The organism is Arthrobacter sp. 754, assembly GCF_040548695.1.
Classification (GTDB): Bacteria; Actinomycetota; Actinomycetes; order Actinomycetales; family Micrococcaceae; genus Arthrobacter.
The window spans coordinates 515,832-572,022 of sequence record NZ_JBEPSC010000003.1 but is presented as its reverse complement, the minus strand read 5'-3'; the positions used below and the strand labels follow the sequence as shown (position 1 = coordinate 572,022).

Below are 56,191 nucleotides of genomic sequence, written 5' to 3'. Positions count from 1 at the left end.
CGCCGGGAAATTCGTCCTGCGCCGCTGCGCTCTTCAGCCCAGCGACCGCTCTGCTCCCTCCGCCGTACCCTCGGCGTCCCTGCCGGAAAGTTAAGGATCCCCATGAACTCGCTCGAACTCAGCACCAGCACAGCGGACCTCACCGCACCAGTTATCTCCCGTTCCAACGTCCTCGTGGTGGGCGGTGGCCCGGCAGGTGTTGCCGCCGCCGTCACCGCCGCCCGCTCCGGTGCAAAGGTCACCTTGCTGGAACGGTATTCCTCCCTCGGCGGCCTGGCATCCGGCGGCATGGTCCTGGTACTGGACGACATGATCAACGGCCAGGAAATCACCGTGACCGGCATCGTCTCCGAATACGTCGAACGCCTGCAAAAACTTGGCCTCGCCGTCGTCCCGCCGGCCGATGACCGCAAGACCTCCGCGGAACTCTGGAACAAATGGGGCCGCTACGGCACCTTCGACTTCCACTCACACACCAACCCGAAGCCCATTTGCTACGCAGCGGCGTTCGATCCGGACGGCTGGAAGCGCGTCTCCAACGACCTGGTCCGCGAGGCCGGCGTTGACCTGCGCCTGCATTCCTGGTTCTCCCGGCCCATCGTGGACAACGGTGTGATCAAGGGCGTCATCTGCGAAACCAAGCTGGGGCCGCAGGCCTTCATGGCCGACATCGTCATCGACACCACCGGCGACATCGACGTCGCCTCCCGGGCCGGCGCCAGCTACGCCAAGGACAACTACCTCACCACCCTCGTCTTCCGCCTGGGCAACGTGAACACGGCAGCGGCTGAGGCCTTTGAACAGGCCAACCCGAAGGAAGCCCGTGCCATCAACCGCAAGATCAAGCGCCTCCTCGGCGGCGCCTGGGAACTGTGGTGGCTCAAGACCCCCATCGACGGCGTGGTCTGGTGCAACGCCCCGCACATGACCGGCTTCGACGGCACGGACCCGGCAGACATGACGGCCGCCGAGTTCGCCGCCCGCGACCGGATCTCCGAGGCAGTGGACTACGTCCGGGCCAACCTGCCCGGCTTCGAAAACTGCTACATGCTGGACGTCGCGTCCCAGATGGGCGTCCGCCAGACCCGCCTCCTGGAGGGCGAATACGTCATGACCAAGGACGACGTCACCCAGCGCCGGCACTTCGCCGACACCGTGGCCCGCGGCCGGGACTACTACTACCCGTACCGCTCGCTGCTGCCCAAGGAAGTGGACCAGCTGCTGGTTGCCGGCCGCCACTACTCGGCCACCCCCGAGGCGCAGAAGATGTCGCGCGAGATCCCGCCCTGCATGGCCATGGGCCAGGCCGTGGGCGTCGCAGCCGCACTCGCCGTCGAGAACGGCCTGCTGGTCCGCGACGTGTCCGCAGTGGATATCCAGCAGGGCATGCGCAGGCACGGCGCGGACCCCGGCGACGTCCCGTCAGCGAACGCCACCCTTGACCAGGATGCGGTGGTGGGGGCATGAGCACCATCATCGAAGAATTTGAAGGAACGACGGCGGCACCGGCCACCGCGGAGGAACGCACCACAGTGCCGCTCCCGCTGGACGGCATCAAGATCGTGGACTTCACCCAGGTATTCATGGGGCCGTCCTGCACGCAGCTGCTGGGCGACTACGGCGCGGACATTGTCAAGGTGGAGCGACCTGGCGCCGGGGACATTTCCCGCAACTCGTTCCCGGACAAGGACGGCCAGGACAACCCCATCTTCCTGTCCATCAACCGCAATAAACGCAGCATTTCAGTGGACACCCGGACAGAAGAAGGCCGGAACGTCCTGCACGTCCTCCTGGCCGACGCGGACGTGGTGGTCAGCAATTTCCGCTCCGGCGTGATGGAACGCATGGGCTTCGGCTACGAGGAACTCAAGAAGAACAACCCCGGCATCATCTGGGCTTCAGGCACGGGCTTCGGCCCGGTGGGCCCTTACTCCCACAAGGGCGGCCAGGACGCGATCGCCCAGGCCTACTCGGGTGTCATGTGGCGTCGCGAATCCGAAGATGCGAAACCCGGAATCTACCCCACCACCCTTTGCGACTACATCACGGGCATGCACCTCATGCAGGGCATCCTCCTTGCTCTGCGCACCCGGGAGACCGCCGGCGTCGGCCAGAAGGTGGAGGTGACCATGTACGACTCCATGCTGCACCTGCAGATGCAGGAGGCGTGCATGCAGCTCAACCGCGGCTACGAGGTCAACTGGGGCGCCATGCCGCTGAGCGGCGTGTTCGAAACCACCGACGGCGCGGTATGCATGGTGGGCGGTTTCACCCCCGACCCGCTCAAGCGGATCTCGGTGGCGCTTGGCCTGGACGAGGACCTCACGCTCCGGCCCGAATTCGCGGACCTCAAGCAGCAGTTCAAGCACAAGCCCGCGCTGCAGGCCATCTTCCGCGAGCGCATCGCCACCAACACCACCGAATACTGGACCTCCAGCCTGGAGGACCAGGGCCTGCTGAACGCCCCGGTCCATACCCTTGAGCAGGCCCTCGCCGACGCGCAGACCGAGGCCAACGGCATGGTCGTGGAAGCCGAACACCCCGGTGTGGGAACCGTGCGCATGCTCAATGCCCCCATCCGGCTCTCCGCCACCCCGCCCACCATCCGGCGCGTGGCGCCGCGGCTCGGCGAACACAATGTGGAAGTCCTCAGGGAAAACGGCTTCGACGACGAAACCATCGAACGCCTGCAGCAGCTGGGGGTGCTCAGGTGACCACGGTTTCAGAAACGCACAAGGCAGGCACAGCTGCGCAGGCAGTGGATGAAGTCACCCTGACCATCAAAAAGCACGTTGCCACTGTGGTGATTGACCGCCAGCACGTCCTGAACGCCGTTGACGGCACCGCCCAGGCCCGGCTGAACGAAATCTGGGCCCAGCTGGAACAGGACTCCAGTATCCGCGCCGTAGTGATCACAGGCGCCGGCACCCGCGCGTTCTGCGTGGGCGCGGACATGTCCGCCTCCGCGGTGGACAAAACCGGCCTGGAATACTGGGCCGGCCTGGACCCCAACGGCTTCGGCGGCCTCAGCCTGCGCACCAGCCTGGACATCCCGGTCATTGCCCGGGTCAACGGCTACGCGTTGGGCGGCGGCATGGAGATTGTGCTCGGCGCGGACATCGTCGTCGCCTCGGAGGACGCCAGGTTCGGGCTGACGGAGCCCCGGGTGGGGCGCCTGGCGCTCGACGGCGGTATCCACCAGCTGGTGCGCCGCATCCCCCACACCCAGGCGATGGGCATGCTCCTCACCGGCCGCAAAGCAGATGCCACGGAGATGCAGTCCATGGGCCTGGTCAACGAAGTAGTTCCGGCAGACGAGCTCGACACCGCGGTGCAGCGCTGGGTGGAGCAGATCCTCGCCTGCGCCCCCACCTCGGTCCGGGCCGTGAAGCAGATGGTCACACAGACCGGCCATCTCACCGCCCAAGAGGCCCGCGGGCTTCGCCTGCCGGCCCTTATGGCCGCCCTGGACAGCGAAGACTCCGCCGAAGGGGTCCGCGCCTTCCAGGAAAAACGGCCGCCGGCCTGGCCCGGCCGCTGATGCCCACCAACATGCAGCAGGAACAGAAGGAGAAACAGATGCAGGCAGCAAGTGCACCTGAGACGTCGGCCCGGGAATCCCTGGCGCCGGGGGTATGGGGCGTCGTCGCCACCCCGCTCCAGGGCAGCACCCTGGACGTGGATCTGGACAGCCTGTCCGGGCTTGTGGAACACTACGAGGCCATCGGCACCACCGGGCTGACTGTCCTGGGAGTGTTTGGTGAAGCTGCCGCTCTGGCCGCAGAGGAACGCCGTCAGGTCCTGGAGATTGCCGTCGAATGCACTGACCTTCCACTCGTGGTGGGCATTACCGCCCTGGCCACCCGGCCCGCCATCGAGGAAACCAGGGCAGCTCAGGAAGCGGCCGGCGGGCGCCTGGCGGCCGTGATGGTGCAGGTCAATTCGGCCCGGCCGGAAGTGGTGGCCGCGCACCTGGATGCCATCCACCGGGCCACCGGAGCGAAGGTGGTCCTGCAGGATTATCCGCTGGCCAGCGGTGTCAGCATCAGCACCAAGGCCCTGATCTCAGTGGTGAACCTGTGCACCTTCGTCATCGCGGTGAAGGCCGAAGCACCACCCACCAGCGTCGCCATCGCGGAGCTGACGGCCGCCGTCGGGGTTTCCGTTTTCGGTGGCCTGGGCGGGCAGGGACTGCTGGATGAGCTGATGTCCGGCGCAGCGGGCGCCATGACGGGATTCTCTTATCCGGAAGCGCTGATCGCTTGCGTCCGCGCCTGGCGGCGCGACGGGTATGAGGCCGCACGCGACCAATTGCTGCCGTACCTGCCGCTGGTCAATTTTGAACAGCAGGCAGGAATCGCGTTGGCCGTCCGCAAAGAATGCCTGCTGCAGCGCGGGCTCATCAAGGATCCCGGGGTCCGTCCACCCGGGGCGGCCTTCCCGGAGAAGCTGCGGCCAGGCATGCTGGCGCACCTGCGCGAAGCGGCCGAGGCGCTGGAAGCGCAGTCCACAACCATGTTTGCAGGGGGTTTCTGATGGACCTGGGAATCGCCGGCAAGACAGCGTTTGTCGCGGCCTCCACGGGTGGCCTGGGACTGGCAGTGGCACGCGCCCTCGCCGCCGAAGGTGCCCGCGTTGCCATCGTCGGGCGGCGGCGTGACCGTGGCAAGGAGATCGTCGCCGAACTCCACGCCGCCTACGGAACCACCGGTTTTGATGCGGTGGCCATCGAAGCGGACCTGACGACGGCCGAAGGAATCGCGTCCGCCGTCGAACAGACCGTGGCGGACCTGGGGCCCATCGACATCCTGGTCCTCAACGGCCCCGGCCCGAAGCCCGGCGCCGCTGCCACACTCAGTTCCGGGGACATCGCCGCTGCGTTCGAACTGCTGGTCAAGCCGCACCACGCGCTCATCTCCCACGTGCTTCCAGGCATGCGGGACCGGCGCTGGGGCCGGATCCTCGCCATTGGCTCCAGCGGGGTGGCGGCTCCCCTGCCCAACCTCGCGGTGTCCAACACCGGCCGGGCGGCCCTGGCAGGCTACCTCAAGACGCTCGCTGCGGAAGTGGCGCTGGACGCGGTGACTGTCAACATGCTCCTGCCCGGCAGGATCGGCACGGACCGGGTCGCCGAACTGGACCAGGCCGCCGCCAAGCGCCGGGGCACCACGCCGGAGGACATCCAGCTGGAATCCCGAAAGACCATTCCGGCCCGCCGCTACGGCGAGCCGGAGGAATTCGGCGCCGCCGCCGCGTTCCTGTGCAGCGCACCGGCGTCGTACATCACCGGTGTGGCACTCCGGTGCGACGGCGGCCTCATCCGCAGCCTCTAGACATCCATTTTCCCTCCCCCAAAGGAACCCCATGACTTCCACAACGCCTGACCTGTCCACCCGGACGGACCGCGGACTTCTTACCGCCCGGCACCTCATCAACGGCGAATGGCTGGGCGATGCGGACACCGAACGGATGAACCCGGCCCGCCCGGACGAGCTTGCAGCCCTCTCCCCCAGCGGTAGCGCGGACGATGTCGACGCCGCCGTCACCGCGGCTGCCACGGCCCAGCCCGGCTGGGCAGCCATGCCAGCGCCGTCCCGCGGGGCTATCCTCATCACCGCCGGCAACCTGCTGATCGAACGCCAGAGCGCCATCGCCGAGGACCTGGTCCGGGAAGAAGGCAAAACGCTGGCCGAGGCCAAAGGCGAGGTCAAGCGTGCCTCGGACGTGCTCCGCTTCTTCGGCTCCCTGGGCTGGGCGGCCACCGGCGAGGTGCTGCCCAGCGGCCTCCCGGACACCACCATCACCACCCGCCGCGAGCCCCTCGGCGTGGTGGGGCTGATCACCCCGTGGAACTTCCCCATCGCCATCCCGGCATGGAAGGCCGCGCCCGCCCTGATCAGCGGCAACGCCGTGGTCATCAAGCCGGCTGAGCTGACCCCGCTCTCCGCCACCCACCTGGCCCGCGCCCTGCAGGATGCCGGGCTGCCCGCAGGCGTCTTCAACGTGGTGCACGGCAAAGGCCGCGTGGTGGGCGACGCCCTGGCCCGCGACTCCCGCGTCGCCGGCCTGTCCTTCACCGGTTCCACCAAGGTGGGGCTTGGCCTGCAGGAGATCCTGAACGCCCGCCGTGCCCGGGTCCAGCTGGAAATGGGCGGGAAGAACGGCGTCCTGGTCCTCGACGACGCAGATGCCGGCAAGGCCGCAAAAGTGGTGGCCGCGGGGGCCTTCGGACTCACCGGCCAGGCCTGCACCGCAACGTCCCGCGTCTACGTCACACCGGGCATCCGCGACGTCTTCCTGGCGGCCCTCACCGAGGAAGCCGCCGCCTACGCGCCCGGTGACGGTCTGGACTCGCCGATGGGGGCTGTGGTGAGCAGCAACCAGTTTTCGCAGAACACGGCAGCGGTGCGTTCCGCCGTCGTACGCGGTGCCACGCTGCTCTCCGGCTCCGGGATCCTGGATGAAACCCACGACGGCGATCCCGGCCGGCCGCTGTACTTCCCGGCCGCCGTGCTCACCGGACTGCCGTTCGACGACGCAGCAGTCACCGAGGAGATCTTCGGACCGGTTGTCGCCGTTCTTGAAGTGGCGGACTACGAGGCCGGACTCGCCGCAATCAACGACTCGCGCTACGGCCTCACCGCTGGCATCTGCACCGACTCCCTGGCCCGCGCCACGGACTTCGCGGCCCGCGCGCAGGCCGGCGTCATCAAGGTCAACCGTCCGACGGCCGGCCTGGACCTGAACGTGCCGTTCGGCGGCGTGAAGGACTCCTCCACCAACACGTTCCGCGAGCAGGGCAAGTCCGCCCTGGACTTCTTCACGTGGGGCAAAACCGTCTACACGGGCGTGTAGGGCGCCATGACCTACGTGATTGCGCAGCCGTGCGTGGATGTGAAGGACAAGGCGTGCATAGAGGAATGCCCCGTGGACTGCATCTACGAAGGAAAGCGCATGCTTTACATCCACCCTTACGAGTGCGTCGACTGCGGAGCATGCGACCCTGTTTGCCCGGTGGAAGCAATCTACTACTCGGAGGATCTGCCGGAAGAATGGGCGGGTTATGGGGGCGCCAACGCCGGGTTCTTCGACGTTCTCGGATCTCCGAAGGGAGCGGCAGCGGTGGGCCGCACCGAACATGACCATCCTTTGATCGCCGCCGAGGAGCCGCAATGCCGCTGATGGTGGAAACCATAGGCTGGTTCGGATCCGCACTGATCCTGGTGTCCCTTGCCCAGGCCCGGCCCCGACGCCTGCACCTGCTCAACCTCGGTGCCTGCATCGTCCTCATTGCCTACAATGCACTTATCGGCGCCGTTCCGGGCATAGGGCTGAACGCCGGCCTGATACTCGTCAATCTGTGGCGGCTGCGGACCCTCCCCCAGCCCGGCACATCCGGGCCCGCCGGCATGACGGACAGTAAGCCCTCCACCCCCGTTACAGCCACTGAAAGCGCTGCTGAAGCAGACCTCAGCACGGAAGTCCGGGCGAAAACCCTGTAAGCGGTCACGACGGCAACCCGGGCGGTGCCGTGTGCTCGCCGCTGCTGTGAAGCGGCGAGCACAGGCCCCATAAATATTGGGAGTTTGGACTACATTCCGGGGATGTGCTGGGCCTCGTGGACCTCGATTTCGCACCCCGGCATGTTCAGGTGCGGGTGCTGCTTGGCGAGCTCCAGGGCCGCTTCTGCAGTCTCGGCCTGGATGAGGCTGTACCCGGCTACTTCGCGCTGGCTCGGCGCGGTGGCTCCGCCGGGCGATACCCGGACGCCGTTGGCCAGCGGGGATCCGAAGTCGATCAGCCCGTCGCCGACCTTGGCGGCCCAGGCGTTCCACTCCCCCATGGACGCTTCCATGTCTTCCGGTGCCGGCGGCGCGGCCTCGGCGGGCGTCATCGGGGCGTGGTAGATAAAGAGGAATTTGGACATTTTCGTTCCTTCCTTCGTGACTGGTTGTTTGTTGTGGCGGGGCGAACCGGTCAGGCGGTGACGGTCCGGCCGGTGAACGCAATGAGTCTTTCGAGGCTGCCTGCGGTCTCCGCGACGGGCTGCGCAGGGGCGAAGCTGCGGCCGGACCGGACCTGGTCGGAGATAGTCGTCATCGCCAGTGCCTCTACATAGTCGGTAACGACGTTGGAGACGGCCAGATCCTGGCCGCTTGCCTTCGCGAAGTCCCACGCATGCACGAGCAGCTCGAGATTCAGGATGCTGGCCACCATGGTGGCGGGGAGTTCAGCGAATCCCATGTCGATGGTGCCGTCAACGCCACGGTGGGCGAACGCCTCCAGTGTGGGCTGCGCCAGTTCTGCGACGCGGACCTCGGGTGCGGCGTCAGTGCGGTCTTTGACGTCTGCACCCAGGGCTGTGCCGATGTTCCTCAAGGAGCCGGCCAGGTGCTCAAGGAGTTCGTGTGCGGTGAAGTCCTCGCACGGCGTCGGCTTGTCACGGTCTGCCGGAGTGAGCTTCCGCAGCACGCCCAGGAGCACGGCAAGTGAAGCGTCCGCCGAGATGAGGTGGTCAATGGGATCGGGGGCAAATGCCCATTCGTCCGGGCCGGCGCCTTCAGCTGTCGATGCTTCGAGAACCAGGCGTCCCAGGTAGTGGTTCCAACCTTCCGCGTGCGCCGTTGCCTGCTCGGGGGTGAGTCCCTCGTGCACCAGGCGCACTGACGTGCCGCCTGCCTCGGGCTCCAGCGTGATGGTCACCGTGGACGCGCCAGGAGGCAGGTCGGTAGCGGATTCCCAGCCCCAGGTGAACACGATGCGTTTGCCCGGTTCGATCTCCTGGAACGTGCCGGCGGCGTGGTGTCCCGGAAGGATTGTCCAGCGGTACTCGCCACCAACCCGTAGATCCACCCGGGCGGCAACCGACTTCCAGCGGCGCAGGCGTTCCGGCTGGGTGATCAGGGCGAATGCCTCGTCTGCGTCGACGGGCAGGTGGATGGTTTTATCGAAGCTCATGTGAGCGATCCTTTGTTTGAATGAGGTGTCTGGCGGGGTGGTGCCGGGCTCTCTGGTTTATGGCGGTTTTCGGCCAACGCGGCGGCGTCTGCGGCGAGCAGGTCCAGTTCGTCAGTCCAGAACTGCTCCACCAGCGCACGCAGCCGGCCCATTCCCTGGGGGTCGAGCCTGTAGTACCGGTTGCGTCCCTCCTTGCGGGCGGCAACCAGGCCAGCCTGCTCAAGCAACAGCAGGTGCTGGGAGACTGCGGAACGGCTGACCGTGAAGTGGGCGGCCAACTCCCCCACTGCCTGTTCCTGGCGGGCCAGAAGATGCAGCAGCCGGCGCCGGTTCGGCTCCGCTGCGATCTCCAAGGCATCCAACACACCTATTACGTTAGTGGACGCTAACGCATTAGGCAAGAAGGGCCGTGTTCACCACTGACGGCGGCACCCTTTGCTCGCCAGCCTCAGCTTTCCGGCCTCGACATCATTCACGTGAGGGCTGAGGACCATCTCCCCGGACCGGGCGGGGCTTGAGTGCTGCGGGTCGTTGGGCTCTGGCTCCAGGGCGCACCTATGCACAAGCATTGATCCAGCACACCATCACCGGGACGGAGAGGACGAGCGATGTCCGGGACAGCAGCATCCGGGCGGCTGGTGTTCCTCGACGTCTCGAGGGTTCCGATCATCTCCATGGTGATCATTCATCACGCGGCGCAGGCTTATGGGCCCACCGGTGGATTCTGGCCTGTAAAGGACCCGGTAACCACCGACTGGTTTCAGCCCTTCTACACGGTGAACGCAGCAGTGGGCCTGGGCCTGCTGTTCCTGCTGGCAGGCTTCCTTGTCCCTGGGCCCTAAGCACGCAAGGTCCCGGTCGATTTCTCAAAGAACGATCGGCCCGACTTGGGATACCTCTCGTGTTCTTCGTCCTGGTGGTAAACGTCCCGCTCGTGTTACTTCGCAACCGGACGCCCTGACCCGGGTGACCTCATAAAATCGCTTTACGCCGGAGCCTGGCAGGGCGCCTACCTGCACCTATGGTTCTTGGGACACCTGCTTCTGTATTCGGCCGTCTATGCGGCGTGGGCGCGCCGCGCCGGTTCGGGCGTGCCTTCGAGGCAGCTGCCGCCGCCCGGCCACACCGTCATCTTCTTACTCACCGCCGCATTGATCCTGGTCACATGGGTCGTGAGGTGGTGGTTCCCCGTCGATGACTGGGTTCCGCTGTTCTTTGTGTTACCCGCTGAGCCAGCGAACCTGGCGCAATACCTGAGCATGTTCGTGCTCGGGATCATGGCTTACAGCAACGACTGGTTCCGGCGGATCCCGCGCAGGGCTGGCCTCGTGTGGCTGGTCTTGGGAACCAGCGCTGCAGCGGCTGCCTACTGGCTCCAGGCGTCCAACCTCTGGGTTGTGTCGGTGGGACTCGTAGTTGCGTTCCGCGAAGTATTCCATACACCCACGCCGTTTCTCGCCCCGATGGCCACAGCGAGTTACGCAGCCTACATCCCGCACGTCTTCGTCGTCGTGGGCCTTCAGGTGGCCCTTCTCCAGACGGCCTGGCCGCCGGGAGCCAAGTTCGTGGTTGTATCCGTGCCGGGTCTCTTCTGCTCGTTCGGGATCGGCCATGTGTCGCGCTTTGTGCCGGGCCTCAGGGTGCTGCTCGGCACGACTCCATTGCGTGCTGAACTGGCACGAGGGCCTGGGGACGGCCGAGGAATGAGCCGTTAAGCCTCCCGAAGCAGGAGAGGTGCTCTGGGCATAAAACCCCTACGACAGACCGCGTCCAGACTGCCCGGTGATTCAGCACTGGTGGTTCACCGTTCTTCATCGGGAGCCGATCAAGGTTTGTTTAGAGAAAGTTCGGACTCGAAGACTGTCAGGTCTGATTCTGAGGCACTGTTGTCGAAGTCGATGTGGGTTGCACCGGTCCAGTGGCATGAGTGTGCTTGGGCTCCGGCCCAGAAGGTCTCCCAGTTGGAAAGCTTCCATTCATCCCGCGGGTAGCCGCGGGAGATGAGGCGTTGACGGAGGGCCTCTCCGGCGAGCCGGACGTGGACCACCACAAGTTCGGCTTCAGGCCACTGGTGACGCACGCGGATCTTCGTCAGATAATCGTTGTCGGAAAAGTACTTTCCGAAGGGTGCGTCCAGCACCACTGAGTTACCGGTCAACAGGTTGTCCCTCGTGAGGTCCAGAATCGCGGCATACTCCAGGGGCATGATGGTCGTCTGGTAGAAATCGTTGTTGTCGCGTTCATTGGGATCTGAGCCGTTGAGCGCCAGCAGCAGCTCTGTGAAGCCCGTCGCAGCGGTGTCCTTATCGATGTAGGCGGCCCCGAACCGTCGGGCAATCTGCCGGCTGACGCTTGACTTTCCGGAACCGGCAGGGCCGATCACGAAAAAGACTTTGGGAATGGTGGTGGTCAACTGCCTGTTCTTCCTTGAACGTGGATGGTGCTGTGGCGGGCGCCTGATCGGCCCCCGCCACAGCGGTGCGCATGGATTTACTTTATGCCGCCGTTGTGGCTGCCCGGCGGTCTTTGACGAAGAGTCCGTAGGACAGCGCCCCGACGATCAACAGCATTCCACCGATCAGGAACACCATGGTGTAATTGCCGCCCGTCTCGGTCAGGATATATCCGGTCACTATCGGCGCCACGGCGGCACCGAGGAATCCGCCGAAGTTCTGGATCGCTCCTAGTGAGGCCACCTGGTTCGGTTCAGCAATGTCCGAGGCCAGCGTCCACAGGACGCCGATGGGAACCTGGGCAGCGAAGTAGCCCACGGAGAGAAGGACAATCGCCAGGGCGGTGTTCTCCACATATGCCACCGGCAGGACGGCCGCTGCTGCGAGGAGCGCACCACCTACTATCGGGATTTTCCGGGCGGTGATGGTGGGGACACCACGTTTGATCAGCCTGCCCGAGAGGATACCGCCTGTCAGCACACCGATGATGCCGCAGAGGAACGGCAGGCCGGCGAGCCAGCCGATCTGGCTCAGGCTGAAGCCGCGGGCTGTCTGGAGGTAGCTGGGCAGCCAAGTGAGGTACACCCATACCGTGTAGAAGATGCCGAAGGCGCCCAGAACCATGAACCAGGTGTTTTTGTGCTTGAAGAGCTCGCCCCATCCGGCCTGCTTTTCCTTAGGCTTCTGCGCTTCCTCGAACTCAGCACCTTTGATAAGGAACTGTTCCTTGAGGGTGGGGTCACGGTAGATCCGCAGCCAGACCAGGGCGATGACGATTCCCAGGGCTCCGATGACCAGGAACATCCCGCGCCAACTCATGGTCAGCATGAGGAAGGTCAGCAGCGGGGGCGCGATTGCGTTGGCGATCTGGGAGCCGGTGTTAACAATTGATACGGGGAGGGCGCGCTCGGTTTTGTCGAACCATTTGTCGGCAACCTTCAGCCCGGACGTGAAGAACGGGGATTCTGCAACACCCAGGGCAACACGGGCCGCGTAGAGGAAACCGAAGGAGTTGGCCAGCGCCGACACCATCGACACGATGGACCACAGACCTGCAGCCCAAGCAAACATGCGCTTAGGACCGAACCTGTCCACGAGGTATCCGGCGGGAAGATTCGCGATGGCGTAGGGCCAGGAGAAGGCTGAGAGCAGCAGGCCCATCTGCAGGGCGTTGAGGCCGAATTCCTTGGCGATGGTTGTGTTGGCGATGCTCAGGTTGTTGCGGTCCAGATAGTTGATAATCCCGCCGATGACGAGAAGGGCGATCAGGTACCACCGGATCTTCACACTCTTCTTTGAGGCCGCCATCTCGGGCGCATTCGTTTCTGCTGAGGTTTGGCTCATGCAGCTCACTCCTTTGTGTTCTGGGCCGACAGTTGCTGCCGGTTCGGGTGTGGGAATGCCCTGGCGTCAGCCGCGGGCGTCGTTGATTGCGTCGAGGAATGTCCGGGCAGCCTGTGCCACCAGCCCGTAGTCCCCGTTGGCCTGTGCGGCTTTGGTGACAAAACTGCCGACGCCGACAGCGGTGACACCGGCAGCGAACCAGGCGCTGACGTTTTCCGGGGTCACTCCCCCGGAGGGCATGATCGGCGCCTGCGGAAGAGGCGCCATGATCGTCTTGACGTATGAGGGCCCACCGAGTTCGGCAGGGAACAACTTCACGATGTCAGCCCCCGCTTCAAGGGTGTCCACTACTTCGGTAGGAGTGAAGGCACCGCTGGCCGTGACCGCCTGGTAGCGGTTCCCCGCAGCGATCATCTTCCGGTTCAGCTGGGGGCTGACCAGCAGCCGCGCTCCCGCAGAGATGGCAGCGAAGGCCGCCTCGGCATCAAGGACAGTGCCCGCGCCGACCACGATTCCCTGCTCGCCGTACTTGTCCGTGAGCCTCTCGATAACCCCGAGCGCGCCCGGGACGGTCAGCGGGACCTCCACGGCACGGATGCCGCCTTCTATGGCAGCCTCGGCAACCCGATAAGCCTCATCGGCGGAATCGAGCCGGGCGATCAACAGGGCGCCGGACCGGACTATGGTTTCCATCACTTCAAACTTTGTTAACATGATTTAAGATCCTATCCCAAATTTTCACACATGGGAACATTGCGTGAAAATTTGTTAAGGTGGATTCATTCCAAAGGAGCCTTACGTGAATCCGACAGCGAGACCGCTTATCCCCGAGCAGCGCCATCAGGAAATCCTCCGACTGCTGCGGCGCGAGGGGGTGCTCAGTATCCGCAGTCTCACGGACTACATGAACGTCTCCCATATGACTGTCCGGCGTGACATCACAGCACTGGAGGATTCGGGGCAGGTCGTCTCAGTTCAGGGCGGGGTCCGCCTGGCGGAATGGACCGGCCAGGCCCCTCCCCGGGAGCGGGAATTCAGGGCACAGCTCGAGCTGCCCCGCAAGCAGGCCATCGCCGAACTCGCAGCCGGATTCATCGAGGACGACATGGTGGTCTTCCTGGACGCCGGGACCACATGCCAGTCCGTTGTCCCCTACCTCAGCGCGCGCAAGGACCTTACCGTCGTCACCAACGACTTCTACGTGGTGACGAGCCTGTTTGCCCACCCCCACATTGAGGTCATCCACACCGGAGGCGCGGTGGACGCATCCAGCGCCTCCAGCTCAGGCCGTATAGCAGCGGAAGCCATCAAGGGCATCAACGTCGATCTGTTCTTCCTCAGCACCGGGACCTGGAACATGTCCCGCGGGGTCACCACACCCTCCATGGACAAAGTGGAAGTCAAGCTCGCTGCCCTGGAGGCTTCCACGTCCTGCTTCCTGCTGGCAGACAGCACAAAGTTCGGAACCGTCTCAAAATTTCGCGTGACCCCGCTCGAAAAGCTCGATGCGGTCATCACCGACGAACAGCTCCCCCAGGAAATGCAGGAGAACATCCGGGATCTGGGCGTCACCGTCCATGTTGCCGGGCTTCGAAAGCCCGGCCTTTCCTGACCGGCAGGTGAACCAGTTGTCGGTGGGTTCCTCCTGAGGCGATTGGCAGGGACTAGCTTCGGATGGTCCGGTAGATTCCTGTGTGGTCAAGGTCGCCGTCACCTGCTGCGACCATGTTTTCGAAGGAGTTTTGGAGGCACGCGGCCAGCGGGAGCCGCAGCCCTGAATGACCGGCAACTTCGGCGATGAACCGAAGGTCCTTCAGTTGGTTTTTGGCTGAGCCGCCATCTTTAAAGTCCCGGTCGATCCAGCGTCGTCCCTTCTGCGCCAGCACCTCGGAGTTCGCCAGGCCACCGGCAAGCACTGCCTGGACCTTCTCCAGGTCCAGTCCCGCTGTATCTGCAAGCACCATTGCCTCGGCCAGAGCCGTTACGGTTGCGGCAACCACGATCTGGTTGCAGGCTTTGACGGTTGACCCTGCACCGGTTTCGCCGAACCACATCACTGTGGAGCTGTAGAGCTCGAAGACCGGTTTCACGCGTTCCACCGCGTCCAAGGCGCCTCCGACCATAATGCTCAGCCGCCCTTCCTCGGCACCTATGGTCCCGCCGCTCAGGGGGGCATCGACGACGGCGACTCCCCAGTTGCGTTGGCAGTCGTCAGCGAACTGTGCGACAGCCACGGGTGACACCGTCCCGTGGACCACGAGGATTGGATGCTCGATTCCGGCCGCTTTCCATCCGTGAAGGAGTCCGTCGTCGCCGTGGAGCAGCGCCTCGAGCTGGGGCAGGTCGGGCAAGACGGTGAGGACGATGTCCCGTGCGGCGTCGGCCGGGGAGGCGGCGAAGGTGCCGCCGTCAATGGCGCGGGCCTTTTCCGGGGTGCGGTTCCACAGCGTGAGGGGAACGCCGTGCTTGAGGATGTTTCGTGCGATGGGTGCGCCCATCGGTCCGGTGCCCAAGAGGGCCACGGACCGAAGGGCGCCGGGCAGTTCTGGCTGCCCAGGCGTCGGAGTCGTCATCGGGTTTAGAAGGGGATGAGTCCGGCGAGGGCGGGCAGGAACGTGCTGAACCACGGGACGGCAGCAAGCACCAGCAGTCCCAGGAACACCGCGATGAGGTAGGGCCAGAAGTGCTTGAGGCTCCTTTCCACGGTCTCGTGTGCAGTGGCGCACGCAACGTAGAAGCCGACGCCGGCTGGTGGCGCGAACGAGCCGATGCCCATGGAGATGATCAGGACCATGGCATATTGCACGGGGTTGACCCCGAAGTCGACGGCGATCGGCAGGAGCAGCGGCGCGAAGATCAGGACAGCCGGGAGCCCCTCAAGCAACTGCCCCATGATGATCAGCAGCACGATCGTGAAGAGCATAAAGAGCAACGGCGAATCGCCCAGCCCTGACATCAGGTCGTGGATCTGCTGCGACACACCGGCAAGGGCGAGTGTCTGGGCCAGCGGGGAGGCCGCCGCGATGATGAACAGAACCATGCCCGCCGTCGTCGTCGTTTCCCGCAAAGTGTCACCGAGCAGGCGCTTGCTTCCGCGACGGTACGCGGCGGCGAGGATGAAGGCGTACGCGACGGCCACCGACGAAACTTCGGTGGGGGTGGCGAAGCCGCTGAGGATCCCTACGACCATGCCTACCGGGAGCAGCAGGGTGGGGATGGCGAAGAAGGTGGCCGTTCCGCGTGCCTTCCAAGTGGCCTTGGGGCTGGCGATGCCGCCCTGTTTGCGGGCGCGGAGGAAGACGAGTGCCATGACCACGAGGGCCAGGAAGGCGGCCGGCACGAACCCGGCGAGGAACAGGGTGGTCGTGGAAATGGTCGTGATGGATCCGAGGATCAGGAGCACGATGCTCGGAGGGATGGTTTCGCCCATGATTGCTGAGGCGGAAAGGACGGCGACGACTTCTCCGCGGGGATACTTGCGTTCTTCGAGCATGCCGCGCATGGTGGTGCCGACGGCTGCGACGTCAGCGACTTTGGAGCCGGAGATGCCGGAGAAGATGTACATCGTCACCACCACGACCTGAAGGAGCCCTCCGCGGAGATGTCCGATGAGGGCATCGACTAGCCGGGCCAGCGGCAGGGTGAGGCCGGCGGAGTTCATGACGGTTCCGGCGAGGATGAAGAACGGGATGGCCAGGAGCACGAAGCCCTTGGCTCCGGAGGCCATGCCGATCGGGATGGCGCTGACGTCTGAGATTCCGCCGAGGAACAGGTAGATCCCGGAGGCCAGGGCGAGAACGAAGGCGATGGGCAGTCCGAGGAACAGCAGTATGAAGAGCACTGCCAGGACGACGGCGAGCAGAACGTTTGGCGAGGCGTAGTAGAAGAGCGGCTGGGCGACCATGACGAGGACAAACAGGGCTGCGGTCATGCCCGCCGCGACCAGTACGGGGCGGCGTTCCTGGCGCCACAGTTTGAGCAGCGCGAACCAGGCGATCAGGACCATGCCGATGGAGAAGGGAAGTGAGACCCAGAACACGGGCAACTGCAGGATGGGCGTCTTTTCCTCGATTTGCTGGACGAGGGTAGGGACAAAGAGCGCGAACGTGCCAGCGCTCATCGCAAAGACGAGGCAGTCGACGAGGGCTGCCAAGTAGGGCTTCCAGGTTGCGGGAAGCCGCATGATAAGGGCCTGGACGGACATGTGTGCGCCCTTGGGGTAGGCGATCGCACCGCCAATGAACGCAATGGTCAGCAGCGCGATTTCGGAGGCTTCCTGGGTCCAGAGGACTGAATCGCCGGTGACGACCCGGACCATGATGTTCAGCAGGATCACGACCAGTTCGGCGATGATGGCCGCGCCGACAACCCATTCGAGGGCCTTGTCGAACCAAACCGCGCCGCTCCATCGCGGTGGGACGTGGCCGTGATGCAGGATTTCTTCCGCGTCTGAGGGAATGACCTCCTCAAGTTCCTCCGGCGATATGGTGTGTTTCATGTGGCTTCCAGACTGTCGACGTTGAGAGTGGGACTTGGTGCTGCGGGCCCGGGGAACCGGGGCTCCCCGGGCCTGAGAGTGCTACTTGCTGGCGGTGAAGGCGATCGCCTTGTCAAAGAACTCTTTGCCGATCAGGTCCGAAAACACCGGATACAGGCTCTTTGAGGTGGCTTTGAATTCTTCAAGGCCGGAGGCGCTGACCTCGTTGGCCTGCATGCCCTTTGCTTTCAGCTCGTCCAGCTGTTTCTTGGACTGCTCGGCGTCGTAGCCGGTTTTGAAGGTCGCGGTCTCTTCCGAGGCTTCCGTGAGGGCCTTCTTCTGGTCCTCGGTGAGGGTGTCCCACTTTTTGGAGGACAGGGCCAGGACCCAGGCGTCGTTGATGTGGTTGGTCAGCGAGACGTACTTCTGGACCTCGGAAAACTTGTTGGTCCATGGTACTTCGATGGGGTTTTCCTGCCCATTGATCGTTCCGGTCTGCAGGCCGGTGAAGACTTCGGAGAAGGCCATCGTGGTCGGGCTCGCGCCGAGCTTGCTGAAGTAGTCGGTCCACAGCGGGTTGCCCGGGACACGGATTTTCAGGCCCTTAAGGTCCGAGGGCTGCGTGATCGGGCGGACGGAGTTGGTGATCTCGCGGCCGGTCCTGGTCAGGAAACTCAGCGCCACGGTGTCCTTGGCGGCGAGTTTGTCCTTGAGCGCCTTGCCAGGCTCTCCGGTGAGGAAGGCTGCCTCCTCGGTGGTGTCCTTGAAGAGGTACGGGATGCTGATGGCGTTCATTTCCGGCACGACTGACGCGTAGACCGAGGTTGAGAGGATAAGTGCGTCAAGGGATCCGCCCTGCAGGCGTGTGACTGCGGCGTTCTGGTCTCCGCTGAAGCTCGTACCGTTGGGGACAACGGTGACGGTCACGGATCCATTGGACGTCTTTTTGACCTGGTCAGCGAAATGCTGGGCCGAGACACCGACCGAGGACGTGAGCGGGTCCGGGATCGAGAGCTGGATCTTCGCCGGTGGAGCTCCCGCCGCGCCGGGGGCGGCCGAGGAGGCGCATCCGGCGAGGACTGAAGCTGCGAGCGTGCAGGCCAGCACTCCGGTGAGGGCGCGGGTGGTGGATTTCATGTGATGCCTTTCTTCGTTGGAAGGAGTCTGTTTCCGGAGGCGTGAACGACGTCAGCCGACGTTTGTTGCAGCGCCCGGTTCCGTGCGGGGTTTCAGGCGCTGAGAGCGGATTCCGTGACGAGGGCTTCGGTCTCCCGGCGCAGTTCCAGTGCCTGGGCGAGGGAATCATCGATAATGACGTCATCCCAGCCAACAATGGCGCCCTTGGCGATGTCATTGCGAAGTTCCACGTGGTGGGCGAGAGCAACCGGCAACGCGCCGGTGCTGACGGAGTGCCTGGCCGAAACGAGCTTGCCCCAGACGGTGAACCCGCCTTCGCCGTCGAGGAACTCGCCTGCCTTGAGGTCCTTCTTCGCCGTCGCCACAACATCGCCGAAGAACCCGACGGGTGACCCGGTGGAAATGCCGCGGAGGGCGGCGTTGGCAATGGAAACGTTGAGTTCGAGGCCGACGTAGTGGTACGGGCGGTAGAGGGCTGCATACTGGCCGGTCGGGTCCGGGTGCCAGGGGTATTCGTTGAAGCAGCCGGAGACGTAGTCGTTCGTTGCCTTGACGACGACGAAGACGCCTTCCTGGGTGTTGTGAGGGATCCAGGTCCCATCGCGGTTGACGCTGGACATAACGTCCACGCTGCCTTCGTGGGCGAGTGCCCCGCCGACGTCGGCCGGACGGCAGATCGTTGCGATTTCCTCGACATCCCCGGGGGTGAAGCTCAACCCCGTGTCAGAAGGCACCAGGGCAGCACCGTTTGCGACTGCTGCCATCTCAATGGCGGCCTTGGTGCCGTCGCGGAAGGAGGTGTGCATGTTCGGGTTCAACTGCCCGGAGTCGGTGAGCTCCTTGGAGAACTCCCAGTTTTCCCAGACGTTGTCAGGGTTCATCTCGTGGTAGTGCTCAAGGTACTTCGCGCCCTTGCCGGCGCAGACAACGTCGAATCCGCTGGTCCGGGCCCAGTCCACGAGTTCCATGATCAGGGCCGGCTGATCGCCGTAAGCCATCGAGTAGACGACGCCGGCGGCTTCGGCGCGACGGGCCAGCGCGGGCCCTGCCAGTGCGTCTGCTTCGACTGTGACCATGATGATGTGCTTCTTGGTTTCGATGGCGCGGAGGGCGTGCTTCACGCCGACGATCGGGTTGCCCGTGGCCTCGACAATGACATCGATATCGACATCAAAAAGCTCATCGGCGTTTGCAACGATCGTCGTGGAGCGGTCCCTCAGTGCGGTGGCAATGTCCGGCGCGATCTGGCTCTTCGGCCAGCCAACCAGTTCAAAGGCCCCTTCGGCGCGCTTGACGTTGATGTCGGCGATGGCGACCACGTGGATGCCGGGGATGTTGTTCGCCTGGGCCAGATACATCGTGCCGTAACGGCCGGCTCCGATGAGGCCGACCCGCACAGGGCGGCCCTGCTGCTCGCGGTCGCTGAGAAGTTTGTGGAGGTTCATGGGGATCTCTCTGATTGACGATAAGCGTCGGAAGGACCCTCCACCGGGATGGCGGAGCAACTTCTTCGTCGCTGACTGGAATTCAAGGACCGGAGTGGAACCGGTTCCACTTTTGTACCAGTCGGTGTTAGGCTGTGTCAACAGTCACACGACACAAAGGTTTCCTGGCACCGGAACCGCCGCGGGGATGAGATGCTCGCGGTGGATCCGTTTGCCGGCAGAGGACCTCAACGAGGAGGAGCAGTGAAGAAAGCGCCAACTATCCGCGATGTCGCGGCGGCGGCGGGCGTTTCGGTCTCCGTGGTCTCCCGCGTATTGAATCCGGAATCAGGTCCGGTAGCGCCGGCCAAGCGGGAATCGGTGCTCAGAGTCATCGACGAGCTGGGATACCGCCCCCGCGCCGCCGCCCGCGAACTGAGCGTCGGCCACACGCCCACTGTTGGCCTGGTCGTAGCAGACCTGACCAACCCCTTCTTTGCACAGCTTGCTGACCGGGTCGTCTGGGAAGCCCGCAGCCACGGCGTCCAGGTCGTGGTCATGACTACCCAGGAAGACCCGCATCTGGAAGCGGACTCCCTCGACACGCTCCTTGACCGCTCCGTCGGAGGAGTAATCGCCACCCCCACCGGAGCCAACATAGAAAAGTGGGCGCGCCTCCAGTCCCTTGGCGTGAACGTCGTCTTCGTGGACCGCACCATCCCGGAACTCTCGAGTGTCGACGTCGTAAGCATCGAAAATGTGGACTCAGCCCGACGCGCCACCGAGTACCTGCTTGGACTGGGGCACACTCGGATCGGCCTCATCTCAGGTCCTGCCAGCACCTCTACGGGCAGATCAAGGATCCAGGGCTACCAGTCCGCGCACAACAACTTCAAAGTCCAAGTGGACCCGCAACTGGTAAGGGACATCCCGTTCCGGGGAGACGGCGGCGGTGACGCCGTCGGCTCCCTCCTCGCCCTCCCTGAACGGCCAACAGGCCTCATAGTGGCCAACACGGCGCAGGTCCAAAGCTCAGTCCGCCGCCTCGTCCAAACGGGCACAAGCATTCCCGGCGATCTGTCGGTCATTGTCTTTGACGACAATCCCTGGACGGAACTGACAAGCCCGCCCCTGAGTGTGATCCGGCAACCCATCGGCATGCTTGCGGTGCACTCCCTGGAACTGGTACTGGGGCGCATGCAGGGCAGACTCCCCGACACCCCCCGCAGGATCGAAGTCAACGCAGACTTCCTCCCCCGCAGTAGCTGCTCACCACTGTTGCTCTCCCCTACCCGATAAGGAAAAACCATCATGACCGTCATCGTCACCGCCGTGTTCACGCCCAGGGACGGCGCGTTCAACCAAGTTGCCGCCGCCCTCTCCCCCGCCATCGCCGAAGTCCATGAGGAGCCCGGGTGCGAGCTTTACGCCATCCATGAGGCACCCAACGGCCAGATCATCATGATCGAAAAGTGGGAAACTGCCGAACTGCTCGACGCCCACGGCGCAGGTGAGCCCGTCAAACGGCTCAACGCCTCACTCGAGGGCCTTCTGCAGGGGCCCGTCGAGGTCACCCGGCTCTCGCCGATCCCCGCCGGAACAGCCCAGCAGGGAACACTCTGATGAAACCCGTACTTGTCGTAATGGGCGTGTGCGGGGCAGGAAAATCCACCGTAGGCGCCGCCCTGGCGCAACAACTCGGTGCCACCTTTGTGGACTCCGACTCACTGCATCCTCCAGCCAACATCGCGAAGATGGCCGCGGGCACCCCGCTCACAGACGAGGACCGGTGGCCCTGGCTCGAACGCGTCGGCTCCCAGCTGGCCTCGGACCATCCCGAGGGAATCGTTGTGGCTTGCTCGGCTCTGAAACGGGCCTACAGGGACGCGATCAGAGCCCAAGCATCCTCGGCGATGTTCGTTCAGCTCGACGTCGCGCTGCCCCTCCTGCAAAGCCGCTTGGCCCAGCGACCCGGGCACTTCATGCCGCCTTCGCTCCTCAGCTCCCAACTGGAGACATTGGAGCCCCTCCAGGCAGACGAAACGGGACTGACCGTTTCAACCGGCGAAGGAATCGAGGCAACTGCGAACGGCGTAGTTTCCCGGCTGCATGACCTCCAAGTGATTGGTACGTAACCCATGAAGGGCGGTTGGGACGCGGGCCAGGCTGGAGAGCAGGGCGTGTTGAGCAATGTCGAAGGACTGGCCATTCGCGTCCAGGGGCGCTGCCTGCCTTTTAACCCCGGCTTTCTTTGATCGGTGCCCGGGACGGTTCCCGCTCTGGTTGACGGGTTGTCAGAAGTAAGTGCTGCTGTCATGGGGCGGCGGCCGGTCCCCTGCAGCAAGGTGTCCGGACCAGGCGGCGCTTCGGCGACTGGATTTTCCGCACCTCGTGCAGCGTCGATGGAAGGTCCCATCCGGGTCGGTTTCGGCCAGCCAGTGGTGTCCCAGGTTCAACTTACATAGAAGCGTCTCAAACATGATGCGATCCATCTTTGTGAACTAGGCGGCACATAGGAACCCCGCGCCGCCGCTCAATTCTACGCGGGTGGCGTCCAAATCTACAGCAGCATTTCCTGCAGCCACGTGGCAAGATTCATCAGCGCCGCTCGCCGCGCGGCCCTTTTCCGGCCGAGATCGTGGCGAGGTCCTGCCGGAACGTCTCGGGTTCTTGCGTGACGGGGAGGTCGACAGTGTCTTCGGCGCCGTCGAAGGATCCGACTGGGTCCGGCGTCAGGGAGTCGAAGACTGACGTGAGGTGGTCCTGTTCGGGTCCGTGGTCGGCGATGAGTTCGAGGGTTTTGTGGTCTGCGGCTTCGGTGTGAAGGCTGTCGATGAGAACGCGGGCGATCTGGTCGCGGGCGATGGCGCCGTCGGCCGGTGTTCCTGCCTGGCGCCTGTCGCCCTGGAGCATGACGATCTTGCGCTGGTCGGGTTGGTTGTAGTCGAACCAGCCGGGCCGGACGATCGTGTAGGGGTTGCCGCTTGCCCGGATGAGCCGCTCGCTGCGCAGCTTCCACTGGGCGTAGGCGACGCCGGGCCGGGTGGTGCCGATGGCGGTCATCAGGGCAATCCGCACCCGACGACCGCCCAGTGCACGGAGGACGTTTGCCACCCCGGTGTAGTCGTTGTCCCGCACGTCGCGTTCAGTGGTGGTGGATCCGTGGGTGAATACAACAGCATCGACTCCCTCGACAGCAGCGTCGAGGGTTTCGGGGCGGGTCAGGTCGCCGACGACGATTTGGACGCCGTCGGGAAGGGTGCGGGCGGCGCGGGTCCTGTCACGCACGAGCGCCCGGACGGCGTAGCCCTGTTTCAGCGCCTCGGCCGCGGCGTGGCGGCCGATGCTTCCGGTGGCACCGATGATCAGGACAGTGGTGGGGCGGTCAGTCAATTCTTCTCCTTGACGGGGATTTCTTCGGCGGTGCGCTGGGTGGCAGCCCAGCTGGCCAGGACCTTCAGTGCGTCCTCCGAAGGTGTCGCGGGATCTGCTGTGTACACGTTGATGCGCAGTCCCGGATCCGCGGCCAGCTCCAGGGCCTCGAAGCTCAGGTCCAGGTCACCCACGATCGGGTGGTGGAGCCTTTTGCGGCCGGTGCGGTGGTACTTCACGTCATGACGGGCCCACCTGGTGCGGAACTCCTCGCTACGGGTGGAGAGTTCACCGATCAGGTCCGTGAGGTCCTTGTCGTACGGGTTTTTCCCGGCCGCGGAGCGCAGGACGGCCACCATGTCATCCGCCGCGCGTTCCCAATCGGCGAAGAACTCCCGCGCCTTCGGGTTCAGGAACGTGAAGCGTGCGCTGTTCGGCGGGGTGGTTTGTTCTGCCATCAGGTCCAGGTACAAAGCCCGGCCCAACTCGTTGGCGGCCAGGACATCGCCGCGGTCGTTGCGGACCCACGCGGGCGCCGTCGTGATCGCATCGATGACGCGCTGCACGCTGGGCCGCACCGTCAGCGGGCTGCGTTTGCGGCGCACCCGCGGGGAAGCCGTGGCGGCGCGCGCAAGATCGAAAAGGTGGGCCGTTTCGGCGTCGTCGAGCTTGAGGGCACGCCCGAGGGCTTCAAGGACACTGTCCGAGGCGCCGGAAAGGTTGCCGCGCTCAAGGCGAATGTAGTAATCGATGCTCATCCCGGCGAGCATCGCGACCTCCTCGCGGCGCAGCCCGGCAACGCGACGGTTGCCGCCGTAGGCCGGCAGCCCGGCCTCCTCAGGCGTGATCTTCGCGCGGCGGGAGGTCAGGAATTTCCGCACGTCATCGCTGTGTGTCATGGCACCCACGCTACGCCGCCGCCCCGGAACGAGGGAGGCACTGGCATTACCCGGAAGAGCAGTGACTCCCGGCCCGCAAGGAATCACTGTTCCATTGAAAGCATGAAACCTGTACCCACAACAGCTCCCCACCCGGCAGCGATCCTGGCGATCATCCTCGCCAGCTACTTCATGATCCTGCTGGACAACTCGGTCATCTTCACAGCCCTGCCCAGCCTGCAGGCCAACTTGCAGCTGAGCACCGGCGAGCTCTCGTGGGTCCAGGACGCGTACACGCTGGTCTTCGGCGGACTGCTCCTGCTGGGCGCCCGGGCAGGAGACCTGCTGGGCCGGCGGCGCGTGTTCGTCTTCGGGCTGGTGGTGTTCTCCCTCGCGTCACTGCTGATCGGACTGGCACCTGCAGGCTGGTGGGCGATCGCCGGCCGCGCCGTCCAGGGTATCGGAGCAGCGATCGTCGCGCCCGCCTCGCTGTCCCTGCTCACGGCGAGCTTCCCGGAGGGCCGTGAGCGCACCCGGGCCATCGCCCTCTACGGTGCCACAGCAGGGATCGGCGCCAGCCTTGGCCTGGTCATCGGAGGGGCGCTGGCCCACTGGATCTCCTGGCGGGCAGGGTTCTTCGTAAACGTACCCATCGGAGCGGCGATGATCGCGCTCGCTCCCCGGTTCCTTCCGGAAACCGGACGGGCCAGCGGCAGCTTCGACGTGTTCGGCGCGCTCAGCGCAACCCTGGGTGTGGGCGCGCTCGTGTTCGGCATCATTAACACCGCTGATGCGGGCTGGAACTCACCGGTCACCGCCTCCAGCGTGGGCGCCGGCGTCGTCCTCCTGATTGGTTTCGTGCTGATCGAACGCAAGGCAGCCCAGCCCATCATGCCGCTCCGCCTGTTCGCGAGCCGCCGCCGCACCGGCGCTTACCTGGCCCGCTTCCTCTACCTCGGCGCGATGATCTCATTCTTCTTCTTCACCACCCAGTTCCTGCAGGAAGTGCTGGGCTTCGACCCGCTGCAGGCCGGCATCGGGTTCCTCCCCATGACCGCGGTCAACTTTGCCGTGGCGATGGCGGTCCCGCGGCTCGCGGGACGGCTGCCGGCCTCAGTCCCCCTGCTGACCGGGATACTGCTGACCCTCGCGGGGATGTTCTGGCTGAGCCGCGCCGGCGTCGACTCCTCCTACCTGACAGGGATCGCCCTGCCGATGATCCTCATCGGCGCCGGCCAGGGTCTGGCGTTCGCGCCGCTGACCTCGTTCGGCATCATCGGTGCGCCCGCGGCCGACGCCGGGGCAGCTTCGGGCCTGGTGAACACCTTCCATCAAGTGGGCACCTGCCTTGGGCTCGGCATTGCGGTCGCCGCCGCTGCGACAGCGCCCACGGCCGGTACCGCCGCAGCGGACCTGGCCGCCCAAGTCAGCTCTGCGCTCACCACGGGCAGTGTCCTGCTGCTCCTCGCCCTGGCCATTGCAGCGGCCCTCATCCTGCCTGCAGACCTCGCTGCCCGCCGCACCAGGATGTTGCCGGCCGCACGGCCTGTGGCTCAAGCGGAGCCTGCCCGCTGACTGCCTGCCCCGCACTTATGGGGGTACTGACATGCACTCCCAGCAGGGCCGTGACCCCTGTTGACTGGAAACCGGCCCACAACTTAGTAAGGAAACCCGACATGCGAGCAACACTGATGTACGGCGCCGGCGACGTGGGACAGCGCCGGGATCCCGATGCGTTTACCTGCTAACCCGCTGACACATCGATGAGCACCTTGCCGACGATGCTCTCTTCCACCGCCGCGTGGGCCGCAGCCGTATCAACCAGGTCAAAGCGATGCAGCGGCAGGCCCGCGGCCTCTCCCACCGGAAGTGCGCCGTCGGCGATGGCCGCGTTGATGTCCTCGGCGGCGGCTTGCACCGCCGCCATGCCAACGGTGTAGAGCAGCACGAACTGGTAGCGGACATTGAGGCTAAAATGCCTGCGCACGTCAAGGCTCACCAGATCGCCGCCGTTGTTGGCGTAAACGGCGATGGAGCCGCGGTTGCGGATCACTGCCAGGTCGAGCTCCGCGTTCCGCGCAGGTGCCACCTCCACGATCTGGTCGACGCCGTTGGGAGCGATCCGGCGGATCTCCGCGGCTGCGTCGGTTTCCCGGTAATTGATGACGTGATTGGCGCCGGCGGCCGTGGCCAGCGCAGCCTTCGCAGGTCCGCTCACGGTCGTGATCACAACGGCTCCGGCCCACCTGGCGAGCTGGATCGCCGCGTGGCCCACGGCGCCGGCACCTCCCGCGACGAGAACCACTTTGCCGTCCAAGGCTCCCGGGTGCAGCCGCCGCGGCCCGTCCTCGGCGATGGTCAGGGCCCGATGGGCGGTGACCGCGGGAACGCCCAGGCATGCGCCGACGTCGAACCCGGCGTTCTCCGGCAGCGGGAACACCCGCTCGGCAGGCAGGACGGAGAACTCCTGGGCTGTCCCGCCGTCGGCGCGCTGGTAGGCGGCCAACGCCAGCCAAACCCTGTCGCCGACGTGGAAACGCTCGACGCCGGGTCCGACGGCATCCACCACTCCGGCGCCGTCCTGGTTCGGCACGACCTCCGCGAAAGGCAATGACTCCCCCGGTTTGGCGCCGCGGCGCGACTTCCAGTCAGTGGGATTCACCGCGGACACCACGATCCGCACACGCACCTCCCCGGGCCCCGGGTCGCGGATGCCACGGTCGATGAGCTCGAGAACAGACGGATCGCCGGTGGCACGGTACACGATAGCTTTCATACTCAGACCTAACGCCGGCCCGGACCGAAAATTCCCTCCCGCCGCGGGCGGACCAGATGCTACAACGGTCCCTCCTGGCCGTAAACCCACCATGCCCGACGCCCATCCAAAGGATTTGACGCTGTGAGGCTGTTGGCGATGTGAGTCCACGCGAGTTCGTCCGCGCCGGTGCCGGACGTTAAACGTTCAAGCCGCAGGATCGTTTTTCGGGGCTCCGCGTCCGCGCTGAGCGCGACCCGTCTCGTTTCCACTTGCTGGACGACTCGCTCATCGTTCTGCTTCCCAGGCCGCTGCAGGCTGGACCAGCAGTTTCTTTGTGAACTATCTTTTCCCGGAGCAGCCCAGCTCTCCAGACCGGCGTTTCAGTCCAACATGATTGGCCCCATCTCGGCCAGCAGTTCGCCCGGTCCGGGGTTCCCGGTCGGGGTCCGGCCGCCGAGGTGGTTGACCACACCCCAGACCGCGTTCAGGCCGGTGGTGACGGCGCCTTCGGCCCAGCCGGCGGTGAACGAGACGTCGTCGCCGGCGAGGAAGATCCCGCGCTGTTCCGCCGGGAGCCCGTCCTGCTTGAAGTGGGTGAAGAGCCGCTGCTGGTAGCGGTAGTGCCCCGGCAGGTTGGCCTTGAAGGCACCCATGAAGTTGGGGTCGGCCTCCCAGGAGACCGTGATCGGCTGGCCCACGATGTGGCCGGCGATGTCGACGCCGGGGTAGATCTGCTCCAGCGAGTGCAGCATCAGCTCCACCCGTTCTTCCGCGTCAAGCGCCAGCCACTTCAGCGCGTCGTCGTTCCAGGTATAGGACAGCAGGATCACTGCTGGCTGGTCCGGGCCGTTGTCCAGCAGGTATGTGGCCCGGTTCAGCCGGTCGGTCAGCGTCATGGACAGGATCTCGCGGCCCGTCTCCGGGTCCGTGTCCTTCCAGAACGGCCGGTCCACCATGACGAAGGTCTTCGAGGACTGCATGTAGTGTGAGCGTTCGATCGCCGTCCACAGCTCCGCGGGAAACAGCGATTCCTCGGCATGGATCCGCGTCGACAGCAGCCAGGACTGGCACGTCGCCACTACCGCCGGGTACGCGGATTCGCGTCCCCAGCGTTCGCGGATCCGGAAGTTCCCGCCGCCGTCGCGGGCGATGCGGTTCACGGCGCCCCGCGGGGCACCCGCGTGCAGCGACGCAAGCGACGTGCCGTCCGGCCAGTGGGCCATGCCCGACGGCGCGTGCTCCCACAGTGCCTCGGGGAGCCGCTGCGCGCCGCCGGCGATGAGCCGGTGCTGGTCATCGGCGTCGGTGTAGACGACCCGGAGGATTTCGAGGATGGAGTTGGGGAAGTCGGTGTCCCATCCGCCGGTGCCGAATCCCACCTGCCCAAACGCCTCGCGGTGGGCGAAGCCGGCCTCCTTGAAGGAGTCGCTGCCGGCGATGAAGCCGTAGAAGGTCTGCTCGTCCAGCTCCGGGAGCAGCGCGTTCCACAGTTCCTTAATCCGGGCGGTGTCCCTGGACCGGATAGCCTCCTGCATTTCGGCGAACCGGGCGCCGTCGTTCACGGCAGCCTTCCACGCGTCCGCCACCTCGAGGAAGAACGGGGGCAGATCCGCGGCTGTCTCGGCGTAATACTTCTGGCCAGCGAGCTCGATCACCGTGCTTGAGGTGGCCGGCGCAAGCGGATTGGGGAACTCCTGGGTCTCCAATCCGAGCAGGTCCACATAGTGGTAGAAGGCCTTGCCGGAGACTGGGAACCGCATGCCGCCGAGGTCCGCCACGATGCCCGGGGCGGACGGGAAGCTGGCGGTCCTCAGCCGGCCGCCGATCCTGTCGGCTTCATAGACCACCGGCCGCAGTCCCAGCTTCATGAGTTCATAGGCGGTCACCAGCCCGGACAAGCCGGCACCGACGACAGCGACCTCCGTCCCGTACAGCTCGGGCGGCACCGAGCCCAGGCCGTCGGGGTGGGCGAGGTAGTGGTCGTAGCTGAACGGGAAGTCCGGATTCAGCATGGTGATGGGTGCCTCGGCCGGACGGACGCTGGCCGGGATGGAGACCGGTTCGGGGGCCGGCAGTTCGGTGGCGGTGGTCATCGGATCTCTGCCTTCAGTTCCTGGGTTGTGGTGTTGTTGCCGGGTTGGCTGCTTGAAAGTTCACGGTATTCCTCGTGGCTCAGCGTGGCCACCCTGGAGTTGTTCCGGCCGTAGCCGAAGTAGGCGGAAACGCCCACGAGCATCCAAACACCGAAGACCGCCCAGGTCTCCGCGCCGAGGTTGGCCATGAGGTAGGCACACATGAGGGCGCCGAGAACCGGTGTCAGCGGGAAGAGCGGGACGCGGAAGCTGCGCGTGAGCTCCGGCCGGGTCCGCCGGAGGTAGATGACCGCAACGTTGACGAGGGCAAACGCGAACAGCGTGCCGATGCTGGTGGCGTCCGCGAGGGCTCCGAGCGGCACCAGGCCGGCAGTCAGTGCGACGGCGGTGCCCACGATCAGGGTCCCGGCAACCGGTGTGCCGGTGCGGGCCGAGACCCGGCCGAAGACCTTGGGAACCAGGCCGTCGCGCGACATTGAGAGCAGGATCCGGGTCTGCCCGTAGAGGACGGTCAGCACGATACTGGCGATGGCGAGCACAGCGCCGACAGCGAACACCAGGCCAACCCACGGCTGGCCGGTGATTTCTTCAAGGATTTTCACGAGAGCCGCCTCGGTGCCGTCGAACCAGCCCCACGGGCGGGCGCCGACCGCGGCCACAGCCACGAGAACGTAGATGCTGGTGACGATGAGCATGGAGAGCAGGATGGCCCGCGGGAGGTCGCGCTTGGGGTTGCGGGCTTCCTCACCGGCCGTGGAGGCTGCGTCGAAGCCGATGTAGGAGAAGAACACCCGGGAGGCTGCAGCCGAGACGCCGGCGGCGCCCATCGGCATGAGGGGTTCGAAGTGACCGCCGTTGAAGGCGGTGAAGGCCACGGCGCAGAAGAACAGCAGGATGCCGACCTTGACCACGACGATCGCGGTGTTGATCCAGGCGCTCTCCTTGGCACCGCGGACCAACAGCACCATAGCCAGGACCACAATGACGATTGCGGGCAGGTTCAGCAGCCCGCCGGCTCCCGGCGGCTGGGACATGGCGTCCGGAAGGGCCAGGCCAAAGACCGCCAGGGCCTCGTTGACGTACTGGCCCGCGCCGACCGCGACGGCGGCCACGGAGACGGCGTATTCAAGCACCAGGCACCAGCCGCAGATCCAGGCCATGCCCTCGCCCATGGTGGCGTACGTGTAGGAGTAGCTCGACCCCGCGGCGGGGACCATCCCGGCCATCTCCGCATAAGACACAGCGGAGAGCAAGGCGGCCAGTCCGGCGATGGCGAACGAGATCCAGATGGCCGGGCCCGCGAGCGGCACCGATTCACCCAGGATGACCAGGATGCCGGTGCCCAGGGTGGCTCCGACGCTGATCATGGTCAACTGCAGCACGCCGAAGCTGCGAACCAGCCGTGTGCCGTCGTGCCCGGTTTCCGCCTCGCTGACCAGTTGGCCGATCGGCTTGCGGCGGAGGAGTTGGGCAGCGAGCCCGGGACGGCCGGGGGCCGGCGGGCGTTCCCCGAACAGAGTTGGCGCAGTCATCGTTGACGTCCTTATCTTCAGAAGTGGTCTGTTTCCCCTGATCCACCCTAGGCGTGTGAGCCACCTCTCAACGTTGTGCAAAATGACCTGTATTCTTCAGCTATGAGACTTAATGCACTGTCAGATCGGCCACCGGCCCGATCGGACGAGGGCAGCGGCCGTGGCTGCTGAGGACACCGAGCGGTTTGGTTTCGTCACGCTGTCGCAGTTTCTGCGCCAGCTCCCTGCGCTGGATGTCCTGCACGACGCCGGCAACGGAGACGAGCGCTTGCGCTGGGTCGAGCCGAGCGAGCTGGCTGACCCGACCCCCTACCTTCTCGACGGCGAGTTCCTGCTTACTGCCGGCCTTCCCTTCGAGGCTGACGGGGGCAGCGAGGCGGCGGTGGATGCCTACGTGCAGCGCCTGGTCGTGGCCCGGGTCGGGGCGCTCGGCTTTGGCCTGGAACCGTACTTCGAGGCCGTGCCGGATGCCCTCGTCCAGGCCTGCCAGCGGCACAACCTCACGTTGGTGTCCATTCCGGGTTCCATCCCGTTCGCTGCGCTGGGACTCGAATTCTCCCGGCTCCTTGAGTCAGACAACGCAAAGACCTTCCGCCAGCTGGCCGATACCAACCGGCAGCTCATGCGGGCGGTCCTGTCAGCACGCCCCGAGCACGAGCTCCTCGCAGCCCTGGTCCAGCGCGTCCCGGTCTGGGCCGTGCTGGTCGGGGCCGATGGGCGGGTGCGGGCCCGGGGCTCGGCCAGCTCCACGGGCCCGAGCATGGCCTCCGGTGCTCACGGCACTGGTGCCGGCGCCGTGCCCGGAGTTGATTCCGCCGCTTTACAGCCACTGCTTTCCCGGCTTCTCACCGGCAGCGGCCCCCGGGTGGAAATGGATTCATTCGACGCTGAGGGCTCATCGCTGGTCTTCGGTTACCCGCTGCGCAGCACCCGGGACGCCAATCTTGGAGCGCTTGTCCTGGGCACGGACGCCCCGCTGACCCCGGCCCAGAACAGCGTGGTCTCCACCGCCGTCGGGCTGCTGGAATTGCTTGTCCGCCAGCGCACCAGCGGTTCCCTGGCTCCGAGCCAGCTTGCCACGGCACTGCTGTTGCATCCAGAAAGCGTGGCCTCGGGAACGACCCGGCAGGTCAACGGCTTGAAGGACCTGGTGGCCCAAAGCATTTCCTCCACCCGCTCCGGGCAGCTGCGGGTCGTAGAGGGCGTTCGGGTGGAGGCCGCCGCGGCCAGCGACGGGGCGACGGCCGGACCGCGCCACAAGGACGAGGGCCCGGTGCGGGAGCTGCTGGAATGGCGCAGGCTGTTCGACACCAAACTGGTGGAACACACCGACTACGGCTTTGCCGCCATCACCCGTCTCAAGGTCGACGACGCCCTTCTCGCCGAGGTGGAGCGGCTAGGCTGGCGCCTGGTGATCAGCAAGGGCAGCGAATTCGCGGGCCTGGCGGACGCCTACCAACTCGCGTCCTCGCTGCGCCACCGGGTGCTGACCAGCGGGCGGAGCGTCCGGGCGGACGAGGTCACCTGGTCCGTGACGGGTCTGCTGGGCCCGGAGGCCGGCACCATGCTGGCGGACCGGCTGCTGGCACCCGTGCTCGCGCTCGAGCCGGAGCGCCGCGACGCGCTGCTGGGCATCCTGCGGGCCTGGCTTGGCGAAAACGGCAGCTGGGACGCTACTGCAAAGTCCACGGGGCTGCATCGCAACAGCGTCCGCCGGCAGATCGGCGTCATCGCCGAATTGCTGGCCCTGGATCTTAATCAGGCACAAGCCCGCGCGGAGCTCTGGATCGCCCTCCAATACATCGCCCATCGGGACCAGGACGGGTTTGAGTTGCCCGACGTCCAGGACGCTGCCGCTTCGTTCGATACCGGGCCCCGCACGGTTCAGATGCCCCACGACCGGTAAAGGTCCGGGCGGCGGTCGCGCAGGTAATCCACGGCGTCGTCCGCGTCATGCGCCCTGTCTGTGACGGCGTCCACAATGCCTCCCAGCTCGGCAAAGAGCAGTTCCGTCCCTGGGCCGGCCACGGCCAGGACCGTGCCGTCCGGGCCCGCAACGATGCTGCCGCCGCGGAAGTCGCAGCCTTCCCCCGAGCCGGTGTGGTTGGCGTACGCCACCGTCAACTGATTCTCCAGTGCCCTGGCCCGGACCAGCACCTGCGGCACTGCATCGAACCCTCCGGCTAGTGCCGTCGGCACGAGCAGCAGTTCGGCACCGCGCACGGCGGCCGCCCGCGCGGACTCGGGAAACTCGATGTCGTAACAAATGGCCAGGGCCGTCTTGAGTCCGTGGAATTCCACGACCCCGGGGGCTGCCGCAGCCGGGGAAAACGCTGCCCGCTCTTCGGGGCCAAACAGGTGCACCTTGTCGTAATTGAGCAGCTCGTGGCCGGACGCATCAACTAAGGTTGCGGAAATGTGCCACTCCCCCGCCGGCGTAACAGCGGGGAGGCTATAGACCAGCGCGATGTTGTGACGCCGGGCGATGCCGGCCAGGACCTCCCGAAGCGCAGGCAGCGTGGTTGGATCGAGGGCTGCCCGCAACCGCAACGGCGCGTAGCCCACCGGGAAGAGCTCCGGTGTCAGCAGCAGTTGTGCACCTGCGGCGGACGCCTCACGCGCCGCCTCCCCCACCGCAGCACAGTTCGCCTTTACATCCAGCACGGCGGAGTTCGCCTGCATCACAGCCAGCAGCACCATTACCACCTCACGATTTCACGACATCTCCGCAGCCTCGCAGCCGACTCTCACGTCCAGCCTAGCCGCGGCCCGGGATGCCGCATGTGGTGCATTTCAGCCCGGCAGGCGGGTGAGCAGGGCGGATCGACCCCGCCCCCGAGGTCTGCGGACAACGGCGTCTTCAGCGAGCCTTCGCGGCCCACATTACTGTCCGCCACGGGCCTCAGCCGTTCCCGGCCGTCGCTTCGGTGTCCGCGTCGATTCGGCCCGTTCCAGGGCTCATCCCACGAACGCCGACCACCTCGTGCTGCTCCTGGTCCCACCCTGCCTTAGCGACCGCCGGGACAACGGTCTTGTCCCTGGGTCCCTTCGCTGCGAACGTTTGGCCTCCGGTGAGGGAGTGATGATCTCGACGAGACCTCGGGCGCGTGCGTTCAGGCGCTGAGCAAACAGCCGTTAACTGGTGGCCGGCACTCTGGCACAGGATGGCCCGTCCGCGGACTTCCTACCTCCCATCACGCCCAACTTCGTGATGAAAGTCAGACGAGTACTGCTCCGGTTCTCCCATCCCCAGCGTCATGCACGATCAGCTCGGGCCAACCTCTGGTGCATCGCCCCGGCGGCAGGGGGCCTAGTGTCGGCCTGCGACCCTGGGCGCTTCCATGCTTAGTCCGCCGTAGTCGGCGCCGATCTGCCGTGCGGTTTCCTGAAGAAGTGGGACGACTGTCTTTTCGATGGCTTCGGCGGGCGCCCGGTGTGTCTGGAGGGACACATTGACTGCCGCGACGACGTCATGGCCTCGCCATACCGGGACAGCCACGCCGCGCAGGCCCTCCTCCAATTCCTGTGAAACCATCGCCCAGCCTTTGGCCCGGGCCGTGTCGATCTCCGACCGGAGCTGGGCGACGCTCCCGATGGACCGCTCGGTGAAACGCTGCAGGTGCACGGAGTCAAAGTAGGCCAACAATTCCTGTTCCGAGAGCGCAGCCAACAGGACGCGGCCCATCGAGGTTGCCCACGCCGGGAACCTCGTGCCAACGCTGATGGAGACACTGAGCAGCCGCGGTGACGGCACGCAGGCGACGTAGACGACGTCGGTGCCGTCGAGGATGCACAGCGACGTCGTTTCGTTCAGCCCGGAGGCCAGGGACTTAAGGTGGGGTTCGGCAACCTTCGGGAGGGTCAGGTTGGTCAGGTAGGACTGCCCGATGGACAAGGCTCTGGGCGTCAATTCGAAATGCGCACCATCGGCCCGCAGATACCCCAGATCCGTGAGGGTCAGCAGGAAGCGGCGCGCAGAGGCACGGGTCATATCCGCCTTGGAGGCGACCTGGGTGACTGTCAGGCGGGGATTCTCGGCGGTGAAGGCGAGGAGAACGTCAAAGGTCTTTTCGACCGACTTCACAAAGTACGCCGGCTGTTCGTCCATGGGTTCCCTGACCTTACCTCTCTACGTTTGCCGTGGTCCGGCAGGTACTGAGGGCTGCAGGCTTGTTCCGATCATATAAGGCCTGGAATGGTGCGCCGTCCGTGGCGGGGCCTGTGTACCGGCACGGCCGGCGAAGTCAGCTCTGGGCCTGCAGGAGCGTAACCCTGCTCTTCAGTAATGTCTCCGCCCTCGGTGTCAGGTTCAGGAGCGGAATCATGGCGGCGGCCTGGGCCCGCAGATGGTCCCAGCCATCCGCGCACTTCAGACCCTGCTCCCTGGCAGCGGTGATACTCGCGGTGACGTGGCCCGCATAGACATAGTCGTACATGAACGCGTCGTCGGCGAGCCGTCCTCCGCCCCAGACCGGCCCGTCGTCGGGCCTCTTTCCAATCGGGGTGGCGTTCACGATCAGGGAAGCGTGAAGCGCCTGGCGCTGGGCTTCGGGCCACAGTGCGGATTCGGCAGCAAACCCCAGTCCCTTGGCCAGAACCAGGAGTTGGCCGGCCGTCTCCGCGTCCCGGTCGGAGATGGTAACCCTGTCGGCCTGCCCCTGCAGCGCGACAAGGGCCGCCCTGGCGGCGCCCCCGGCGCCGAGCATTACGATGTGCCGCTGGTGGCGGCCCACCAGTTCGCCGACGGCCGTGATGTCAGTGTTGTACGCCGTCAGCGTGCCCCCGGTACGGATGAGCATGTTGGAGGCGCCGCTCAGGCGGACCTGCTCCGACGTGGTGTCCGCAGAGCCGGCGGCCCACTGCTTGTGCGGCATCGTCACATTGGCGGCCACGACGTCCGGCTCCAAAAGCCGGTCACGAACGCCGGCCATCGGAAAACCTTTGGGGACATCCCATGCCTCGTACCGCCAGCTCGTGCCGAGCTGTTCCAGCACCGGGTTCCACAGCCCTGGTGACATGGCCCCCGAGGCTGCGGACCCAATGAGGAAAAGTCTGGTGCCGTCTACGTTCTCATCCATGGTTGTGCCTTCCTAAAGAAGCGGTGGCGTAATGAGAGCTTGTGAGCCGTCTCACGCTGAGCTATGCTCTTACATAGTCGCATACCGCACAGCTGTACGGTATGCGCACAGAATGGATTCCCCCCCCCACCCCGTCTTTCAGTGCGGAAGGACCAGCACCATGACCAATCTCGCAACGAGCTCACTCGGAGCCGATGAGGAGCGCCGGCTCAAGAGGGCCAAGAAGGCGGCCCTTGCCGCATTCCTGGGCGGCGCCCTGGAGTACTACGACTTCTTCATCTACGCCACCGCAGCGTCGCTGATCTTCTCCAAGATCTTCTTTCCCGCAGGGGACCCGACCGTGGCGCTATTGGCTTCCTTCGCCACCTTCGGCGTCGCCTACGTGGCAAGGCCGTTTGGTGCGGTGCTGTTCGGCCACCTGGGCGACAAAATGGGCCGCAAGACCACACTTGTCCTGACCCTGGTCCTGATGGGTGCGGCCACCTTCCTCATCGGTGTCCTCCCGGACTTCAACACCGCCGGCTACTTCGCCCCAGCCCTGCTGGTGCTGCTGCGCCTCATGCAGGGCCTCTCCGCGGGCGCCGAAACGGCCGGCGCATCGGCGCTCACCATGGAAGAAGCACCCGCCGGACGACGCGGCTTCTTCGCCAGTTTCGCCATGAGCGGCATCTCCTTCGGCATCGTGCTGGCCTCGCTGGCCTTCCTTCCGGTGGCCGCCATGAACGAGGCGGACCGGCTTGCCTGGGGCTGGCGCATCCCGTTCTGGCTCTCGATCCTGGTTCTCGTGGTCGCGTTTATGGTCCGACGTTCACTGGAGGAACCCGAGGTCTTCGAGGAAAAGCACGACAAAGGCGAGACAGTGAAACTGCCCTTCGCCCAGATGTTCAGGACCCACCCGGCCCAGTTCTTCCAGGTCGCCCTTATGTCCTTCCAGGTCGTGACCAACACGTTCATGCAGTCCTTCGGGCTGGCGTACGCCGTCTCCGTCGGAGTCAACGCGTCAACGATGCTCTGGGTCAGCATCCTCGGTAACGTCATCGCCATCGTCAGCCAGCCGCTCTTCGCCCGCCTCTCGGACAAGTTCGGCCGCCGAACGGTCTTCATCACCGGCGTCCTTGGTTCGGGGCTGATGATCTTCGTGTACTTCTCCGTCATCTCCACCGGAAACATCCCGATGATCTTCCTGGCCAGCACCCTGATCACGGCCGGCACCTATGCAGCCTCCAACTCCGTCTATCCCGCCTGGTTCTCGGAACTGTTCAACGTTAAGGTCCGATACTCCGGCATGGCCATCGGTCTGCAGGTCGGCATCCTCTGTGCCGGTTTCACTCCGCTGCTGGGCACCGCCCTCGTCGGAGCAGACAAGACCAACTGGGGGCCTGCTGCGTGGATCGTCGCAGCATCCTCACTGCTCGCCGTCGCAGGGGCCGCCTGGGCCCGCGAAACCAGCAAGACCCCGCTGCGCGAACTCGGCAACAACGTCAACTAACAGCCAGCCCCACCAATAGCCGCGAAGGCGGGGGAACCACGCAAACCCGGTTCCCCCGCCCTTGTCATGCAGCCGGGATGTTGCCCGCCGGCAGGGCCAGCGCCTCCCAAGCGAATATCGAGGTGGCATCATCGAAACAACGGGCACCGCACGACGGCTAGCAAGGGCCGGGAACAAGCGGACGGCAAGGCGGCCGCTGACTGCCGGCCGATGGATGGTCTTCCTGGGCATCCTTCTCATGGCTCTAAGCGCCAGGCTGGCCGTGGCAGGAGTTTCACCCATCATCTCCCTGATAGCCCCGGACCTGCCGTTCGATGCAGTTTCGATTGGCATACTCGGGATGCTCCCAACGGCGGGGTTCGCGCTGATGGGATTCATCACCCCACAATTTCTACGGCACCTACGACTCGAACCCTTGCTGCTGATAGCCATCCTGCTGGCCGTTGCCGGACAGTTGGGCAGGGCCCTGGGCACGAACGTCACGGTCTTCCTGCTGCTCTCCCTGCTGACCATGATCGGGCTGGGCATGGGCAACATAGTCCTGCCGCCCTTGGTCAAAAAGTACTTCCCCGACAGGGTCGGGTTGCTCACCGCCCTGTACGTCACACTGTTTGCAATCAGCACGGCTGTAGCCCCGCAGCTGGCAGTCCCCATCGCCGAGGAATCGGGCTGGCGGGTGGCGGTTGGAATCTGGTCAATCGTCGGCGCAGCAGCCGCGCTGCCCTGGATCATCGTGATTGTACGTAACGGGATTAAACGACGCGCCATGACGCGCCCCAACCGAAATTCACGGCCCATCCCCGGACCCCGAATACGTCCATGGCGATCACCCGTAGGTTGGGGCCTGGCCCTCATCTTCGCCGGATGTTCCAGCAACACGTTCGCTATTTTCACCTGGCTTCCTGCCGTTCTTATCGACCGCGGCTTTACTCCGGGGCAAGCAGGCTCAATGCTCGCCCTCTATGCCATCATCGGATTGCCCACCAGCCTCCTCGTACCCCTGCTCCTAGCGAGGATGCGGCGGCCGTTCCCCATTGGCGTGTCCTTCACCCTCATGTTCGCCATCGGTTACGCGGGACTCCTCCTGGCACCCGAAACAAGCTCGCCTTTTTGGGTCGTCCTTTTCGGCCTTGGCCAAGGCACCTACTCCTACGCCCTCCTGATGACCAACAAACGCACCCGAACAACAGCCGGCTCCGGTGCCCTCTCCGGATTCGCCCAAGGAGTGGGCTACTCCCTGGCTGGCCTGGGACCTTTGCTGTTCGGACTCCTGCACGACCTCAGCGGCGGCTGGATAGCATCGTTCGCCCTCCTCTGCGCCTGTCTGCTGGCCCTCACCGCCGGGCTGCTAATGATCAACCAGCCGCGCATGCTCGAAGACGACTGACCTGGTGTCATCCGTTAGTTGGTCCCGGCAAACACCGGAACGCTGCCCGTCCGCTGGGCAGGAAGGGCACGACGGCGGCTGATCGGAACCTGATTGCCGAGTCCAGGGGCGAAGGTCGCGGAGGCTGTGAGCGTGGCCAGTCCGCCAGAGGCGAACTCCAGGTTGGCCACGCAGGTGTCTTCCGTTTCCATGTGGTCCCCGTGCTTGAGGGTGGCGATCCGTGCGCTGACGCTCAGGCAGTCGCCCATGAACCACTGGAGGAGGTCCGGGTAGTGGATGCCCTGGTTGACCATCACGCCGGACTAGCGGCACGGCGAACCTCGGCGATCATGGCTCATCCCGCGTTCGGCCCCCTCCACGGTCTCGCCGCTGCAGGGCCTGCGTGAGGCGCTCCCGTGGGTGCGGATCACGACCGCCATACGTCGGAACGAACGTGCCGCGGCCGCGGTGGCGGCAGCAGCGGAGACGGTGATCGTCGTCGTCGGCTTGGACCAGCACGACGACCAAGCACCGGCTTCTGGACCACAGGTTCGACCACACGGGCGGCAGTACGGACGTGGTCGTAACGAACACCGGCGACCGCCAGGGCTCCTCTTGCGGCGCCGTGAGGGAACGAACGACGAGGGAGGCGTCCTGGACGGCGGCCCACCTGAGGTCGTTAGGGGCCGTGTCCCGCCGGTCCTGTGGGAAGGATGCGAGGGGGTGGCGAGGGCCCCTCGACGTGGACGGGCAGCTCGTCGTCCCCCCGAAGAATGGCGCGGAGCAGCCGCCGCTCCTCCCACCTGGGCGACATGAGCGCGTGACCGCGCCGCAGCACCAGACCCCCGTTCGGGGTCGCGTACCGCTTCTGCAGATCTCCCAGCTCCTCGGCTCGCAGCAGCGCGACCGTACTACCCGCAGCCGAGTCGACCACGCGGACCAGCGACGAGGGTCCCGTCAGATCGGTCGCAACGACGCGCCGCTCGCTCTCGGCGAGGATTGTCTTCTGCGCTCCGCGTGTCACGACCAGGGGACGGGACGGCCCGTCAAGCAGCCCGGTCAGCACGTCCGCCGCAGCGTCAGGGCGGCCCGTGCTCCGCGCCGCCGCCTGCATCCGCTGCAGGCGACCCGGCTCCCGGAGCACCTCGTCGATCTTCCAGCCGATCGTCGCGGGAGTGTTGCAGCGGACCGCCGCCCCCTGCTCCATCAGATAATCGCCGTTGCGATCCTCCTGCCCCGGGATGGGGTTCACAAGGACCATGGGCAGCCCTACAGCCATGCACTCCGACGCCGACAGCCCGCCCGGCTTGCCCACAAACAGGTCGGCGCGGCGCAGCAACTGCGGCATCTCCGCCGTGAAGCCGAGCACGCGGTAGCGGTCGCCAGCGGGCGCCACCAGCTGCTCGATACGCTGCCGCAGCGCATTGTTGCGTCCGCACACGACCGTGGCCGTGAAGGACGAGCGCATGTGCAGCGTCTGCCGCACGACCGAGACGGCATAGTCGCCGCCAGTCGCGCCCGCCGAGATCAGCAGCATCGGGGGCTCGTTTGCATCGCGCGCAGGCGCCACGTTCAGCTGGGTGGCGATCGGGATCCCCGTGGCCGCAACGCGGTCGGGGGGCAAACCCAGCGCCATCAGTTCCACCCTCCCCTCCTCCCTGGCCAGGAAGAGCGCGTGGAACGCCCCAGTAAGCCATAGGCCCTGGAAGTCGTAGTCCGTCGTGACGACGGCGGTCCTCGCGTCAATCACGCCGCGAAGGAGCAGCGCCGCCAGCAGTTGGGCTGGCAGGAAGTGGGTGCACACGATCGCCGTCGGCCGGAATCGCCTGATCGCACCGATCACCGGAAGAGCGTTTACCCGTGTCCAGGGGTCTACAGCGACCCTGCGCCGGAACGGACGGTCGTTGATGTCGTAGCCCCACTCGACCAGCCAGGGCAAGTCCTCGACCAGGACGAAGTAACCCTTGTCAAGCAGTGTGCGGTAGAGCACGCTGCTCACCTGCAGCACGTCCAGTACCTGCACCTCATCAATGTCGGCGCGCGCGGCGCACGCCTGCTGCACCGCCGCCGCGGCGCTGTTGTGCCCCGCTCCTACCCCTGCTGACAGGATAAGTAGGCGCTCTCTCCCAGCGACGGGGCCTCGTGCCGACGTTCTGCGCATGACGAGAGTCTAAGGCCGTATCACCGCCGCCTGGCCCAACTTGCACTCGATCAGTATGGGACTGGTTCTCCTATTGACGGCCCGGCAATGCTGGGCCGCTCTCAGGCTTCCGGGAAGCGAACGCCGGGTCAGGATCGTTTTGTCTGCCGCGGCGAGTTCTGGGGCAGACAAACACCTTGACTTTGGCAAAACGGCATGCGGGCATCCGGCGCTGCAGCAGCACCGGACGCTGCTTTGGCGGACGCGCGCGGGACCCGGCGCGCCAGCTAAGCATCACTAACTTGGCCACAGACTTGCATGGCTACCGTTTTACGAGGTGCGCGGCAGTCATCCCTGCGCTGTCCTCCAACGGGATGTCGACGGCGGCAACGCCCACGAACGACCTGGCCAGCCGGGCCAACGCCGAAGCCAGCACGCCGATATTCAGGACATGGAACCCGAACCGGTCAACGACCCGTGCCGCATCCTCAATCTCGAGGTACGCGGTCACGCATCCTCAAGCGCGTCAAAAGCTCAGCATCGTGGCTCATCACAAAATCCAGTCCCTCGCCGATCTCACGACTTCGCCGGTGACGCTGCAGCACAAGCTCCTCCCCCTGTAGCAGCAACGCCGACTTCGAGGTGTGCTCCTCGGCCGCGAGCTGTTCCAGACGACGATCCAGATCCTCGGGGACACGCAAGTTCCCGCTCAGGCTCCAACGCCCGAGCGCTCGACTCGTCAGCGAACAACCCGCAATACATCATAGGATCCGGACCCGGGCCCCCTTGATCTCCACTTCGGTGAGCTTGACACGCTCGTCAGGGGTGTTGTTGGGCCAGTGGAAGACCAAGTAGTCGTCTCCGCTGGAGGTGCGGAGGATCATGCCATGGCCACCGTTGCTGGACCACAGGGGCCGGCCGTGCTGAATCCAGGGCCCCGTGATGCTTCCATTTTCCGATTCGGCGATGCCCATCGCGTAACCTGCCTCCCCGTGGCTCGACCACAGCATCAGCAGCGACCCCTCGGGCGATCGGATGAGAAAGGGACCATCGGTGAACAACGGGTCCATGGCCAGGTTCAGGCCCGCCGGTGGTTCAACACCGTCCGGGAACCGCAGCGGCCTGCTCCAGGCTGCCGATGAAGCTGCGAACAACAGGATTGGCTCACCGGCGCCAGCTTTTAGGTCCGGTGTCAGGCGGAGCGCGTACATCTCGCCGTCAGAGATCCCTGGTTTGTCAGGTGTACCCTCCGCGCCGCGGCTGTAGACCAGCCAGCGGACAGAGTCCTCATCAACAAAAAGCGTCCCGTCGAGGCACGGCTCCGACACCGGTGTCACAGGCCCATCGCTCCACGGCTCGTAAGGCCCTGTGGGGTGGTCCGCGACCAGGATCGCGACTCCACGGGGGCGTGCGCCAGTCGAAGTGGGGAAGGTGGCGAGCATGAAGAACCGTCCGTCAAGAGAATGGACCTCCGGCGCCCAGTACTGGGTGTCCGCCCAGAAGTCCGGCCGGGGACGGAACGCGGCGATGGGGCCCTTCCAGTGCTCAAGATCATCGCTGACGTAGCAGTCGAACCCAGTCGCCGGCCCTCCCCAGACGTTCTCGTCCGTAGTCCCGAAAAGCACGAACTCACCCGGAAAAGGCTCCAGGATAAACGGATCACGCATCCGGATTTCCTCAAGGCGGAGCTGTTCAACGGGCATCGGCGTTCCTCTGATCGGCGTGGCGGCTCAGCGCATCCCGGTACCTTGCCCGCTCGTGCGCCGATACCAGTCTTGCCGTTGTGGGCAACCGTATGGAGAATCACTTTCGCCCAATGGAAATCATTAAATCCGTCACGTAAACGGACACGGGGTCCCAGCCAGCGCTGGTGCTTCGTAAAAGCATCGACTTCCTTCAACAGCGGCAGCATTGGAGGCACTACGGCTCATGAATACCCGCGCATGCCAGTTAGAACCGGCTTCGCGCGCCTGTGGTTTTGCGCGTTCGCTTGTCACGACATCGCACCGATGCAGCATCAGGCTCCGGTGATGTGGCGGATGGTTGCCGGGCCGTTAGTCTTGTGGACCGTTTGCGTGTTAGTCCAGTTGGCCAGCAGTTGCAGCACGTCGTGGGACGTCACTGAGTTGACGGTCGTAGGGGGAACGGCCCGCTTCGACCCGGAGGAGAGCGACGACCTGCCGGAGTGGGCGTCGTCGGTTGTCCAGTTCAGTCCGTCGTTCAGTGCCAGCTCCTGCTGGGCTGCCATCCAGAACGGTTCTGTGTCGACCAGTGTGCCGTCCAAGTCCCAGAGAACCGCTTGCAGGTCGTCGCGGTTGCTTGATTTCATGCCGAAAATGTCCTGAATCTTTGCGCGGAAGGGTCCGGTATGAGTGCCAGGCGCCGGAACGCGGTCTAATTGCTCACACGACCTTGATGCCCGTCTTCTGGCAGTCAGTGCGCCCTGGTGTAGTTATTCAGTGCGTAGTCGAGGACGGTCGAGAAGTCGTCTGCTTCTACGGCGTCGACGTACCAGGCGTGGGGTAACGGGTCGCATCGGAACGTGTCGGGACGGCTCAGGTAGGGCGTCCAGATGGTCGCCACGGGCTGGCCGTAGTTGTCCACGGCAACCCACTCCCCCGGGCTTGTTCTGCGGGCTTGTCCAAGATGGGCTGTAGCGAGGCTGGTGAATGGGTCCCGGTCAGGGTGGAATGCGGTCATTTCTCTGACTCCGTCCTTGTTGAGCTGGCGATAAGGTCCTGCGGGGCGGCTTGTACCGCTGTGGTTGTGCCTTGGATGGATGCAAGGAGTTGGCGGACTGCAGCGGCCCCTTCGTCGGAGGCGAAGTCTGAACTCAGGCCGAGGACGCTGGCGCCTGCGTTCAGATATGTGTTGGCCGTGGCTGCCTTCATGCCGCCTGTGGCGATGAAATGGACGTCCGGGAAGGGGCCTTTCATAGCTTTGATCCAGTCCGGTCCCAGGACGGAAGCGGGGAACGCTTTCAGCCAGGACAGTCCGAAGGCCTTGGCGCGTAGAATTTCGCTGGCCGTGGCAACGCCGGGCAGGTGTGGAATCCCGCGCCGGATGCTTTCCTGGATGATGCCTTCGTCCAATCCGGGGGAAACGGTGAACGAGGCGTTCGCCGAGGAGGCAGCATCCAGCTGCTCGATCCTGATGATGGTTCCAGCGCCGACGGCGACGCCGCGTTCGGCCGCCTCGCTGGCGACCGCGGTCAGTGCCGGGACGGCAGCGGAGTTCTCGATGGTCACTTCGACGTGCTGCACACCTGCGTCCCAGGCCCGGGTGGCTGCCCTGACGGCGTCGGCCGGGTTGAGCCCGCGGAGTACGGCGATAACCGGGACCCGAAAGAAATCGTCGTCGAACCAGTTGTCGGGCGGTGTGTGTGACAAGGTGTTCTCTTTCCGCGTTTGATGCTGTTGGGCGTCTTTTGGAAGTTCTGGTTTAGCTGACGGGCATGTGGGTGCTGTTTGTCCCGAAGGTGCGGGGTTTTACTCCGTGGCCGGGCCGGTAGTCAGCGCGTGTGCCCAGGGTCCAGGCGGCGAATGAATGCCCGAGGGCGAGGCGGTCTTCCGGATTGTCTCCGCGGAGGAGGCCTGCGAGGTAGCCGGCAGCGAACGCATCGCCTGCTCCAACGGGTTCGACGACGTCGACGCGGTGGGCAGGGAGCCGGACAGTGATCTGGTCTTTTCCTTCCCGCTGGAATTCGACGGCTTCGGTCGCCGCGTCTTTGACGATCAGGTGACGTGGGTCCGGCAGCAGAGCGGCTACTTCCTCTGCAGTGCGACAGCCCCACAGCATTTCGGCCTCATCAAGGCCGACGAGGACGACGGTCGCTTTGCTGGCCAGGTGCAGCAGCCGGGGTCCTGCGATATCGGCGCCCCAGAGGGCGGCACGGTAGTTGACGTCGAAGGAGACCCTGTAACCCGCGGAACGGGCCTGGTCCAAAAGAAGCTCTGTGAGAGCAGAGCAGCTTGCGGACAGGGCGGCGTTGATGCCGCTGGTGTGAATCCATCCCGTTTGATCCAAGGGCCATGCGTGTGCATCGTCCGGTTCCATGTGCGAGGCTGCGGAGCCCGCGCGGTAGTACAGGGTCCGTGCCCCGTACCCCAAGTCCGGGTCTTTGAAGTAGACCCCTGTCGGTGCGGTGGGGTCGCGGGTGACCATGCTGAGGTCTACGCCGCGGGAGCTCAGTCCGTCCATGATGCGGTCACCGAAGGGGTCCTGGCCGAGCCGGCTGGCCCATCCCGTCCGGTATCCGAACTCGGCCAGATGGGCGGCGACGTTGGATTCGGCTCCCCCGAAGCCCAGCAGGCATTCTGTTGCGGTGCTGAGGGGCTGGGCTCCGGCGGGGGTGACGACGGCCATGGTCTCACCCACGCAAATAACGTCGAGTGGGGTCATTTGACAGCTCCGGCGGTGAGGCCGCTGACGAAGAAGCGGCCGAGGACGAGGTAGAGCACAACTGTTGGCAGGGCGACCAGGACGGCGCCTGCCATCAGCTCGGAGTAGTCCACGGTGGTTGTGCCGATGAGGTTGTTAAGTGTGACTGTGGCTGGCCAGGCTGCGGGGGAAGCGAGAATGAAGCCGAAGAGGAAGTCGTTCCAGATGTTGGTGCACTGGAAGATTCCGGCGACCACGAAACCCGGTACCGACAGCGGGAGCATCACGCGGAGGTAGGTCTTCCAGATCCCGGCGCCGTCGATGGCTGCCGCTTCGACGATTGCGGAGGGGATTCCTTCGTAGTAGTTGCGGAAAATCAGGGTCGTGATCGGTATCCCGTAGATGACGTGGACCACGATGAGGCCAAAAATGCTGCCCTGAAGGTTCAGCATGTTCAGGAACTGGAAAACGGGGATGATGACGGCTTGGAAAGGGATGAACATGCCCACGAGCAGCACCGTGAACAGTGCGGTGGATCCCTTGAAGGGGAACTTGGACAGAACGTAGCCGTTGATTGATCCCAAGAGGCAGGAGATCAGGGCCGCGGGAACGGTGATCTGCAATGAGTTCAGCAATGACCCGTGGAGCTTCGTCCACGCGCCCTTGAAGGCATCCAGGCTTGGTGCGTCGGGGAAGGCCAGGAAGAAGTTGGGGGCCCCGGTGCTTCCCGACAGGGCCGTGGTGATAATGACGTACACGGGGACGAGCATGCCAATGGTCGCGATCGTGCATACTGACAGGACAATCCATTCGCCCACTGTCTTGGGTTTTTTCCACGTGCGGGGCTTGCGGGCCAGCGGTGCTAGACGCTGCTGCGCGGAGCCAGCGGGTCGGGGCGAGGTCGGGGTGAGGGTTTCGGCGGTCATTTTTATGCCTTTCGCTCTTTCCGGTATCCGCGTACGAGGTAAGGGACGATTACCACGAGCGTCAGTAGGAGCAGGATGATCGCCATTGCCGAGGCCTTGTCGTAACGGCTGGTGAGGTAGTTGTAGATGTAGATGCCGGGGACGTCGGTGACGAATCCCGGGCCGGAGCCTGACATGGCGACCACGAGGTCGAAGATTTTCAGGGCAACGTGCAGCAGGAGTACAAAGCAGGTGATGGTCGATGGCCACAGCTGCGGCAGCACGATGTGGCGAAGCCGCTGCCAGGTGTTTGCACCGTCGACGCTGGCTGCCTCCAGGTGCTCCTCGGGGATCGAGGCAAGTCCGGCCAGATACATGGCCATGGCGAAACCAACGAGCTGCCAGGCGGCGGCGAAGATGATGGGCAACAGTGCCACGGGGACGCCGAACTGGATTTTCAGGAAGTCTGTGCCCGAGGGGTCGTTGAGGGCACCAAGGATTGTTGTGTCGGTCGTCCAGCCGGGAGGGTTGTCGATTCCCATGCTCCGTAGGATTTCGTTGACGCCGGTGGAAGGTGAGAAGATCCAGCGCCACGCCACACCGGTGACGATGAAAGACAGAGCGTAAGGCAGGAGGAAAACCGTCCGGAACAGGCTCTTGCCCATGGTCACGTGGTGGATGAAAAGTGCCGCGACGAGTCCGCCGATGATGGACAGGATCAAGAAGATGATCGTAAAGATCACGACGTTTCGAATGTCGGCCTGAAAACGCTGCTCCTGAACAATTTCGCCATAAGTCCCGCCGAGCGGCTGCCGCAGTGTCAGGTCAGGGCTGGTGCCGATCTTCCAGTTCGATAGGGAGATGTAAACGGTGATGCCAATGAAGACGTAGACGAAAAGGAAGCTGACCAGCAGGCTGGGCGCGAAGATCCATGCGGCCCGGCGGGAGGTTTTGACGTTGTGGGGTACTTGCTTCTTCGACCGTGGACGGGGGCTGTCCGGGGGAACCGGTGCCGGTGGGAGTGCTGTTGAAGTTGTCATAAGAAACTGATCCTGTCCGGTGTGTGGCTGCGTGTGCAGCCACACACCGTTGCGGCTTGGTTGACTTGACCCGTTAGAGCTGGGTCTTCTGTGCCTGGGTCATGCTGGCGGTGAAGGCGGCGACGTTGCCGCTGCCGTTGAAGGTGGAAACGGCGTCAGCGTAGGTCTGGGCGAATTCTCCTGTGGTGACCTGTCCGTGGGCGAGGGAGGATACGACGGCCGCTTTGGCGAAGCTGGCGGATGCTTCCTTCTGGTAATCGGACAGGCTGGAGATGTCAGCCGTGGTCACGGCGGGAATGGATCCCTTCTTCGCAGCGAACTCTGTCTGGACCTTCGGGTCCATGAGAGTCTTCAGCCAGGCGTTGGCCGCGTCAGCGTGCGGAATGTTCTTGGCCGGGATGGAGAAGCCGTCACCGACGTAGCTGAAGATGTCTTCCTTGCCCGGGAATGTCACCCAGGCGAAGTCGGTTCCTGGCGTCTTCTTGGCGTTCACGAGTTCACCGTAGGCCCAGTCGCCCATGAGGCTGACAGCGCAGGTACCGTCGGCCATCTTCTTCACGGCCTCATCCCAGGTGATCGCTGAATGGTCCTTGTTGGAGAGGGAGAGGATCGTTTTGTAGTCCTCCAGTGCCTGCTTTACCTCGGGGGCGTCAAAGGAGTACCCGTTGGTGAACAGCTTTTTCCAGTTGTCCGCGCCAACCCTGGACATGATGATCGATTCCAGCAGTTCGGCAGAGGCGAAGATGTCCTTGTCTCCGAGGCAGACAGGGGTAGTTCCCGTCGCTTCAACCTTCTTGAGGCCGGCGATCAGGTCATCCACGCTGCCGGCAGGATCAATAGTGACTCCGGCCTTGGACAGGACGGCCGGGTTGGTCCACAGGACGTTTCCTCGGTGCACGCCGATCGGGACGGTGTAGTACTTGCCGTCGACCTGCTGGGCCTCTGCCACATCCTGGGGCAGCTGGGAAGCCCAGTTATTGTCCTTCCACAGCTGGGTCAGATCTGCCACCTGGCCGCCGTCGACGTAGGTCTTCAGCTGCCCGGCCGGGTGAAGCTGCCAGGCGTCCGGCGGGCTGCCGGCCTGCAAACGAGCGGCCAGTGCCTGCCGTGCGTTGGCGCCGCCGCCGCCGGAGACTGCCGCGTTGTCCACGGAGAGCCCGGTCGAGGTCTTTTTGACGCCATCGATGAGGACATTGAGAGCTTCGGCCTCGGAGCCGGAAGTCCACCAGGACGTGATCTCCAGCTTGTTGGTGCCCCCTTGGGTGCTTCCGGAAGGCTGGTTCGCCGAACATCCAGTCACGGCGATGAGGCTTAGGGCCGCCGATACGGCCAGTGAGGTCTTGAGCTTGTTTGATGCACGCATGGACTAACTCTCCTTTGGGTTGTCAGATGCCGGGATAGGGCCGGCTGGAGTCTGCGTTGTGGTTCAGATTACATAAGTAAGTAGATCGATGCAATAGTTTTATTAGAGATTGCGGGAGCTGGAGCATATTTCGCGCATTTCTAGGCCGGGGCAGGGTCGGAAAGCCCTAGATTGCGGCATCTATAACAAATAATGATCCGGTAGAGCGGTCTACCGGAGTTGTTCGAAACGTGCTAGAAATATGAGGTAAGCCCGAAAGGAGGCCGAGAAAAGTGACCAAAGTTACCTTGAACGATGTGAGTCGCGCTGCTGGAGTATCGCGATCTACTGCATCGCTGGTTCTCCGTGGGAGCGCCCGTATTCCTGAGTCCACATCAGAACGCGTGCGGCTGGCCATGGCCGAGTTGGGCTATGTCTACAACCGCCACGCCGCAAACATGAGGCGCAGCGAATCCATGACTCTCGGGCTGATCGTCACCGACATCCGAAACCCGTACTTCGCGGGGCTGACGATGAGCATCGAGGAGGCAGCCCACGACGCTGGATACACCTTGTTCGTCGGTTACAGCCGGGATGACGTGGAGCGGCAGTATCTGCAGCTGGAGACCATGGTTCAACAGCAGGTGGACGGCATCTTCCTGCTTCCAGCAACTGGTTCTGAACTGAACCCCATCTGCGGGATCGTCGATCGGTCCTCCGTTCCTGTCCTGCAGTTGGCCCGCTATTTCTCCGACGAGCTTGACTACGTGGGGCCTGACAATATTGCCGCCGGCACACAGCTCGCCCGGCATGTGGCGTCGCTGGGGGCAAGCTCAGCTGTGCTGATCGGCGGACCGGACCAGTCCTCGGCCAGGACCGAGCGGATCAAGGGCCTTGAGGCCGGCTTCGCCGGGCGCGCCGTGACCTTTGACGTCTCCCGGTCGGCCACAACCACGAACAATGCCGCCGGCGGATCCGAAGGCATCGCCCGCGTCCTGGATCAGGGCGACTGGCCGGACTGCATCATCGCCTACAGCGACGCGGTGGCGCTGGGAATTTACGCTGAGCTTCGCCGGCGCAACCTCGAACCGGGCCGGGATGTTTCCGTGGCCAGCTTCGACGATATCTCCCTGGCGGAACTGCTGCTTCCTCCGCTCACGTCAGTTTCCACATACCCGGAAATCATTGGCAAGAAAGCGTCGGAAATGCTGCTGAGCCGTATCCGCGACCCATCGCCGCAGCCTCAACGCTCTCTCATCGAACCTGCCCTGAAGGTCCGCGCATCCACCGCCCAATGGCGACCCAGAAGCTAGGAGTCAACAAACATGCCAGCACTTAGATGGGGCCTGATCGGCGCCAGCGACATCGCAGCAACCCGCGTCATTGACGCCATCCGCAGCAGCGGAGGCACCGTCACCGGAGTCTTCAGCGGATCCTCTGACCGGGCCCGGGACTTCGCCAAAGTCCACGGATTGCCCAACGCGACAACGGACCTTGACGAGCTCCTGGGATGGGAAATCGACGCCGTCTACATCTCCTCCACCAATGACAAGCATTTTGACCAGGCTTGCCGCGCCCTCAAGGCCGGGAAGCACGTCCTGTGCGAAAAGCCCTTAGCCCTGGACGCCGGCGAGGCCGCCTCCATGGTCAAGCTTGCGGACCAGCAGGGCCTCATCCTCGCCGCCAACCATCACCTCCCCGGCAGCCCCCTGCACACCAAAGTCCGCGAACTCGTCAACGCAGGGGCCATCGGCGCCGTACTTTCCGCGAAGGTCGCACACGCGGTTCTCCTTCCGGAACGGCTGCGCGGTTGGCGGCTGGGGCAGGGAACGCCCGGAAGCGGCGTGATCCTGGACATCACCTGTCACGACGCATCAGTCCTGAACCCGCTGCTCGGAGAACCCGTCGCGGTCAGCGCAGTCGCTGTCCAGCAGGCCGATTGGAACACCGGAGGGCAGGAGGACGCGGCCATGACCGTCATCCGTTACGAAAGGCAGGGCCACCCCCCGGTACTGGCCCAGACCCACGATTCGTTCACCGTTGGATTCGCGCAGACATCCCTGGAAGTCCACGGCACCGAAGGGACGATCCACGTCGTCGACGCGATGACCCAGGACACGGAGGGCCAAGTGGTCCTCACAAACGGAGCAGGCAGCCGGACCGTGGACGTCGACTGCTCCCAGGATCTCTACGTCATCGCCCTGAAGGCCTTCACCGCCGCCGTCAACGGGACCGGAGCCCCCACGGCCACCGGCAAGGACGGTCTGATGGCCCTCAAAGTCGCCCTCGCGGCTCAGGAATCCGCACTCTCCGGACGCACCGTCCACCTCATCTAACAGCCAGAAAGAACGCCATGCAGAAGGTACAGATCCTCACGGCCCGCGAGGCAGCGGACCTCATCAACGACGATGACGTGATCACCGTCAGCTCCTCCAGCGCCCTCGGGTGCCCGGACAGTGTCCTGGCCGGCATCGGTCAGCGTTACGAAGAAACCTCACACCCGGTAAACCTGACCTCCGTCCACCCGATCGCCGCCGGCGACATGTACGGTGTCAAGGGCATCGACCACATCGCCCGTCCCGGGCTGCTGCGCAAAGTCATCGCCGGCTCCTACCCCTCCGGTCCGTCCAGCGCCGAGCCGCCCTTGGTCTGGCAGATGATCGAACGCGAGGAAGTGGAGGCCTACAACTTTCCGTCCGGCGTTATCTACCAGATGCACCGCACCGCTGCAGCAAAGCAGCCCGGCGTCTTCACCCAGGTCGGGCTGGACACCTTTATCGACCCCCGGCTCCAGGGCGGCCGCATGAACAACACCACCCCGGCCGCCCACGTCGAGACCGCCACCCTGGCCGGTAAGGAATGGCTGTTCTTCCCATCCGTGATCCCCAACGTTGCCATCATCAGGGCCACCACGGCCGATGAATACGGCAACTTGACGTTCGAGGACGAAGGATCCCCGCTTGGGGCTCTGGACCTGGCCTACGCCGCGCACAATAACGGCGGCGTCGTCATCGCCCAGGTCAAGCGCCTGGCCGAAGCTGGCAGCCTGCACCCACAGCACGTGAAGGTCCCCGGTATCCTCGTTGACGCCGTCGTCATCGCAGAAGACCAGCTCCAGACCACCCTGACTCTCAACGATCCAGCAATCTCCGGGCAGCTTCGCCGGCCTCTGGGTTCCCTTCCCCACGTCGGATTTTCCTTGGAGAAGATTACCGCCCGCCGTGCCGCCCAGGAACTTAAAGCAGGTGAAATCGTCAACCTTGGCTTCGGAGTTTCAGCCCTCGTTCCGCACGTCCTCGTTGAAGAAAACCAGGGCAGGGAAGTCAGCTGGGTCATCGAGCAGGGCGCTGTCGGCGGTATTCCCCTGCTGGACTTCGCGTTCGGATGCGCCCAGAACCCCGATGCGATTATGCCCAGCATCGATCAGTTCACGCTGCTGCAAGGCGGTGGGTTCAACCGCTCGCTGCTGTCGTTCCTGGAAATCGACCGGCATGGCAACGTCAACGTCCACCACCTGCCCAAGAAGCGCCACGTCACCGCCGGCGTCGGCGGATTCGCCGACATCACCTCCTCGGCCCCGGAGATCATCTTTATGGGCGCCTTCACGGCCGGACGCCGAGACATTGGTGCGGGCGACGATGGCCTGGACATCCGCTCCGACGGGCCCTTTACCAAACTCGTCAACGACGTTTCAGCCGTCACGTTCTCCGGACCCCGGGCCCTGGCCAGCGGCCAAAAGGTCAAATACATCACCGAACGCGCCGTGATGGAGCTGACCGCGGAGGGTCTCGTAGTCAGCGAAATCGCCCCCGGCATCGACCTGCAAAAGGACGTCCTGGACCGCTGCGAGTTCCCGCTGATCGTTTCAGAGGACCTCCGCATCATGGATCTGACCCTGTTCGCAGAGGCCCCTTTCGGTCTCCGCCTTCCAACGCTGCCCCTGCACGAACGGGTAGAGCAGCGCACCGCATCCCTGGCCGCGCACTGACGCGCAGTCGAAACGCACTGAAAGGAATCCCTGCCATGAGAAGCCTCCGCATCCTGACGCCCTACGAAACCGAACTCGCCGACGCCCTCTTTGAGGCGATGTTCCCCTCGGACGGTGAGAGCCCCGACGTCCACGAAGCGGGCGTCACCGAGTACCTGGACCTGACGCTGGAAGGCTACGGGCGCAAGGACCTCCCCCGCTATCAATGGCTGTTCGGCGCACTGGACCGCTACGCCGGTGAAAAACACGGCAGGAACTTCGCAGCGCTCACCATTGACGAACGCACCGATGTGCTCGCCTTGCTTGAACAGGGCGAACTGACCGACCAACTTCCCGTAAAGGAACAGCGGGATCTTTTCGGGCTGGTCATCGCCCACTTGCAGGAGGGGCTCTTTGCTGACCCGGCCCACGGCGGGAACAAGGACGCCGTCGGCTGGAAGTTCCTTAAGCACCCCGGCGTCTGGCTGGAAAACTCAGCAGAGGAAAACCTCAGCACCGACCACGTCACCAAGGGCGGGGTCATCAAGACCCTTGCTGATGCGATGCAGGAAATCCCCCGCGACGCCGAGGGTCACCGGCTCAAGCAGCTCGGCTACGAGAATGCCGTCAACCCACAGATGACCGAAGAAGTGGACGTACTGCTCGTCGGGGTGGGCGCCATGGGCGGACTCAGCGCCCAGGTCTTCGCCGACGCGGGCCTGAGCGTCGTTGGACTCGAAGCCGGCCCCTTCCGTCCGCTCGATGAGTTCCTCCCGGACGAACTTGAGCACGCCTACTACACCCGCGGCGGGCTGGGCCCGAAATTCCAGCAGGAGACCCCGCGCTGGCGCGAAACACCTGAGGAGGAAGACAGCCGCGAGGCGACCTTCTCCCTGGGCCGCATGGTCAACGGAGTCGGTGGCTCCGCCGGGCACTACGGGTCCTGGCTGCGCCGCTTCCACCCGTGGCAGTTCGCGCCCAAGAGCCACTACGACGGCCTGTACGGACCCAACGCCCTGCCCGAGGACTGCACCCTGGCCGACTGGCCCGTCAGCTACGAGGACCTGGAACCGTTCTACACCAAGCTCGAGCACCTGATCGGCATCGCCGGCGACGAATCCAACCCGTTCGTCAAGCGCAGCAAGCCCCTCCCGCTGCCGCCTACGCGGCCGTTCATCCTCGGCAACAAGTTCACCGAGACCACCAAGGCGGCCGGGCTTCACCCGCATCCTGTACCCGTCGGGTTCACCACAGAGTCCTACGGTGGCCGGCCGGCGACCGGGTACAGCGCCTGGAACAACGGTCTCGGATCCTTCCGCGGCGACCGCTGGCACCCAGGCCTGGGCCCGGTACCGGCCGCCATGGCAACCGGGAACTTTGAACTGCGCACGCACTCCCGCGTCACCCGGATCATCATGGACGACACGGGTGCTGCGCGCGGCGTCGAATGGGTCGATCCGCTGGGCCGGGTCCGGCGCCAGTATGCGCGGGCCGTTATCCTGTCCGCTTACACTTACGAGAACCTGCGCCTGTTGTACCTGTCCGCCGACTCCAAGCACGAGGACGGCCTTGGCAACAACACCGGCCAGCTCGGCCTGCATTACATGACCAAGATGTTTGGCCATGTGGACGCGATGTTCCCCGGCACCGAATTCAACCGCCACACCGGCCCGGCAGCCCAGGGCGTTGTCCTGGACGACTTCCTTTCCCCGGAGTTCCGCTCCCTGGACCACGGCTTCATTGGCGGGGCCACCCTCGGCGCCGAACAGCAGGCGCTCCCGCTGCAGATCGCCCGCGAAACCCTGCCTGCGGATGTCCGCCGCTGGGGCGCCGGTTACCGTGACCACCTGAAGCTCTGGTCCCAGCAGGGCGTCATCCGCATCCAACCCGATGCGCTGCCGTATGCGTCGCACCGGCTGGAAATCGACCCGCGGCACCGGGACTCCTCGGGTCTGGGCATGCCGTTGGTCCGCGTGACCTATCGGCTGCGCGAGAACGAACGCCGCTTGGCTTCATGGATGGCGGACAAGGCGACAGGTCTCCTGAAGGACATGGGAGCCACCAAGACCTGGCAGGGACCCTACTTCACCGGCGTCGGCTCCAGTCACGACCTTGGCGGTGCCCGTTTCGGCCACGATCCCTCGGCCACGGTCCTCGATGAGCACCTCGCCGTCCACGACACCCGCAACCTGTACATGTATTCGGGCGCCGCGTTCCCCAGCTGCCCCGGGATCAACCCCACCCTGACCATCTGGGCGATCGTCATGCGCGCCGCCGAACATCTTGCCGGCGAACTCGGCGGCCAGCGAAAGGACCAGCAGTGAGCACCGAAGCCTCGCCCGTCACGGATCAGGCCACCGAACAGGTCAGCGTTGAGTACTCGGCCGACGGCCACACCGCGACCATCCTCGTCGACCGTGCAGCGAAACTGAACGCCCTGACACTGACCATGCTGGACGACCTCGCCGCAGCCGCCCGGGATGTTGCCGCCTCCACTGCACGTCTCGTCATTGTCAGGACAGCCGGGGACAAAGTCTTCTGCGTCGGCGCAGATATCAACCACTTCGCCGGCCTCGGTGCAGCCGGCATGTGGCGGGACTGGATCGCGACAGGCCACCGGGCCTTCGACGCCATCGCCGGTCTGCGCCAGCCCAGCATCGCCGTCATCGACGGGCTCGCCTTCGGCGGTGGACTGGAACTCGCCCTCGCCTGCGACTTCCGCGTCATCGCCAACGAAGCCCGCATCGCCCTCCCGGAAACGGGACTGGGCACGGTCCCGGGATGGGGCGGCACGGAGCGGGCCACCGAACTCATTGGCAGGGCCCGCGCCAAGGAGCTCGTGCTCACCCGCCGTCAGCTCACGGGCGAGGAAGCTGTGGCCTGGGGGCTTGCCACCGCAGCCGCCCCGAAAGCGTATCTGGACGCGACCGTCGGGCGGCTCAGCACCGACATCCTCGCCGGCGCTCCCCTGGCCGTTCAGTTGGGCAAGCAGCTGATCGACGCCGCGGCTGACGGCGCACCATCGCGCGTCCTCGAAGCCCTCGCCGGCGGGCTGGCCGCCGCAACGGCTGACCTTACCGAAGGCGTCGCAGCCTTCAGGGAAAAGCGCACCCCGCACTTCACCGACAGCTAGCCAGCATCGCAGACCAACACGCAAGAAGGACACGACATGGAAACCAAGAACTACACCCTCGACGATGTAGAGCCCACATACCGGCCCATGATCATCGACGGCGAAGACACACAGGCCTTGAGCGGTGCCACCTTCACACGGCTGAGCCCAGCCCACGAAGTGGAAGTCAGCTCATTCCCGCAAGGCGCGCAGGGCGACGTCGACCGCGCCGTCACCGCAGCCCGGAAGGCACTGGACCGGGGCTGGCGCCAGTCCAGCGGCTCCGAACGGTCCAAGCTATTGCTGAAGGTCGCCGACCTTGTCCGGCGCGACGCCGAAGCCCTGGCGCTTGCCGAAACCCTGGAGACCGGCAAACCCATCACCCAGTCCCGCAATGAGGTCGCCGGCACTGCAGAGCTGTGGGAATATGCGGCCAGCCTTGCCCGCAACACCCAGGGCGACGCGCACAACGCCCTGGGCCGGGACACGCTGGCCATGGTGGTCCACGAACCCATCGGTGTCGTAGGGATGATCACGCCGTGGAACTTCCCCTTGCTGATCATCAGCCAGAAACTCCCGTTCGCTTTGGCCGCCGGCAACACCGCCGTGGTCAAGCCCAGCGAAAGCACATCAGCGACGACGGTGATGCTGGGACAGCTGATCCGGGAAGCAGGCTTCCCGGCCGGCGTCGTCAACATCGTCACCGGCGACCGGGTCGTCGGCTCCGCCATCGCCGAGCACCCCGGAATCGACATGATCAGCTTCACCGGGTCCACCGGTGTGGGCAAGGGCATCGCCTCCGCCGCGGGCCGGGACCTGAAGAAGGTCGAACTCGAACTCGGCGGGAAAAACCCGCAGATCATTACGCCCAACGCCGACTTCACGGCTGCCGTTGACGCAGGCGTGTTCGGCGGGTATTTCAACGTCGGGCAGTGCTGCAACTCCG

53 protein-coding genes (1 of these 53 running past the window's edge) are annotated in these 56,191 nt (G+C 64.8%); 24 read left to right on the top strand and 29 right to left on the bottom strand.

Going from position 1 to position 56,191, the window contains the following annotated elements:
- Positions 1–102: 102 nt before the first annotated feature.
- The 8 genes from ABIA70_RS11980 to ABIA70_RS11945 are packed head-to-tail and all read left to right on the top strand — an operon-like array spanning position 103 to position 7,502.
- Positions 103–1,467: an FAD-dependent oxidoreductase gene (locus ABIA70_RS11980; RefSeq protein WP_354147778.1), complete on the top strand. Its 1,365-nt coding sequence runs from the start codon at positions 103–105 to the stop codon at positions 1,465–1,467.
- A complete protein-coding gene (locus ABIA70_RS11975; protein WP_354147777.1) occupies positions 1,464–2,714 on the top strand; it encodes a CaiB/BaiF CoA transferase family protein in 1,251 nt (416 codons plus the stop codon). Before ABIA70_RS11980 ends, ABIA70_RS11975 begins: the two co-directional genes overlap by 4 nt.
- Positions 2,711–3,541 (top strand): enoyl-CoA hydratase-related protein, encoded by an 831-nt coding sequence (locus ABIA70_RS11970; protein WP_354147776.1) that lies wholly within the window; start codon positions 2,711–2,713, stop codon positions 3,539–3,541. Before ABIA70_RS11975 ends, ABIA70_RS11970 begins: the two co-directional genes overlap by 4 nt.
- A gap of 38 nt (positions 3,542–3,579) precedes the next feature.
- Positions 3,580–4,536: a dihydrodipicolinate synthase family protein gene (locus tag ABIA70_RS11965; RefSeq protein WP_354147775.1), complete on the top strand. Its 957-nt coding sequence runs from the start codon at positions 3,580–3,582 to the stop codon at positions 4,534–4,536.
- The gene (locus tag ABIA70_RS11960; protein ID WP_354147774.1) at positions 4,536–5,333 is read left to right on the top strand and encodes an SDR family oxidoreductase; all 798 of its coding nucleotides are present in this window, start codon (positions 4,536–4,538) and stop codon (positions 5,331–5,333) included. The genes ABIA70_RS11965 and ABIA70_RS11960 overlap by 1 nt, the downstream gene beginning before the upstream one ends.
- 31 nt (positions 5,334–5,364) lie before the next feature.
- Positions 5,365–6,855, top strand: a complete 1,491-nt coding sequence (locus tag ABIA70_RS11955) for an aldehyde dehydrogenase family protein (protein WP_354147773.1) — start codon at positions 5,365–5,367, stop codon at positions 6,853–6,855.
- A 6-nt stretch (positions 6,856–6,861) separates the two neighbouring features.
- Positions 6,862–7,182 (top strand): ferredoxin, encoded by a 321-nt coding sequence (gene fdxA, locus ABIA70_RS11950; protein ID WP_354147772.1) that lies wholly within the window; start codon positions 6,862–6,864, stop codon positions 7,180–7,182.
- On the top strand, positions 7,173–7,502 hold the full coding sequence (locus ABIA70_RS11945; protein ID WP_354147771.1) for a hypothetical protein: 330 nt from the start codon (positions 7,173–7,175) through the stop codon (positions 7,500–7,502). Before fdxA ends, ABIA70_RS11945 begins: the two co-directional genes overlap by 10 nt.
- 89 nt (positions 7,503–7,591) lie before the next feature.
- On the opposite strand, the gene ABIA70_RS11940 is transcribed toward ABIA70_RS11945, so the two are convergent.
- Genes ABIA70_RS11940 through ABIA70_RS11930 form a run of 3 tightly spaced genes read right to left on the bottom strand, consistent with a single transcriptional unit; the run spans position 7,592 to position 9,323 of the window.
- Positions 7,592–7,927: a YciI family protein gene (locus ABIA70_RS11940; protein WP_354147770.1), complete on the bottom strand. Its 336-nt coding sequence runs from the start codon at positions 7,925–7,927 to the stop codon at positions 7,592–7,594.
- Between the two features lie 50 nt (positions 7,928–7,977).
- A complete protein-coding gene (locus ABIA70_RS11935) occupies positions 7,978–8,958 on the bottom strand; it encodes a TIGR03086 family metal-binding protein (protein ID WP_354147769.1) in 981 nt (326 codons plus the stop codon).
- Positions 8,955–9,323: an ArsR/SmtB family transcription factor gene (locus ABIA70_RS11930; RefSeq protein WP_354147768.1), complete on the bottom strand. Its 369-nt coding sequence runs from the start codon at positions 9,321–9,323 to the stop codon at positions 8,955–8,957. The genes ABIA70_RS11935 and ABIA70_RS11930 overlap by 4 nt, the downstream gene beginning before the upstream one ends.
- Positions 9,324–9,566: 243 nt before the next feature.
- On the opposite strand from ABIA70_RS11930, the gene ABIA70_RS11925 reads away from it, so the two are divergent.
- Together ABIA70_RS11925 and ABIA70_RS11920 are read left to right on the top strand one after the other, a co-directional pair.
- Entirely contained in the window at positions 9,567–9,800 is a 234-nt protein-coding gene (locus tag ABIA70_RS11925) for a hypothetical protein (protein ID WP_354147767.1), read from the top strand.
- 132 nt (positions 9,801–9,932) lie between these two features.
- Entirely contained in the window at positions 9,933–10,673 is a 741-nt protein-coding gene (locus ABIA70_RS11920; protein WP_354147817.1) for a hypothetical protein, read from the top strand.
- A 110-nt stretch (positions 10,674–10,783) separates the two neighbouring features.
- Here ABIA70_RS11920 and ABIA70_RS11915 read toward each other — a convergent pair whose 3' ends face one another.
- The 3 genes from ABIA70_RS11915 to ABIA70_RS11905 all read right to left on the bottom strand — a co-directional run bounded on the left by ABIA70_RS11915 (position 10,784) and on the right by ABIA70_RS11905 (position 13,448).
- A complete protein-coding gene (locus ABIA70_RS11915) occupies positions 10,784–11,371 on the bottom strand; it encodes a P-loop nucleotide/nucleoside kinase family protein (RefSeq protein ID WP_354147766.1) in 588 nt (195 codons plus the stop codon).
- 82 nt (positions 11,372–11,453) lie between these two features.
- Positions 11,454–12,755 carry an MFS transporter gene (locus ABIA70_RS11910; protein WP_354147765.1) on the bottom strand — a complete coding sequence of 434 codons (1,302 nt, stop codon included), beginning with the start codon at positions 12,753–12,755 and terminating at the stop codon, positions 11,454–11,456.
- A 66-nt stretch (positions 12,756–12,821) separates the two neighbouring features.
- Entirely contained in the window at positions 12,822–13,448 is a 627-nt protein-coding gene (locus tag ABIA70_RS11905; protein WP_354147764.1) for a bifunctional 4-hydroxy-2-oxoglutarate aldolase/2-dehydro-3-deoxy-phosphogluconate aldolase, read from the bottom strand.
- Positions 13,449–13,554: 106 nt separating this feature from the next.
- Here ABIA70_RS11905 and ABIA70_RS11900 point away from each other — a divergent pair, with 106 nt between their 5' ends.
- The gene (locus tag ABIA70_RS11900; protein WP_354147763.1) at positions 13,555–14,367 is read left to right on the top strand and encodes a DeoR/GlpR family DNA-binding transcription regulator; all 813 of its coding nucleotides are present in this window, start codon (positions 13,555–13,557) and stop codon (positions 14,365–14,367) included.
- Positions 14,368–14,419: 52 nt separating this feature from the next.
- Here ABIA70_RS11900 and ABIA70_RS11895 read toward each other — a convergent pair whose 3' ends face one another.
- The 4 genes from ABIA70_RS11895 to ABIA70_RS11880 all read right to left on the bottom strand — a co-directional run bounded on the left by ABIA70_RS11895 (position 14,420) and on the right by ABIA70_RS11880 (position 19,814).
- Complete coding sequence (locus ABIA70_RS11895) at positions 14,420–15,328, bottom strand: NAD(P)-dependent oxidoreductase (protein WP_354147762.1); 909 nt, start codon at positions 15,326–15,328, stop codon at positions 14,420–14,422.
- Between the two features lie 5 nt (positions 15,329–15,333).
- Entirely contained in the window at positions 15,334–17,253 is a 1,920-nt protein-coding gene (locus tag ABIA70_RS11890) for a TRAP transporter large permease (protein ID WP_354147761.1), read from the bottom strand.
- A gap of 81 nt (positions 17,254–17,334) precedes the next feature.
- A complete protein-coding gene (locus ABIA70_RS11885) occupies positions 17,335–18,369 on the bottom strand; it encodes a DctP family TRAP transporter solute-binding subunit (protein WP_354147760.1) in 1,035 nt (344 codons plus the stop codon).
- Positions 18,370–18,461: 92 nt separating this feature from the next.
- The gene (locus ABIA70_RS11880) at positions 18,462–19,814 is read right to left on the bottom strand and encodes an NAD(P)H-dependent oxidoreductase (RefSeq protein ID WP_354147759.1); all 1,353 of its coding nucleotides are present in this window, start codon (positions 19,812–19,814) and stop codon (positions 18,462–18,464) included.
- A gap of 243 nt (positions 19,815–20,057) precedes the next feature.
- Between ABIA70_RS11880 and ABIA70_RS11875 the strand changes: the two genes are divergently transcribed.
- Genes ABIA70_RS11875 through ABIA70_RS11865 form a run of 3 tightly spaced genes read left to right on the top strand, consistent with a single transcriptional unit; the run spans position 20,058 to position 21,928 of the window.
- Complete coding sequence (locus tag ABIA70_RS11875; RefSeq protein ID WP_354147758.1) at positions 20,058–21,092, top strand: LacI family DNA-binding transcriptional regulator; 1,035 nt, start codon at positions 20,058–20,060, stop codon at positions 21,090–21,092.
- A 12-nt stretch (positions 21,093–21,104) separates the two neighbouring features.
- Positions 21,105–21,416, top strand: a complete 312-nt coding sequence (locus ABIA70_RS11870; protein ID WP_354147757.1) for a putative quinol monooxygenase — start codon at positions 21,105–21,107, stop codon at positions 21,414–21,416.
- Positions 21,416–21,928, top strand: coding sequence for a gluconokinase (locus ABIA70_RS11865; RefSeq protein WP_354147756.1), 513 nt, complete (start codon positions 21,416–21,418; stop codon positions 21,926–21,928). Before ABIA70_RS11870 ends, ABIA70_RS11865 begins: the two co-directional genes overlap by 1 nt.
- Before the next feature lie 463 nt (positions 21,929–22,391).
- On the opposite strand, the gene ABIA70_RS11860 is transcribed toward ABIA70_RS11865, so the two are convergent.
- Both ABIA70_RS11860 and ABIA70_RS11855 read right to left on the bottom strand, forming a co-directional pair.
- Positions 22,392–23,186 (bottom strand): SDR family oxidoreductase, encoded by a 795-nt coding sequence (locus ABIA70_RS11860; protein WP_354147755.1) that lies wholly within the window; start codon positions 23,184–23,186, stop codon positions 22,392–22,394.
- The gene (locus ABIA70_RS11855) at positions 23,183–24,064 is read right to left on the bottom strand and encodes a helix-turn-helix transcriptional regulator (protein WP_354147754.1); all 882 of its coding nucleotides are present in this window, start codon (positions 24,062–24,064) and stop codon (positions 23,183–23,185) included. The genes ABIA70_RS11860 and ABIA70_RS11855 overlap by 4 nt, the downstream gene beginning before the upstream one ends.
- Before the next feature lie 102 nt (positions 24,065–24,166).
- Between ABIA70_RS11855 and ABIA70_RS11850 the strand changes: the two genes are divergently transcribed.
- Positions 24,167–25,618, top strand: a complete 1,452-nt coding sequence (locus ABIA70_RS11850; RefSeq protein WP_354147753.1) for an MFS transporter — start codon at positions 24,167–24,169, stop codon at positions 25,616–25,618.
- A gap of 169 nt (positions 25,619–25,787) precedes the next feature.
- Here ABIA70_RS11850 and ABIA70_RS11845 read toward each other — a convergent pair whose 3' ends face one another.
- The 3 genes from ABIA70_RS11845 to ABIA70_RS11835 all read right to left on the bottom strand — a co-directional run bounded on the left by ABIA70_RS11845 (position 25,788) and on the right by ABIA70_RS11835 (position 30,426).
- Positions 25,788–26,819, bottom strand: a complete 1,032-nt coding sequence (locus ABIA70_RS11845) for an NADPH:quinone reductase (RefSeq protein WP_354147752.1) — start codon at positions 26,817–26,819, stop codon at positions 25,788–25,790.
- A gap of 362 nt (positions 26,820–27,181) precedes the next feature.
- Positions 27,182–28,894 carry a flavin monoamine oxidase family protein gene (locus ABIA70_RS11840; RefSeq protein WP_354147751.1) on the bottom strand — a complete coding sequence of 571 codons (1,713 nt, stop codon included), beginning with the start codon at positions 28,892–28,894 and terminating at the stop codon, positions 27,182–27,184.
- On the bottom strand, positions 28,891–30,426 hold the full coding sequence (locus ABIA70_RS11835; protein WP_354147750.1) for an amino acid permease: 1,536 nt from the start codon (positions 30,424–30,426) through the stop codon (positions 28,891–28,893). The genes ABIA70_RS11840 and ABIA70_RS11835 overlap by 4 nt, the downstream gene beginning before the upstream one ends.
- Before the next feature lie 112 nt (positions 30,427–30,538).
- Between ABIA70_RS11835 and ABIA70_RS11830 the strand changes: the two genes are divergently transcribed.
- Complete coding sequence (locus tag ABIA70_RS11830; RefSeq protein WP_354147749.1) at positions 30,539–32,332, top strand: PucR family transcriptional regulator; 1,794 nt, start codon at positions 30,539–30,541, stop codon at positions 32,330–32,332.
- On the opposite strand, the gene ABIA70_RS11825 is transcribed toward ABIA70_RS11830, so the two are convergent.
- The 3 genes from ABIA70_RS11825 to ABIA70_RS11815 all read right to left on the bottom strand — a co-directional run bounded on the left by ABIA70_RS11825 (position 32,311) and on the right by ABIA70_RS11815 (position 35,504).
- Entirely contained in the window at positions 32,311–33,126 is an 816-nt protein-coding gene (locus ABIA70_RS11825) for a nitrilase-related carbon-nitrogen hydrolase (RefSeq protein ID WP_354147748.1), read from the bottom strand. The two genes, ABIA70_RS11830 and ABIA70_RS11825, sit on opposite strands and share 22 nt — an antisense overlap.
- A gap of 610 nt (positions 33,127–33,736) precedes the next feature.
- On the bottom strand, positions 33,737–34,534 hold the full coding sequence (locus ABIA70_RS11820; protein ID WP_354147747.1) for an IclR family transcriptional regulator domain-containing protein: 798 nt from the start codon (positions 34,532–34,534) through the stop codon (positions 33,737–33,739).
- Between the two features lie 136 nt (positions 34,535–34,670).
- Entirely contained in the window at positions 34,671–35,504 is an 834-nt protein-coding gene (locus tag ABIA70_RS11815; RefSeq protein WP_354147746.1) for a shikimate dehydrogenase family protein, read from the bottom strand.
- A gap of 160 nt (positions 35,505–35,664) precedes the next feature.
- Here ABIA70_RS11815 and ABIA70_RS11810 point away from each other — a divergent pair, with 160 nt between their 5' ends.
- Complete coding sequence (locus ABIA70_RS11810; RefSeq protein WP_354147745.1) at positions 35,665–36,993, top strand: MFS transporter; 1,329 nt, start codon at positions 35,665–35,667, stop codon at positions 36,991–36,993.
- 238 nt (positions 36,994–37,231) lie between these two features.
- The gene (locus ABIA70_RS11805) at positions 37,232–38,380 is read left to right on the top strand and encodes an MFS transporter (RefSeq protein WP_354147744.1); all 1,149 of its coding nucleotides are present in this window, start codon (positions 37,232–37,234) and stop codon (positions 38,378–38,380) included.
- A gap of 14 nt (positions 38,381–38,394) precedes the next feature.
- On the opposite strand, the gene ABIA70_RS11800 is transcribed toward ABIA70_RS11805, so the two are convergent.
- The 11 genes from ABIA70_RS11800 to ABIA70_RS11745 all read right to left on the bottom strand — a co-directional run bounded on the left by ABIA70_RS11800 (position 38,395) and on the right by ABIA70_RS11745 (position 48,187).
- Entirely contained in the window at positions 38,395–38,673 is a 279-nt protein-coding gene (locus tag ABIA70_RS11800) for a Gfo/Idh/MocA family protein (RefSeq protein WP_354147743.1), read from the bottom strand.
- Positions 38,674–39,038: 365 nt separating this feature from the next.
- Positions 39,039–40,520: an MGDG synthase family glycosyltransferase gene (locus ABIA70_RS11795; RefSeq protein WP_354147742.1), complete on the bottom strand. Its 1,482-nt coding sequence runs from the start codon at positions 40,518–40,520 to the stop codon at positions 39,039–39,041.
- A 301-nt stretch (positions 40,521–40,821) separates the two neighbouring features.
- On the bottom strand, positions 40,822–41,010 hold the full coding sequence (locus tag ABIA70_RS11790; protein WP_354147741.1) for a hypothetical protein: 189 nt from the start codon (positions 41,008–41,010) through the stop codon (positions 40,822–40,824).
- 250 nt (positions 41,011–41,260) lie between these two features.
- The gene (locus ABIA70_RS11780; RefSeq protein WP_354147739.1) at positions 41,261–42,202 is read right to left on the bottom strand and encodes a glycoside hydrolase family 43 protein; all 942 of its coding nucleotides are present in this window, start codon (positions 42,200–42,202) and stop codon (positions 41,261–41,263) included.
- Between the two features lie 314 nt (positions 42,203–42,516).
- On the bottom strand, positions 42,517–42,828 hold the full coding sequence (locus ABIA70_RS11775) for an HAD hydrolase-like protein (protein WP_354147738.1): 312 nt from the start codon (positions 42,826–42,828) through the stop codon (positions 42,517–42,519).
- Between the two features lie 104 nt (positions 42,829–42,932).
- Positions 42,933–43,199: a hypothetical protein gene (locus ABIA70_RS11770; protein ID WP_354147737.1), complete on the bottom strand. Its 267-nt coding sequence runs from the start codon at positions 43,197–43,199 to the stop codon at positions 42,933–42,935.
- A complete protein-coding gene (locus tag ABIA70_RS11765; RefSeq protein WP_354147736.1) occupies positions 43,196–43,888 on the bottom strand; it encodes a bifunctional 4-hydroxy-2-oxoglutarate aldolase/2-dehydro-3-deoxy-phosphogluconate aldolase in 693 nt (230 codons plus the stop codon). Before ABIA70_RS11765 ends, ABIA70_RS11770 begins: the two co-directional genes overlap by 4 nt.
- A 52-nt stretch (positions 43,889–43,940) precedes the next feature.
- Entirely contained in the window at positions 43,941–44,900 is a 960-nt protein-coding gene (locus tag ABIA70_RS11760; RefSeq protein WP_354147735.1) for a sugar kinase, read from the bottom strand.
- On the bottom strand, positions 44,897–45,805 hold the full coding sequence (locus ABIA70_RS11755) for a carbohydrate ABC transporter permease (protein ID WP_354147734.1): 909 nt from the start codon (positions 45,803–45,805) through the stop codon (positions 44,897–44,899). Before ABIA70_RS11755 ends, ABIA70_RS11760 begins: the two co-directional genes overlap by 4 nt.
- Positions 45,806–45,807: 2 nt before the next feature.
- On the bottom strand, positions 45,808–46,824 hold the full coding sequence (locus ABIA70_RS11750; RefSeq protein ID WP_354147733.1) for a carbohydrate ABC transporter permease: 1,017 nt from the start codon (positions 46,822–46,824) through the stop codon (positions 45,808–45,810).
- Between the two features lie 73 nt (positions 46,825–46,897).
- Entirely contained in the window at positions 46,898–48,187 is a 1,290-nt protein-coding gene (locus ABIA70_RS11745) for an ABC transporter substrate-binding protein (protein WP_354147732.1), read from the bottom strand.
- A gap of 272 nt (positions 48,188–48,459) precedes the next feature.
- Between ABIA70_RS11745 and ABIA70_RS11740 the strand changes: the two genes are divergently transcribed.
- The 6 genes in view from ABIA70_RS11740 to ABIA70_RS11715 are tightly spaced (at most 36 nt apart) and all read left to right on the top strand, a layout consistent with a single transcriptional unit that may run on beyond the window.
- Complete coding sequence (locus ABIA70_RS11740) at positions 48,460–49,479, top strand: LacI family DNA-binding transcriptional regulator (RefSeq protein WP_354147731.1); 1,020 nt, start codon at positions 48,460–48,462, stop codon at positions 49,477–49,479.
- 12 nt (positions 49,480–49,491) lie between these two features.
- Entirely contained in the window at positions 49,492–50,502 is a 1,011-nt protein-coding gene (locus ABIA70_RS11735; RefSeq protein WP_354147730.1) for a Gfo/Idh/MocA family protein, read from the top strand.
- Between the two features lie 17 nt (positions 50,503–50,519).
- Entirely contained in the window at positions 50,520–52,154 is a 1,635-nt protein-coding gene (locus tag ABIA70_RS11730) for an acyl CoA:acetate/3-ketoacid CoA transferase (RefSeq protein ID WP_354147729.1), read from the top strand.
- A 35-nt stretch (positions 52,155–52,189) separates the two neighbouring features.
- Positions 52,190–54,457, top strand: a complete 2,268-nt coding sequence (locus tag ABIA70_RS11725) for a gluconate 2-dehydrogenase subunit 3 family protein (protein WP_354147728.1) — start codon at positions 52,190–52,192, stop codon at positions 54,455–54,457.
- Positions 54,454–55,266, top strand: a complete 813-nt coding sequence (locus tag ABIA70_RS11720) for an enoyl-CoA hydratase/isomerase family protein (RefSeq protein ID WP_354147727.1) — start codon at positions 54,454–54,456, stop codon at positions 55,264–55,266. The genes ABIA70_RS11725 and ABIA70_RS11720 overlap by 4 nt, the downstream gene beginning before the upstream one ends.
- 36 nt (positions 55,267–55,302) lie before the next feature.
- Positions 55,303–56,191: the 5' portion of an aldehyde dehydrogenase family protein gene (locus tag ABIA70_RS11715; RefSeq protein WP_354147726.1), read on the top strand. Its footprint extends 629 nt past the window's final position; only the first 889 of its 1,518 coding nucleotides appear in the window; the start codon lies at positions 55,303–55,305; its stop codon lies off the right edge, out of view.

Bases quoted from the DNA above. Each gene is read 5' to 3' on its own strand.
- ABIA70_RS11890 (WP_354147761.1), bottom strand. From the start codon at position 17,253: ATGAAACACACCATATCGCCGGAGGAACTTGAGGAGGTCATTCCCTCA.
- ABIA70_RS11730 (WP_354147729.1), top strand. From the start codon at position 50,520: ATGCAGAAGGTACAGATCCTCACGGCCCGCGAGGCAGCGGACCTCATC.
- ABIA70_RS11925 (WP_354147767.1), top strand. From the start codon at position 9,567: ATGTCCGGGACAGCAGCATCCGGGCGGCTGGTGTTCCTCGACGTCTCG.
- ABIA70_RS11935 (WP_354147769.1), bottom strand. From the start codon at position 8,958: ATGAGCTTCGATAAAACCATCCACCTGCCCGTCGACGCAGACGAGGCA.
- ABIA70_RS11750 (WP_354147733.1), bottom strand. From the start codon at position 46,824: ATGACAACTTCAACAGCACTCCCACCGGCACCGGTTCCCCCGGACAGC.
- ABIA70_RS11850 (WP_354147753.1), top strand. From the start codon at position 24,167: ATGAAACCTGTACCCACAACAGCTCCCCACCCGGCAGCGATCCTGGCG.
- ABIA70_RS11905 (WP_354147764.1), bottom strand. From the start codon at position 13,448: ATGGAAACCATAGTCCGGTCCGGCGCCCTGTTGATCGCCCGGCTCGAT.
- ABIA70_RS11955 (WP_354147773.1), top strand. From the start codon at position 5,365: ATGACTTCCACAACGCCTGACCTGTCCACCCGGACGGACCGCGGACTT.
- ABIA70_RS11825 (WP_354147748.1), bottom strand. From the start codon at position 33,126: ATGGTGCTGCTGGCTGTGATGCAGGCGAACTCCGCCGTGCTGGATGTA.
- ABIA70_RS11975 (WP_354147777.1), top strand. From the start codon at position 1,464: ATGAGCACCATCATCGAAGAATTTGAAGGAACGACGGCGGCACCGGCC.
- ABIA70_RS11800 (WP_354147743.1), bottom strand. From the start codon at position 38,673: ATGGTCAACCAGGGCATCCACTACCCGGACCTCCTCCAGTGGTTCATG.
- ABIA70_RS11965 (WP_354147775.1), top strand. From the start codon at position 3,580: ATGCAGGCAGCAAGTGCACCTGAGACGTCGGCCCGGGAATCCCTGGCG.
- ABIA70_RS11795 (WP_354147742.1), bottom strand. From the start codon at position 40,520: ATGCGCAGAACGTCGGCACGAGGCCCCGTCGCTGGGAGAGAGCGCCTA.
- ABIA70_RS11945 (WP_354147771.1), top strand. From the start codon at position 7,173: ATGCCGCTGATGGTGGAAACCATAGGCTGGTTCGGATCCGCACTGATC.
- ABIA70_RS11810 (WP_354147745.1), top strand. From the start codon at position 35,665: ATGACCAATCTCGCAACGAGCTCACTCGGAGCCGATGAGGAGCGCCGG.
- ABIA70_RS11940 (WP_354147770.1), bottom strand. From the start codon at position 7,927: ATGTCCAAATTCCTCTTTATCTACCACGCCCCGATGACGCCCGCCGAG.
- ABIA70_RS11980 (WP_354147778.1), top strand. From the start codon at position 103: ATGAACTCGCTCGAACTCAGCACCAGCACAGCGGACCTCACCGCACCA.
- fdxA (WP_354147772.1), top strand. From the start codon at position 6,862: ATGACCTACGTGATTGCGCAGCCGTGCGTGGATGTGAAGGACAAGGCG.
- ABIA70_RS11815 (WP_354147746.1), bottom strand. From the start codon at position 35,504: ATGGATGAGAACGTAGACGGCACCAGACTTTTCCTCATTGGGTCCGCA.
- ABIA70_RS11885 (WP_354147760.1), bottom strand. From the start codon at position 18,369: ATGAAATCCACCACCCGCGCCCTCACCGGAGTGCTGGCCTGCACGCTC.
- ABIA70_RS11870 (WP_354147757.1), top strand. From the start codon at position 21,105: ATGACCGTCATCGTCACCGCCGTGTTCACGCCCAGGGACGGCGCGTTC.
- ABIA70_RS11805 (WP_354147744.1), top strand. From the start codon at position 37,232: ATGGCTCTAAGCGCCAGGCTGGCCGTGGCAGGAGTTTCACCCATCATC.
- ABIA70_RS11960 (WP_354147774.1), top strand. From the start codon at position 4,536: ATGGACCTGGGAATCGCCGGCAAGACAGCGTTTGTCGCGGCCTCCACG.
- ABIA70_RS11835 (WP_354147750.1), bottom strand. From the start codon at position 30,426: ATGACTGCGCCAACTCTGTTCGGGGAACGCCCGCCGGCCCCCGGCCGT.
- ABIA70_RS11830 (WP_354147749.1), top strand. From the start codon at position 30,539: ATGCACTGTCAGATCGGCCACCGGCCCGATCGGACGAGGGCAGCGGCC.
- ABIA70_RS11895 (WP_354147762.1), bottom strand. From the start codon at position 15,328: ATGACGACTCCGACGCCTGGGCAGCCAGAACTGCCCGGCGCCCTTCGG.
- ABIA70_RS11745 (WP_354147732.1), bottom strand. From the start codon at position 48,187: ATGCGTGCATCAAACAAGCTCAAGACCTCACTGGCCGTATCGGCGGCC.
- ABIA70_RS11855 (WP_354147754.1), bottom strand. From the start codon at position 24,064: ATGACACACAGCGATGACGTGCGGAAATTCCTGACCTCCCGCCGCGCG.
- ABIA70_RS11775 (WP_354147738.1), bottom strand. From the start codon at position 42,828: ATGAAATCAAGCAACCGCGACGACCTGCAAGCGGTTCTCTGGGACTTG.
- ABIA70_RS11725 (WP_354147728.1), top strand. From the start codon at position 52,190: ATGAGAAGCCTCCGCATCCTGACGCCCTACGAAACCGAACTCGCCGAC.
- ABIA70_RS11755 (WP_354147734.1), bottom strand. From the start codon at position 45,805: ATGACCGCCGAAACCCTCACCCCGACCTCGCCCCGACCCGCTGGCTCC.
- ABIA70_RS11845 (WP_354147752.1), bottom strand. From the start codon at position 26,819: ATGAAAGCTATCGTGTACCGTGCCACCGGCGATCCGTCTGTTCTCGAG.
- ABIA70_RS11780 (WP_354147739.1), bottom strand. From the start codon at position 42,202: ATGCCCGTTGAACAGCTCCGCCTTGAGGAAATCCGGATGCGTGATCCG.
- ABIA70_RS11735 (WP_354147730.1), top strand. From the start codon at position 49,492: ATGCCAGCACTTAGATGGGGCCTGATCGGCGCCAGCGACATCGCAGCA.
- ABIA70_RS11840 (WP_354147751.1), bottom strand. From the start codon at position 28,894: ATGACCACCGCCACCGAACTGCCGGCCCCCGAACCGGTCTCCATCCCG.
- ABIA70_RS11820 (WP_354147747.1), bottom strand. From the start codon at position 34,534: ATGGACGAACAGCCGGCGTACTTTGTGAAGTCGGTCGAAAAGACCTTT.
- ABIA70_RS11770 (WP_354147737.1), bottom strand. From the start codon at position 43,199: ATGACCGCATTCCACCCTGACCGGGACCCATTCACCAGCCTCGCTACA.
- ABIA70_RS11880 (WP_354147759.1), bottom strand. From the start codon at position 19,814: ATGAACCTCCACAAACTTCTCAGCGACCGCGAGCAGCAGGGCCGCCCT.
- ABIA70_RS11865 (WP_354147756.1), top strand. From the start codon at position 21,416: ATGAAACCCGTACTTGTCGTAATGGGCGTGTGCGGGGCAGGAAAATCC.
- ABIA70_RS11910 (WP_354147765.1), bottom strand. From the start codon at position 12,755: ATGAGCCAAACCTCAGCAGAAACGAATGCGCCCGAGATGGCGGCCTCA.
- ABIA70_RS11760 (WP_354147735.1), bottom strand. From the start codon at position 44,900: ATGACCCCACTCGACGTTATTTGCGTGGGTGAGACCATGGCCGTCGTC.